The organism is Azospirillum sp. A29 (assembly GCF_042604625.1).
GTDB lineage: Bacteria > Pseudomonadota > Alphaproteobacteria > Azospirillales > Azospirillaceae > Azospirillum > Azospirillum palustre.
Genome location: NZ_CP170466.1, coordinates 168481 through 225203, shown reverse-complemented (window position 1 = coordinate 225203; position 56723 = coordinate 168481). Strand labels below are relative to the sequence as shown.

Genomic DNA, 56723 nt, shown 5'->3' with positions numbered 1-56723 from the left:
GGAGGCCACAACCAGCATCGTCCAGGTGACGCAGGCGGCGGGCGAGGCAGGCAACGCTGCCTGTCAGGTGCTGAGTGCCGCCGGCGACTTGTCCAGCGGACGGAACTGATGCGTCGCGATGTCGAAAAGTTCTTGAGTGAGATCAAGGCCGCCTGACGGCAAGTGTCAAAGGGCATCGCCGCCCGAAACGGACGGTGGCGATGTCCTTACTCGGCGTCACCGTCGGGCACGATGTCGGCTCGGCGCCAGCCATCCTCACCCAGGCATTCCAGCGGGTGGAACTTCGCCTTGTAGGCCATCTTGCGGCTGTGGGCGATCCAATAGCCGAGATAGACATAGGGCATGCCAGCCAGCCGCGCCCGTTCGATCAGGCCCAGGATCAGGAATGTGCCCAGGCTGCGGCGATCCTGGGCTGCGTCGTAAAAGCTGTAGACCGCTGAATAGCCGTCCGACAGCCGGTCGGTCAGCATGCAGCCCACCAACTGCCCACGCTCGTCGCGTGCCTCCAGCAGGTTGGTGTCCGCCCTGCCCTCGTCGACCATGGCGGCGAAATCGCCCATCGCCATGCGGGCCATGTCCGAGTCGCCATGGCGGGAATTCTGGTACAGCGAGAACAGCCGGTACTGCTCCGACGTGGCGTAGGCCGGCCGCTCGCTCAACGTCACCCCTTCGTTCAGCTTCAGCACCCGGCGTTGCGACCGTGTCGGCACGAAATCCGCGACCGGCACGCGCACCGGCACGCAGGCTTGGCAGTTGGGGCAGACCGGGCGATAGACGATGTCGTGGCTGCGGCGGAAACCGGCCCGCGACAGGGTGGAGTTCACCTCGGTCGCATAGGGACCGATCAGGCGGGTGAACAGCTTGCGCTCCACACGTCCGGGCAGATAGGGGCAGGGCATCGGCCCCGACCGGAAGAATTGCTGCAATGGACGCTGCGGCGGCTGGATGACCGACATTCTGAGCGACAACCACCACGACAATGACGAGGAGGCGGAGGAGTGCGAACCTCCCCCGCCGGACCCGAGCTTACTGCGACTGGCTCTGAACTGCCAGAGGAGGCTGGACGCCGAAGAAGGCTTGCGCGATTTCCGTGGTCACAATGCTCAGCTGCAGCTGTATCCAGTCGAGATACTCGTGCAGCCCGTCGCGCAGCACCGCGTCGATCGGACGGGACAGCAGAGCGCCCAGCAGCTCGTCCACCCGCTCCATCGCCGCCGATCCGCCACGCAGGTCGTAGCGCGAGCGCATCCGCGTCAGCACGCCGTCGATCTGCCGCACGCACATCACCACCGAGCGCGGGAAGCCCTCGTTGAATAGCATGAAGCCGGCGACGGTGGCCGGCGACATGCCGCGGGGATAGACACGGCGGAAGGCGTGATAGCCGGCGGTGGAGCGCAGGACCGTCGTCCACTGGCTGACATCCAGGGTGGAACCGACCTCCACCGGCGACGGCAGCAGCGTGTGGTACTTGATGTCAAGCAGGCGGGTGGTCTGGTCCGCCCGCTCGATATACTTGCCCATCTGGTAGAAGTACCAGCCCTGGTCGCGGTAGAAGGTGCCCTCGGTGATACCGGTGTGGGTCTGGCATTCCTCCTTGATCCAAGTGCAGACCTTGGACAGGTTCTGGGCCGCCACGTCCTTGACCGACATCTCCAGCAGCTTGTTGTGGAACACGTTGATCTGCGTCCACATCTCCGTCGAGATCCAGGGGCGCAGCGTCCGCGCGTTCTCCCGTGCCATCCGCAGCATCGACAGCAGCGAATTGTGGTTCTGGCTGTCGAACATGTAATAATGGACCACCGCCTCCGCCGTCGGACGGTCGTGGCGGCTGAAGAAGTCCTTCTCGTCGGCGTTCAGCTGGACGATGGAGAACCAGTTGGTCGCCCCGCGGGTGTCGCGCGCGAAGGTCTCGTGCACGTCGAGGATGCGAGCGAGATTCTCGGCCCGCTCCATGTAGCGGGCCATCCAGAAAATGCACTCGGCGTAACGGGACAGCAGGTTCATGCCGCACCACCTTCCAGAACCCAGGTGTCCTTCGAGCCGCCGCCCTGGGACGAATTGACAATCAGCGTGCCTTTCTTCAGCGCCACGCGCGACAGGCCGCCGGGCAGGACCCAACTGCTCTTGCCGGTGATGGCGAAGGGGCGGAGATCGACGTGGCGCGGTTCGATGGCGTCGTCGCAGACGGTCGGGCAGACCGACAGGTCGACGACCGGCTGGCTGATGTAGTTGGACGGATCGGCCAGCAGCTTGGCCCGGCAATCCTCCAGCTCCGCCTTGCTGGCGCGCGGGCCGATGGTGATGCCGTAGCCGCCGGCCTCGCCCACCGGCTTCACCACCAGATCGGCCAGATTGTCGAGAGTGTATTGCAGGGCATCGGGCTCGCGGCAGATGCGGGTGTCGACGTTGGGGATGATCGGATCCTGGTCCAGGTAGTATTTGATCATCCGCGGAACGTAGCAGTAGACCGCCTTGTCGTCGGCGACGCCGGTGCCGATGGCGTTCGCCAGCGCGACGTTGCCCTTGCGGTAGGCCTCCAGGATGCCGGGCACGCCCAGCAGGCTGTCGGGATTGAAGGCCTTGGGATCGAGGAAGGCGTCGTCCAGCCGGCGGTAGATCGAATGGACAGGGGCCAGGCCGTTGGTCGTCTTCATGAAGACGCGGTCGTTGTCGACCACGAGGTCACGGCCCTCGACCAGCGGCACGCCCATCTCACGCGCCAGGAAGATGTGCTCGAAATAAGCGGAGTTGTAGGTGCCCGGCGACAGCAGGACCACCTGCGGATCGTCGACCGGCGCGATCTCCACCATGGCGTCCAGCAGCTTGTGGCCGTAATTGTCCACCGGCTGGATGCCGATGTCCTGCATCAGGTCGGGGAAGACCCGCTGCATCATGTGGCGGTTTTCCACGACATAGGAGACGCCGGACGGAACGCGGCCGTTGTCCTCCAGCACGCGGAAGGTCCCAAAGCGGTCGCGCACCAGATCGGTGCCCATGATGTGGATGTAGGTGTTGAAGGGAACGTCCACCCCGATCATCTGCGGGCGGAAATTATGGTTCCCTTCGACCAAATCCCGGGGGATCACCCCGTCCTTCAGGATCTTCTGGTCATGATAGATATCGTGCAGGAACAGGTTCAGCGCGGTGACCCGCTGCTTGACGCCCTCCTCCAGATGCTTCCATTCCGGTGCGGAGATCACCCGCGGGATGACGTCGAACGGCAGGATGCGGTCGACGGCGTCCTTATCGGAATAGACGATGAAGGTGATGCCGAGATTGTAAAGCTCCCGCTCCGCATCCTGCGCGCGGCGGCGCAGTTCATCGAAATCGAGTGCGGCCAGCCTTTGGCGGATGAGCGCCGTATGTTCGGCCGGCAAATCCATGGCTCCGAACAGCTCGTCGAAGTACAGGCCAGGATTGTAGGATGACAACAGGTCGGACGGTTTGCCCTCGGGTACGCTCACAGACTCCCCCGCGCTTGTATCTGACCGATCATCGCGGGCCGGGCGGCATCGCCCCGGCCATGTCGCATTGTGCAGGAAGTATGACGCATCGCCGCGCACTTTGAACAGGGCAAACGCGCGCCCCGTTGTGCGACGCAGTGACAAAGCAAGAATTCAGACGCGGGCACTTCCGGAAATTAGCGCCAAAGTACCGGCGGCGCGGAAGTCTTATCGTGCTTTGGTGGGGGCGCCACCGCCGCCGGACTGGCCGCCGGCCGAAGGCGCCGCCTGGGTCTCGCGCAGCAGGACCATGGTGATGCGGCGGTTGCGCGGGCTGTTGGGCTGATCGGCGACCAGCGGGTCGCGGTCGGCCTTGCCGACGACGTCCTGGATTCGCGTCGGGTCGATGCCGCCGGCCAGCAGGGCGCGGCGGGTGGCGTTGGCCCGCTCGGTCGACAGATCCCAGTTGTCACGGCCGGAGCCGGCGGGGAACGGAGAGCTGTCGGTGTGGCCGCTGATCGACAGCTTGTTGGGCAGCTTGGACAGCGCCTTCGCCACCTGCTGGACCAGCTGGCGGGTCTGCGGGTACATCTGGCCGGAACCGCCGGGGAACATCGACACGCGGTCCTGATCGACGATCTGGATGCGCAGGCCCTCCGGGGTCTGGTCGATCATCAGGTTCTGCGCCAGAGGCTCCAGTTCCGGCACCGACTGGATGGCCTGCCGGATCTCGGTGGCGGCCTGCTGGAACTGGCGGGCCTCCTTGGCGGCACCCTGGAGGCTGTCCATCGCCTCCTTCACCCGCTCGCCGAAGTCGGACAGCTTCTCGCCGGGCTTCTGGCCGGGAATGCCCAGCTGCTTGGCCATCTCCTCCATCCGCTTCTGAAACTCGGCGCGGGTTTCGTTCGGCTTCTGGTCGGCGACGTCGGCGTCGGGAGCGGCGCCGCTGGCCGACTTTCCGGGACCGGTGCCCTGGCCGGGACCGGAGGTCGATTCGGTCGGATCGTCGGCATCCTCGGTCTGCTGCGCCGAATAGCCCGGCGGCCCGGACACCGGCACGTCCGCCGACATCGGCGAGCTGGGGGAGACCTGCGCCCCCGGCACGGTGATGGTCTTGCCGCCCAACATGCCGCCGGAGCCGGACTGCTCGCGGCTGACCGACACCGGCGAGAAATAGTCGGCGATGCCTTTGCGCTGGTCCGAGGTGGTGACGTTCAGCAGCCACAGCAGCAGGAAGAAGGCCATCATCGCGGTCACGAAGTCGGCATAGGCCACCTTCCACGCGCCACCATGGTGGCCGCCGTGCCCGCCCTTCTTCTTCTTGATGATGATCGGCCGCTCGTCGCCGCCGGAATTCCCGCTCATGCCCTGGCCGTGGCGAATGGTTCACAGCCCGAAGGCCGATTTCCCGTATGCGATTTCTGGGCGCGGCGCCGCGGTGAAAGCAGCGGCCGACCACTGCGGCAGAACCCTGACCGGGTTTCATTAAGATCCGTTTAACGACGTTGTCGGGGCCAGAGAGACAGCGGAGATGCAAGGGCGACGGGGTGGAGATGCGGCTTGCGCCGGGTGGCGTGCTGGATTAATTCCCGGTATTTCCTACCTTGTGTGTCACCTTCACCGCCACCGGAGGGCGTGCGATCCACGCCGGCTCTCCTTCTCACCTTGCCCTGCCCCTCCATCCAGGCCCACACGACAGGACGTCATGATCACCGACCAGCCGATCGATCCCCTTGCGTTCCGTTCCGCCCTCGGCTGCTTCGCGACCGGGATCGCCGTCATCACGACCATCGCGCCCGACGGGCTGCCGCTGGGGGTCACGGTGAACTCCTTCTCGTCCGTGTCGCTCGACCCGCCGCTGGTGCAGTTCTGCCTGGGCCGCGCCGCGATGTCCTTCGACGCCTTCAAGCTCGCTCCGCATTTCGCGGTGAACATCCTGGCCGCCGATCAGGAGGAGCTGTCCAACCGCTTCTCCCGCCGCGACCTGCAGGAGCGCTGGACCGGTCTGGAGACGACCGCTGGCCGCGGCGGCGTCCGCCTGCTGACCGGCTGCCTCGCCACGCTGGAATGCGACCGCGAGCATCTGCTGGACGGCGGCGACCATGTCATCGTGCTGGGCCGCGTCCGCAAGCTGACCTCGCGCGACAGCGGCGACCCGCTGCTGTATTTCCGCGGCCGCTACGCCCGCCTGGGCTGAGCGCGTTTCTCAGCCGGCCGCGACCTACCCCGCCGCGCGGTGCAGGTCGCGGCCGGTCAGATGGATGTTGGCGTCGGGGTCGAGCGCGCGGGCCATGATGCGCTGCTCAGCCGCCCGTTCGAACAGGGGCCGGTTCATGCAGACCTGCTGAACTGCCTCGTCCGGCTTGGGCGTGTGGCCGACGATGCCCTGCAAAGTGCGGCGGGTGACGAGGACCCGGCCCTGATATTCCCCGACCTGCACCGCGAACTCCACGGCGTCGGCCTCCTCGTTCCAGATGGGATCGTCGGGAAACAGGAAGATGGGCATCGGGTCCTCAATCGGCGTGAATCACTTCAGAACATAGGTGATATCATAGCCGCTGCGTTTGAAGCGCGTCTTCAGCAGCGTGCCGTCCGTCGCATACCAAAGATCGCGTTCCACATCGCCCTCGATGCGGTGATGGGCGGCCTCCAGCGCCTTACCGCCGGCTTCCACCGTCTCCGCCCCGACCTTGCGCGCCGCCACCTTGTAGGGCGCCGCGTCGATCACCGACAGCAACTCCCTGTGCTTCAGCACATCCGGCGTCCACAGGGTCAGCGGCAGGACGCCAGCCGGGGCCTGCTGGACCTTGCCGTCCACCGTCAGGCGGTAGCCGCCGGCATCGCGCGCCATCTCGATCTTGTGCGGCGTGCCGTCATCGTCGGTGGTGGCGGTCATCGATTCGAGCACCCCGCCTTTCCACATCTCCTCCCGCTTGTGGTCGTAGCGGAAGTTGATGAACAGCACCTTCACCCGCGTGGTGGCGGTGACGGTAACCTTGGCGCGGTCGCCCTGGGGCTCGATCTTCACCTGCTCGCTGCCGATGGGGTCCTCGCCCATCAGGATCTGGTAATTCAGCGTGCGTGCGGCGCCTTGCGCGCAGGCGGAGCCCGGCAGGCCGGTCAGCAGGGTGGCCGCCATCAGGGCAGCCGACAGGGTGGCGCAAGCATTGCGCATCGTCGTCATCTTCGTTTCCTCCCGGTTGGTTCTGTCTGGCGGCTCTTGCGTCCGCTCAGTCGTCGAGCAGCTGCGCCAGCTTCATCGCGACGCCCATCGAGCCCTCGACCTTCAGCTTGCCCATGGTGAAGGCCAGCATCGGGTTCAGCTTGCCGTTGATGAGCTTTTGCAGGTTCTCCGGCGAGATGCGGATGGTGCAGTCGGACTCGGCATCCTCACGGCTGATGCTGATCGGACTGGCACGGCCATCGACCCGAATCACCTCGCCCTCCTTGCCCAACAGGAAGCGGACCGAGGCGTTGAGCGAGCGCAGATCGCCGCTGCGGCTGCGCAGTTCCTGCAGAATGTCATCGACCATGAAAGCGTGCCTTCAGGATTGTTCGTAGGACTGGTCTTGACAGTAGGCGCGCATTACGTTTACGTCAACGTCATAACGAAAGCGTTTCAGACGCCCGCCGCCCCGTTTGCCGCCTTTCGGTGCAGGCTGCCAGGTGATCCGGAACGCGCCACCGCCAAGGGGAGCGAAACATGCCCGAGCCGCTTGCGCAGAGCGCCAACCCGCCCACCGCCGCCATAAACGTTGCCGCCGATGATGCCGCCCATCCCTGGCTGACGCACTATCCGAACGGGATCGCCTGGGACCAGCAGTTCACGCCGATGCCGATGCACATGCTGTTCGAAGAGGCAGCCGGGCGCTATGCCGACCGTCCTTGCCTGGACTTCCTGGGCCGCCGATACAGCTATGCCGAAGTTCTGGATCTGGTGAACCGCGCCGCCCGCGGCTTCCAGGATCTGGGCGTCGGGCCGGGAGTGCGGGTGGGCCTTTGCCTGCCGAACTGCCCGATCTACGTGATCTCCTATTTCGCGGTGCTGAAGGCCGGCGGAACCGTCGTCAACTACAACCCGCTCTATGTCGAGCGGGAACTGGAGCACCAGATCACCGACTCTCAGACCGAGATCATGGTGACGCTGGACCTGAAGCAGATTTACCCGCGCGTCGCCGCGATGCTGACGCGCACGCCGATGAAGCGCATCGTCGTCTGCCGCATGGCGACCATCCTGCCGGCGGTGAAGAAGGCGCTGTTCAGCGTGCTGAAGCGCGGCGAGCTTGCCGTCGTGCCGCGTGACGACCGCCATGTCGATTTCGGCAGCCTGCTGACCAATGACGGCACGCTGCGCCCGGTGCGCATCGACGGGCTGCGCGACGTCGCCGTGCTGCAATACACCGGCGGCACCACCGGCGTGCCGAAGGGCGCGATGCTGACCCATCACAACCTGCTGTCCAACGCCCGGCAGGTGCAGGCTTGGTTCCCCACCGTGGCGCTGGGCCAGGAGCGCATGCTCGCCGTGCTACCCTTCTTCCATGTCTTCGCCATGACGGTAGTGCTGAACATGGGTCTAGCCTGCGGCGCGGAACTGATCATGCTGCCGCGCTTCGAGACCGAACAGGTCCTTAAGACCATAGCCAAGCGCAAGCCGACTCTCGTCCCCGGCGTGCCCACCATGTACAAGGCGCTGCTGGGCCATCCGCAGGTTGCCCGCTATCCGATGACCTCGATCCGCTACTGCATCTCCGGCGGCTCGCCGCTGCCGATGGAGTTGAAGCGCCAGTTCGAGACGGCGACCGGCTGCGTGCTGATCGAAGGTTACGGCCTGTCGGAAGCCTCGCCCGTCTGCGCCGCCAACCCGCTGAGCGGCGTCAACAAGGAAGGGTCGATCGGCCTGCCGCTGCCCGGCATCTCCATCGAGATCCGCGACCTTGAGGACCCGACCCGCAAGCTCGGCATCGGCGAGAAAGGTCAAGTGGCGATTGCCGGCCCCAACGTGATGGCCGGCTATTGGGGCCGGGCGGAGGAAAGCGACCGCACCGTCATCGACGGCTTCCTGCTGACCGGCGATGTCGGGACGATGGACGGGGACGGCTACGTCTTCCTGCTCGACCGGCTGAAGGACCTGATCATCTGCAGCGGCTACAACGTCTATCCGCGCATGATCGAGGAAGCGATCTACCAGCACCCCGACGTGGTTGCCGCCTGCGTCATCGGTCTGCCCGACGATTACCGCGGGCAGACGCCAAAGGCCTTCGTGCAGTTGAAGCCGGGCGCCAGCATGACGGTGGATGCGTTGCGCCATTTCCTGCGCGACAAGATCTCCCGCATCGAGATGCCGACGGCCATCGAGTTCCGCGAGGAGCTGCCGAAGACCGCTGTCGGCAAACTGTCGAAGAAGGAACTGATCGCCGAGGCTCAGCAGGCTCTAGCGAACGGGGGATGACCCGAAGCCATCGCCCTCACCCGGACGTAAAGGGAAGCCTTATCACGCGACGGCAGCTGTGCTACCAAACGGAAGGCGCATTGTGCCGAACACGAACAAAAGGTCTTCCCAGGGATGGAACAGCTTTACACGGTCAACCAGCTTGCGGAGGAGCTGGGCATCACTCCGCGGGCCCTGCGTTTCTACGAGGTCAAGGGACTGCTGGCGCCCAACCGCGTCGGCAACAACCGGGTCTATACGAAGCGCGACCGCGCCAGGCTGAAGCTGATCCTGCGGGGCAAGCGGCTGGGCTTCTCGCTGGCGGAAATCCGCGAGTATCTCGACCTCTACAACGTCAATGGCGGGGTCGAGCAGCAGAGGAACCTGTTGAAGCGCGTGCAGAAGCGGTTGAAGGACCTCGCCCAGCAGCGGGAAGATCTGGAAGCCACCGTGCAGGAACTGCGCGACATCGAGGAGCAGGTCAACAACACCCTGGCGGAACAGAAGTCCGCCGCGAAGGACAGCTGACCGGTCGGACGCCCCTGGGCGCTCCGGTCGGCCCTATGAGGGGGGTCGGAGCATGATGGGACAGCAATGGCTGCGGGCGGCCTGCGATGCCCTCGGGGTGAAGGGCGGGACGAATGGCGGGAAAGGAGATGGGGCATGAACCTGATCTTCCGCCTGCTGACGGTTGTCGTCGCCGCCATCGCCGCCGCATGGCGCGGCCGCCGCGCCGGGCTGCTGGATCCGTCGGCGCTGCGCTTCCGGGTCTGGCCGACCGATCTCGACATCAACCTGCACATGACCAATGCGCGCTATTTCAGCATGATGGATCTGGGACGCACCGACCTGATGATCCGCGTTGGACTGGGGCCGGCGATCCTGCGCAACCGCTGGCAGCCGGTGCTGGGCGGAGCGACCATCCGTTACCGCCGCTCGCTGCGGCCATTCCAGCGCTTCACCCTGGTCAGCCGGGTTCTGTGCTGGGACGACAAATACATCTTCATCGAACACCGCATGGAAACACGCGGCGGGCTGGCGGCTCTGGCCGTCGTCCAGGGAGCTTTCGTCGGTGCAACCGGCGTGGTCGCCCCGGCCGAGGTGCTGGCAGCACTCGGCACCACGGCTACCTCTCCGCCGATCCCCGATGCGGTCGCGGCCTTGCGTGGGCAGGCCCTGTCCGCTGTCGCCTGAGCCTTAACAAGAACACCATCCGAGAGGAGACACTCCGTCATGAAGGTGCTGGTGCCCGTGAAGCGGGTCGTCGACTACAACGTGAAGATCCGCGTCAAGGCGGATGGCAGCGGCGTCGAGACCGCCAACGTGAAGATGAGCATGAACCCCTTCGACGAGATCGCCGTCGAAGAAGCCGTGCGGTGCAAGGAAGCCGGCAAGGCGACCGAGATCGTGGTGGTGTCCGTCGGCCCGACCCAGGCCCAGGAGACGCTGCGCACGGCACTCGCCATGGGCGCCGACCGCGCCATCCTGGTGCAGACCGACGTGACGACCGAACCGCTGGCCGTCGCCAAGGTCCTCAAGGCGCTGGTCGAGAAGGAAGCGCCGGGGATGGTGATCCTCGGCAAGCAGGCCATCGATGACGACTGCAACCAGACCGGCCAGATGCTGGCGGCGCTGCTCGGCTGGGGCCAGGGCACCTTCGCCTCGAAGATCGCCGCCGGTGACGGCACGGTCGCGGTGACCCGCGAGATCGACGGCGGGCTGGAGACGGTGGAGCTGAAGCTGCCGGCGGTGGTGACCGCCGACCTGCGCCTGAACGAGCCGCGCTACGCCTCGCTGCCCAACATCATGAAGGCGAAGAAGAAGCCGCTGGAGACCATCACGCCGGACAGCCTGGGCGTCGACGTCACGCCGCGCCTGAAGACGGTGAAGGTCGCCGAGCCGCCGAAGCGTCAGGCCGGCATCAAGGTGCCGGACGTCGCCACGCTGGTCGACAAGCTCAAGACCGAAGCCCGCGTGATCTGAGGGGAATGAACTGACCATGGCCAACATTCTCGTCATCGCCGACCACGACGGCGCCTCGCTGAAGCCCGCCACGCTGAATGCCGTCACCGCTGCCGGCAAGATCGGCGGCGATGTCCATATCCTGGTCGCCGGCAAGGGCGCGCAGGCTGCTGCCGAGGCAGCCTCGAAGGTGGCCGGCGTCGCCAAGGTGCTGCTGGCCGACGATGCGGCTTACGAGCATCAGCTGCCGGAAGACGTCGCCCCGCTGGTGGTGTCGATTGCCAAGACTGGCTACGGCCATGTGCTGGCCGGCGCCACCTCGGTCGGCAAGAACCTGCTGCCGCGCGTCGCGGCGCTGCTGGACGTCGCCGCCATCTCCGACATCACCGCCGTGCTGTCGGCGGACACCTTCGAGCGGCCGATCTACGCCGGCAACGCGATTGCCACCGTGCAGTCGGCCGATGCGGTCAAGGTGATCACCGTCCGCACCACTGCCTTCGAGACCGCAGCATCCGAAGGCGGTTCGGCCGCCGTCGAGCAGGTCGCGGGCGCCGGTGCCGCCGGGCTGTCGAGCTTCGTCTCGGCCGAGCTGACCAAGTCGGAGCGTCCGGAGCTGACTGCCGCCCGCGTGGTGGTGTCGGGCGGGCGCGGCATGCAGTCGGGCGAGAACTTCCCGCTGCTGGAGGCGCTGGCCGACAAGCTGGGTGCCGCGGTCGGTGCGTCGCGCGCCGCCGTGGACGCGGGGTTCGTGCCGAACGACTATCAGGTCGGGCAAACCGGCAAGATCGTGGCGCCGGAGCTGTACATCGCCGTCGGCATCTCGGGGGCTATCCAGCATCTGGCCGGCATGAAGGACAGCAAGGTCATCGTCGCGATCAACAAGGATGAGGAAGCGCCCATCTTCCAGGTCGCCGATTACGGCCTCGTCGCGGACCTCTTCAAGGCCGTGCCGGAGTTGCAGCAGGCGCTGTGACCGAAGGGCTGGGCCTTCCGCTCGGGAGGCCCGGCCGCTTCGCGCTTGCCGCGGCGGGCCGGCTGTTCTATCGCTGGCGGCACAGAAACCCGACAGCGGCAGGACGCCATGAGCATCGACGGCATCACCGGACTGGACCATCTGGTCATCGCGACCCGCGACCTGGACGCGGCGCGCGACGCCTACGCCCGGCTTGGCTTCACCGTGACGCCGCGCGGCCACCACACCCAGCTGAAGTCCGCCAACCACACCATCCTGTTCCCGACCGGCACCTATCTTGAGCTGCTGGGCATCGAGGAGCAGCGGCCGGTCAACGCTCATTACTCCGCCTTCCTGCGTCAGCGCGAGGGCATCGCCGCCATCGCGCTGAAGACGCCGGACGCCCGCGCCGCCGTCGGGCCGCTGACCGCTGCCGGCTTCCCGGTTTCGGAGCCCGTCGATTTCGGCCGGCCGGTGGAGTTGCCGGGCGGCAGCCGCGACGCGACCTTCACCATCACCCAGATCGACCCGGGATCCACCCCGGCGGGCCGCGTCTTCCTGTGCCAGCATCACACGCCCGATCTGGTCTGGCGTCCCGACCAGCTGGAGCATGCCAACAGCGCCACCGGGCTGGAAGCACTGGTGATCGCCGCCGCCGATCCCGATGCGGTCGCCGCGACCTATGCCGCGCTGCTGGGCGGCACCGTCACCGACCGCGGCTCCGCCCGCGTGGTGGTGCCGGCCGGGTCCGGTGACGGTCAAGTGCCCGTGCTGGTCGCCACGCCCGACCGCCTGCATTGGGCCTGGACCGCCGATCCCGCCTTCGCCACCGCCACCCTGCCCTTCTTCGCCGGCTTCGTCGTGCGCGTCGCCGATCCGGTGAAGGCCCAGCAGGCGTTGCAGAAAAGCAAGTTCCCGACCGTGGTCGGAGAGGGCGTGATGCGGGTCGGATCGGGCAGCGCCTGCGGCGCCATGATCGCCTTCGCCCAGGACTTCTACCTCGACAGCCTGATACCCTGAAATTCGCGACGATTTGCGCCGAATTGGGCATAGGTCCCGCTGAATTGCTTGTGTAGTGTCCGCCGACAGTTGCGCCCGTGGATCGGGCGCGGACTGTGGAGATGCACATGACGACAGCGGGCCAGGCGATGGACGTGACGGGGGCTCCGGGACAGGAGACCGGTTCCGTGCCGGCGGCGCCCGCCCCATCCTCCGCATCACCCTCCGTGCTCCCGCTTTTCGATGCCCTGCCCGTCGCCGCCCTGCTCCGCGAGCCCGACGGGCGGTTGCGCGGCAATCGCCGCTTTCTCGACCGCTACGGCGGCGCCGACGCCTTCACCGTCGACCTTTCCGATACCGTCCCCGGCGACAAACGGGAAGTCAGCGTCCAGTCGGCCACCGGCGAGCCCCGCGACCTGCTGGTCCGCGTCGGCGGTCCGCCCTGGATCGCGACGGTGGAGGATGTCACCGAGCAGCGCCGCACCGCCCGCGGGCTGGAACTGGCGACCGAGAATCTTGAAGAGGCCTATCACACCGCCAAGCTCGGCTACTGGGAATATGGCATCCAATCCGGCGAACTGGTGCTGAGCGACGCCGGGCTGGCGGTGCTGGGCCATGAGCGAGACCGCTTCGCCGGGGGGTTCGACGGCCTGCTGGGCATCCTGCACCCCGACGACCGGCCGCGCTTCGGCAACATGCTGGAAAGCGTGGTGGGCAACCCCCAGCGCGTCTATGTCGAATACCGCGTCCACGACCGCGACGGCCGGGTCCGCTATGTCTCCGCCTCCTGCGCGCCGCGGCTGGACGGGCAGCAGCGGCTGAGCCACGTCTTCGGCGTGCTGATGGACAGCACCGAGCGGGCGGAGGCCGCGGCCCAGCTCGAGGCCGCCAAGCAGCGGCTGGAGGAGGCCTACCGCACCGGCCATCTCGGCTATTGGGAGTACGGCATCCACAGCGGCACGCTGGTGTGGAACCGCGAGGCCTTCGACATCTACGGCCAGGATCCCGACCGGTTCGAGCCGACCTTCGACAATCTGCTGGGCATCCTGCACCCCGATGACCGCATGTCCTTCGGCAACATGCTGGAAAGCGTGATCGGCAACTCCCGCCGCGTCTATGTCGAATACCGGGTGATCGATCCGGCGGGCGAGATCCGCTACGTCTCCTCCTCCTGCGCGCCGCGCTTCGATCTGGACGGGCGGCTGACCCACCTGTTCGGCGTCATGCTGGACACCACCGAGCGGGCGCGTGCCGCCGACGCCCTGCGTGCCGCCAAGGACCGGGTGGAACAGGCCTATCGCGAATTGCAGGCCGCCCAGGACAGTCTGGTCCAGACCGAGAAGATGGCGTCCCTCGGCCAGCTCGTCGCCGGCGTGGCGCACGAGGTGAACGGGCCGGTCGGCGTGGCGCTGACCACTGCTTCCCACCTGCTGAGCCGGGCGGAGGACGTGAAGCGCCAGTTCGCCGCCAACGCCCTGACCCGCTCGGCCCTGGCCGGTTTCCTGGAGGTGGCACAGGAGGCCGGGCAATTGCTGGTCGGCAACACCGAACGCATCGCCGCGCTGGTCCACATGTTCAAGCAGGTGGCAGCCGACCAGACCGGCGACGAGCGCCGCACCTTCTACCTGCGCGAATACACCGAGGACGTGCTGCTGAGCCTGCACACCCAGATCGGCTCCTCCGGCCACCGGGTGGAACTGGCCTGTCCGGAGGCGCTGCAACTGGAAAGCTTCCCCGGCGCCTTCGCCCGCGTGCTGACCCATCTGGTGCGCAATTCACTGACGCATGCCTTCCGGCCGGAGCAGAGCGGCCGGATCGCCATCGACATCCATGCCGACGGCGACGACTGGATCGAGGTGGTACACAACGACGACGGACAAGGAATCCTGGAGGCCGATCTGCCCCGGATCTTCGACCCCTTCTTCACCACCGCGCGCCATGCCGGCTGCGTCGGGCTGGGTCTGCATATCGCCTACAATCTGGCGACACAGACGCTCGGCGGCCAGTTGAGTGTCCGCAACAGCCCCGGCCACGGTGCCGTCTTCACCCTGCGGGTGCCGCGGCAGGCACCGGATCTCGGCTGATCCCGGCCGCCACCCGCCGCCGGTCAGGCGACGGTCTGGCGTTCGTGCCGCAGCAGTTCCAGCGCCTCGGCCACCGCGCGGCGCAGGTCGGCGGCGATCACCGGCTTGTGCATCACGCGGAAATTGCCGGCCTCCGCCTCCTGCGCGCGGGCGGGGGCGGTGTCGCCGGTGACGAGGATGCCCGGCAGGATGCGGCCCAAGGCCAGCCGCACCTCACGGATGGCCTCCGTTCCGGTGCGACCGTCGCGCAGGCGGTAATCGGCGACGATCAGGTCGGGAGCCGGCCCGCGATTGGCGAGGTCCAGGGCCTCGGCGCAGGATTCGGCGGCCATGACGCCATAACCCCACTCGGCCAGCATGGCCCGCAGACCTTCACGGACGATCATGTCGTCCTCGATCACCAGCACCGTGGTGGCGAAGGCCGGACGGGGAGAGCACGGAGCGGGCGCCGGTTTCGCCGCCGGGGGATCGGCAACGGGAAGTTCGACCGCAAAGACCGAGCCTTCGCCGGGTGTCGACCGCACCGTCACCTGATGGCCCAGCATGACCGACAGCCTCCGCACCACCGCCAGCCCGAGGCCCAGCCCCTGGTTGCGGTTGCGGCTGGCTTTGCCGACCTGCACGAACTCCTGGAAAATGTCCTCCTGCTGGTCGGCGGGAATGCCGATGCCGGTGTCCCACACCTCGATGCGCAGCATGTGGCCGCGGCGGCGGCAGCCGATGAGAATGCGGCCCTTGTCGGTGTAGCGCAGGGCGTTCTCCACCAGATTCTGCAGGATGCGGCCGAGCAGCATCGGGTCGCTGCGCACATGGGCGCTGCTCGGCACGATGTGCAGGAGCAGTCCCTTCTGGACGGCGACCGGCCGGCTGTTGGCAGCGACGCGGTCCATCACCTCCGCCAGCGCAAAGACCTCGACCTCCGGCACCACCGCACCCGCTTCCAGCCGGGAGACATCCAGCAGCCCGTCGAGCAGCATCTTCAAGGCGCCGAGCGCCCGCTCCATCGTACCCAGGACATTGCGGGTCATGGGGTCGCTGACGCGGCTCGACAGCACCTCCATCAGCAGCATCAGCGACTGTACCGGCTGGCGCAGATCATGGCTGGCGGCGGCCAGGAACTTGGACTTGGCGACATTCGCCCGGTCGGCCTCCCGCCTCGCATCGGTCAGCGCCGCCTGGGCACGCTTGTGTTCGGAGATGTCGCGGACGGTGGCGATCAGGCTGACCAGCCGGTTGTCGTGATCGCGGACCGGCGACGCGCTCAGTTCCAGGCAGCGCGACCCTTTCGGGTCCGCCCCCTCCTCGTCGGGGCCGGAGCGGGTCAGCTCCACGCGGGCATCGCGTCCGACGACGATGGCGTCGCGCAGGGGCTGCAAGGCTGCACGGTCCTTGGTCGCCCGCTCCAGCGCGGTCAGGGCGCCGCTGCCCATCAGGGCGGAAATCGGCGCACCCAGCAGCCGTTCGAGCGCTGGATTGACATAGACGATGGGCATGCCCGGCTGGGTGGCGTCGGCGATCATGATGCCGTCGTTGCTCCAGGCCAGCGCCCTGTTGCGCACCCGCAGCGCCCGGTCGGTGTGCCGGCGCCATTGCAGCTCGACGATGAAGGCGATGACGAACAGCAGGATCACCACCGTGGTGGCCACCGCCCAGCCGATATAGAGGCGGGCATTGTCCCGCCAGGGACCGAACACCGTTTCCACCGATTCGCCGACGATGGCGACCACCGGATAGTCGGGCGCCGACCGGAAGGCGGTGATCCGCTCCACCCCGTCGACCGGACTGATCATGCGGATGTGGCCGACGGGATGCTGCCTGATCGCCTGCCACAGTTCGTTGTTGGTGGTTCCGCGCCCTGTAACACTGCCAGCACCTGCGTTGCGGGCGATGATGACGCCGTCGGTCCGCAGCAGCGTCGCCGCCCCGTCGGCCGGCAAACCGAGCACGCGGTAGTAGCGGGCGAAGGATTCGACCGGAATATCGGCGACCGCGATCCCCGCGAAGGTGCCATCGGCATTTTCCAGCCGGCGCGACACCGGGATCAGCAGATCCTGCGTTTCGGACGACGCATAGGGCATGCCGATCACCAGTCCGCGCGGTGCGGCGTCGCGGGCGATGCGGAACTCGTCGCGGTCGGTGATGGCACCCTGGAAGGTGGCCCGCCCCCCGCCCATGGTCAGCAGGCCCGAGGCGTCATAGACGCGCACCCCTACCACCAGACCTTCTTCGAAGGCCCGCCGGGGATCCAGGCGCATGGAGCGGTTGCGCTCGGTGTTGGCGATCAGGTCCAGCAGCAGATCGTCGATGCGGCGGAAGGTGGAAACCGCATGCTCCTCCACCAGACGGGCGACGACGGCGGTCTTCTCATGGGCGGTCAGGTCGAGCAGACGCTCTTCCCGATGGAGGCGGTCGAGCAGAATCCACCACAGGGCGGCGATGGCCAGCGCAACCGCCAGGGCGGGCAGGACCAAGCGCCCGCCGAAACCGGAAAAAAGCCAGAGCGCCCGCTTCACGTATACCCCGAACGCAGTGGATCGTCCGCCGGCCGTGTCCATCGCCAGGAAAGCGGACGGCCGTGGCAGGCGGTCGCAAGAATGCCGCAACGCCGATGCCGAAGCAACGCCGTAACCGGCAAGGTGGCACCGGCGGACAGTTGCTCCACCCAGGCAGACCGCCCGCCCATTCCTTTCGTCCACAGCGTTTCAAGACACCCTCCGGCGCACGGGACCGCAGGAGCGAAGGACGGCCAGCGGCATCGACCGCGCCGAAAAGCCGGCTTTGCCGCGCTGCCGCAGCCGGCTATACCGCCGCAATGAGCTTCGCACGCGCCATCGCCACCGTCGGCGGATTGACCCTGCTGAGCCGGCTGGCCGGCTTCGCACGCGACATTTTGACCGCGGCGGTGCTGGGCGCCGGCCCGGTGGCCGACGCCTTCTTCGTCGCGCTGAAGTTGCCCAACCTGTTCCGCCGGCTGTTCGCGGAGGGCGCCTTCGGTGTCGCCTTCGTCCCGCTGTTCGCCGCCGAACTTCAGACCCGCGGACGCAGCGCCGCCATCCGTTTCGCGGAGGAAGCGCTGGCGATGCTGCTGGCGATGCTTCTGCCCTTCACGCTGGCGGCCATCGTCGCCATGCCCTGGCTGATGCACGGCCTCGCCCCCGGCTTCGTCGACGAACCGGCCAAGTTCGCCCTGGCGGTGGATATGGCGCGGCTGACCTTTCCCTATCTGGCGCTGATCTCGCTGGTGGCGCTGCTGGGCGGGGTGCTGAACGCGCTCGACCGTTTCGGGCCGTTCGCCGCGGCGCCCATCGCCTTCAACCTGACGCTGGTCGCCGCGCTGCTGATCGCTCCGCGGCTGGGGCTGGAACCCGGCACCGCCATGGCGGCGGCGGTGACCCTGTCGGGGGCTGTTCAGGTCGCCTGGATGGCCTGGGCCTGCGCCAAGACCGGGGTGGTGCTGACGCTGCGCCCGCCGCGGATGACGGAGGGAATGCGGCGGCTTTTCCGGCTGATCGGACCGGGCGCCATCGGTGCCGGCGTCATGCAGATCAACCTGTTTTTGAACATCGTGCTTGCATCGCTGCTGCCGTCGGGCGCGGTGTCATTCCTCTATTATGCCGACCGGCTGAACCAGATGCCGCTGGGCGTCATCGGCATCGCCATCGGCACCGCCCTTCTGCCGGTGCTGGCCCGCCATGTCGCCGCCGGGGACGAGCGAATGGTCCGCCATTACCTGAGCCGCGCGCTGGAGTTCAGCCTGCTGCTCGGCCTGCCGGCCGCGGTCGCGCTCGGCGTGGCGGGGACGCCCATCGTCGCCGTGCTGTTCCAACGCGGCGCCTTCGGTCCGGAGGAGGCGCACGCCACCGCGATGGCGCTCGCCGCCTACGCCATCGGCATCCCGGCCTATGTGATCGTGAAGTCGCTGAACGCCGCTTTCTTTGCCCGCCACGACACGGTGACCCCGGTGCGCGTCGCCGTCATCGTGACGGTGGCGACCGCTCTGCTGGCGCTGCTGCTGATGCCCTGGCTGGGCCATGTCGGCATCGCGCTGTCCACCGGGCTGACGGCCTGGCTGGATGTCGCGTTGCTGGTGGCGGCGATGCGCAAGCGCGGCCTGTTCGATCTGGATGAGCGTCTGAAACGCCGCGCTCCCCGGATCGCGGCGGCTGCGTCCGGCATGGGAGCCGCACTTCTGGCTGGCGGGCATGTGCTGACGCCCTGGCTGGACGCGCACTCCACCGCAGTGCGGTTCCTGACGCTGGCCTTGCTTGTCGCTGGTGGCGTCGCGACTTTCGGCGCGCTGGCGACGTTGCTGGGCGGGGCCAGATTGGGAGACGTCAAAGGAATGCTGTCGAAGTCGGCGCAACCCGGCAAAGAGCAGATCGGCTGAATCACGACCATCGGAAGCGGCGCCACTTCCGATGCCTGTTGATCGGCTTGAATTTTCTTGGATTACTTTAAGGGCAGATAGACGTCGGTCAGAAGATCATGTTCCGCCGTTTCCCCGATGAAGTTCAGATAATGGAAATAAACCGGGAAATCGCGAAGCTCCTCGCCGCTTTCCGGCAGCCATCGGCCATACAGAAACCTCACCACCTCGCCGATCTGCTCATGCGAACCCCGGTGCCTGACCACGGCGCAACGACCGCCGGGGATGAGTTTCTTCACAACCCCTTGCGGGTTTTCCGGCACCTCGCCATCGATCTCTCCGCAGATGTCGAACCGGAAGTCGGCCGGCTCGGTGGTTTCCGGATTGTCGAACGCGACGCCGAAGGTCCGGCACCGGTCGCGCGGCGACAGACCGCTGGTCTTGCGCCAGTCGATGAAGATGCGAACCGAGTCATTCACGTCTTCGATCGGTCCCCGATGACAGTAGGACGCCACCTGCACAGGCGCGAAGTCGACGATTGAAACATCCATGATCCTGATCCTTTTCCTTTTGATGTGACGATAGCGGTCGTGCCATTGCCGCCATTCCGGAGTTTTCCTGAACTCGGACGGGGTCTGGCCGAACATCTTCCTGAAGGCGCGGGAGAAGGACTCCGGTGTCTCGAAGCCGGCATCCAGCGCTATGTCGATGACCTTGTCGGCCGGATAAAAGGCCAGCCGGAACGACGCCCGCTTCAACCGCGCAAGCTGGATGTATTTCCCGACACTGATGTCAAAATGAGCCGAGAAGAGACGGTGAAAGTGGAACTTCGAAAGACAGGCGACATCGCTCAGTCTGTCGAGCGACAGGTCTCCTTCCAGATTCTGGTCGATATAGTCGAACAGTCTGGAAAACCGCTCATCGTACTCCTGCCTGCTCATCGTCTGTCCGGCCTGCACGGTTGATGGGAGAGACCATAAGCCGGCGGTTCGGCGGCCGTCCTGGCACATCTTGCTGAATATCGGCTGCGGTTTCGGATCGGCGGGACGCGTGGATTACGGAGAAAAGATTGCGGCGCTACCCCTCTTGACGGCGGTCATAGGCAGTCGTACAAGCGGATCTACGTGGTGATTTGGTCGACCGGCTTGCGGGCCACGTAAAACAACCCGCTAAAAAGGTCCGAGCCGCGTCCGCGCCTCGACCCAATCGGTCGGGGCGTTTTTTGTTTGCGGCCGGCCTTGCCCCACCGGCGATCATCAGGGGAGAGTCGCGGAATGTCGCGCACCGATCATCGCAATCCGAACGTCGCGGGGCTGCGCCCCCGCTCAAAGCTGGTCCATGGCGGCATCCGCCGCTCGCAGTTCGACGAAACCTGCGAGGCTCTGTACCAGACCTCCGGCTTCGTCTACGGCTCGGCGGAAGAGGCGGAGAACGCCTTCGCCAACGACGGCACGCGCCATGTCTATTCCCGCTTCCGCAACCCGACCTCGGCGATGTTCGAGGACCGGCTGGCCGAATATGAAGGTGCGGAATGGGCCTATGCCACCTCCAGCGGCATGGCCGCGGTGCATGGCGCCCTGATGAGCGGCCTGCGCACCGGCGACCGGGTGGTGGCGCCACGGGCGCTCTTCATCTCCTGCTATTGGATTCTGAAGGAACTGTGTAGCCGCTACGGCATCGAAACGGTGTTCGTCGACGGCACCAATCTGGCCGAGTGGGAAGAGGCGCTGTCCAAGCCGGCCAAGGCGGTCTTCCTGGAAACCCCGTCCAACCCCGGGCTCGAGGTCGTCGATCTCCAGGCCGTCTGCGATCTCGCCCACAAGGCGGGTGCGGTGGTCGTGGTCGACAATGCCTTCGCCACGCCGGTGCTCCAGCGCCCGTTCGACTTCGGCGCCGACGTCATCATCTATTCGGCGACCAAGCACATCGACGGCCAGGGCCGCTGCCTGGGCGGCGTCATCCTGGCCAAGGACAAGAAATACGCCTCGGAGGTCATCCATCCCTTCCTGCGCAACACCGGACCGACCATCTCCCCCTTCAATTCCTGGCTGCTGCTGAAGGGGATGGAGACGCTGGAACTGCGCGTGCAGGCCCAGTCGGCGGCCGGGCTCCAGGTCGCGGAGTTCCTGGAAAGCCATCCGAAGGTGGCCCAGGTGCTGTACCCGCTGCTGCCCAGCCATCCGCAATACGATCTGGTGCGCAAGCAGATGACCGGCGGCGGCAACATGCTGTCGGTCTTCCTCAAGGGCGGCAAGACCGAGGCGTTCAACACGCTGAACGGCCTCCGCATGGTGATGATCTCCAACAATCTGGGCGATTCGAAGAGCCTGGTCACCCACCCCGCCACCACCACCCACTGCAAGCTGACGGACGAGGAGAAGGCCGCCGCCCGGATCGAACCCGGCCTGCTGCGCCTGTCCGTTGGTCTAGAGGATCCCCAGGACATCATGGAAGATCTCGACCGCGCGCTCGCCGAGGCGTAAAGATCGTGCCGGAACTTATGTTGCAGTGCAGCGTTGACCCTGCAGTCAGGTTCCGGCAACGATTTCTTCAGAGAGGCGACGCCCATGTCACGAGAGAATGCCGGCAACGGCCACCCCACCGACAGGCTGATGGCGGTGGCGGGCCAGATCACCAAGACCGGCCTTCGCGGTGGTGAAATGGGCGTCGCTGCGGCGCAGACCATCGGCTATCGCACCGCGATGATGACAGCGGCGCTGTCGAACCCCATCGACTTCGCCAATCCGGAATTCATCCGCATGGGTGCGGAGAAGGTGGAAGCGGCGGTGGAGGCCTTCCACGCTGTCGCCACCGGCATCGGCGAGTTCGGGCAGGCCTGGATCAGCATGATCGCCAAGCAGACCCAGGCAGCCGCCACCACCATCGGCGGCCTCGCCAGCTGCAAGAACCCGGTGGAAATCATCGATGTCCAGCAGCGCCTGCTGGCGGATGTCGTCGATGCCGGCATCCATGCCAACCTGCGCCTGATCGAGGCGACGGCCTCCCTCGCCGCCGCCGGCATGAACCCCGCCTACCGCAAGGTGCGCGCCAACGCCCGCCGCCTTGCCCGCGAACAGGCCTGACCGATCAAACCACGTCCGCGGGAGCAAGGCGGCAGCAACTGCCGTCATGCTCCACCTGGATGGTGGCGTGGCCGATGCCGAAGCGCTCCTTCAGCACCGTCGAGATTTCCAGCAGCAGCGCGTCGTCCTGATCCATGCCGGGACGGACGAGATGGGCGGTCAGGGCGGTTTCGGTCGTGCTGATCGGCCATATGTGCAGGTCATGCACGGCGGTGACGCCGGGCAGTCCAGCCAGATAGCGCTCCACCCCGGTCCGGTCGACGCCATCCGGCACCGCGCCCATCGCCAAGCGCACCGAATCACGCAGCAATCCCCAGGTGCCGGCGACGATCACCAGGGCGATGAGGATGCTGGTCACCGGATCCAGCCACAGCCAGCCGGTGAAGCGGATTAGCAGCGCAGCCATCACCACGCCCAGCGACACCGCCGCGTCGGCCGCCATGTGCAGATAGGCGCCGCGCAGGTTGATGTCGTGCTTCTGCCCGCCCATGAACAGCCAGGCGGTCCAGCCATTGATGACGATGCCGACCGTCGCCACCACCATCACCGTCGCTTCCCCGACCGGTTCCGGATCGGCAAGGCGGTTGACCGCCTCCAGCAGGATGGCGCCGACGGCGATCAGCAGGATCATGGCATTCAGCAGCGACGCCAGGATCGAGGCGTTGCCGAAGCCGTAAGTATAGCGTCCCTGCGGAATTCGCCGCCCGAGCCATACCGCTCCCCAGGCCAGCAGCAGTCCCATCACGTCGCTGAGATTGTGGCCGGCGTCGGCGATCAGGGCAGTGGAGTTGGCGATCATCCCATAGACCGCCTCCACCACCACGAAGCCGATGTTCAGCAGCGCCCCCAGAGCGAAAGAGCGGTCGTAGCGCGCCGGCCCGTGATGGTGTTTGTGGCCGGAATGGCCGTGATCGGAATGGTCATGCCCGGCATGATCTTGGTCGAGGTGGGTGGAACCGCCGTGGAAATGGCCGTGCGGCATGGTGGTGGATCTCGCCATCGGATTGTGCGTCGCAGCGCACCGGACTCTGGGCGCACCGGTGTTGTTGGACAAGTGTGATATTGAGGGCGCAGCGCGCCTCTTGCGCCGGTCCGTCGCGGCGCCTAGCTTCGCGCGGTCACTCACGATCAACAGTGAACGAAGGAAATGGTCATGAAGGCGCGCGTCACCTGGGTGGACGGCAAGATGTTCGTCGGCGAATCCGGCAGCGGCCATGCCGTGGTGATGGATGGCGCCGTGGAAGCCGGTGGCCGCAACGCCGGCATCCGGCCGATGGAAATGCTGCTGATCGGCATGGGCGGCTGCACCTGCTTCGACGTGGTGATGATCCTGGAAAAGGGCCGCCAGCAGATCACCGATTGCGTCGCCGCCATCGAGGCGGAGCGGGCGGACACCGATCCGAAGGTCTTCACCAAGATCCACGTCCACTTCACCGTGACCGGCCGCAAGCTGGACCCGGCGAAGGTCGAGCGCGCCATCGCCCTGTCGGCGGAAAAATACTGCTCGGCCTCCATCATGCTGGGCCAGACCGCGACCATCACCCACGACTTCGAATTGGTCGAGGCGCCGTAACAGGGTGGCTCCGTAACTTTTTAGTTGCATCCATACGCATGACTCGCGAAGGATCGGACACCTGCCCCGAACCTTCGCGATCATCGCGTGCGACCCTTCGTTATTGTTTCCCTTCTCTCGCTGCTCGCCTCCTCTGCTTTCGCCGGGGAGGCAAGGGTCAGCCTGTCCGACTGGGGCGGGATCGGGCTGTTGCAGATGCCGAACGCCCGGATGGCGCCCGACGGGTCGATGAGCGGCGGGTTGACCGCGCTCGGTGATCTGCACCGCCATTACACGATCTCGGCCCAGCCGCTGCCCTGGCTGGAGGTCACCGGGCGCAACAGCGCCTATCCCGGCTATTACGGGCTCAGCGAACCCGGTCTCGACCTGAAGCTTCGCCTGCGGCGAGAGGACGAGTATGGGCCGGCAATCGTGGTCGGCGGACGCGATGTCACCGGCTCGGGGCTGGATCTGCCGGGCAAGGGCCGCTTCGCCGGCGAATACATCGCCCTGTCTCGCCGCTGGTGGGATGTCGACCTGACGCTGGGCATGGGATGGGGAACGCTGGGAGAAGCCGGCCAGCTGCGCAATCCGCTGCGCTTCCTGGGTGGCCGGTTCCGCCGCGACCGCGATCCCTCCGCCTGGCCGACCGCCCGCGGCCCCAAGGCATGGTTCAGCGGCGAGCGGGTGGCGCTGTTCGGTGGTGCGGAGTGGCACTTGCCAGTCGACGGCCTGAGCCTGAAACTGGAATCCTCCGGTGACCGCTTCCGCGCCCAGCGGCAGGATGAGCCGGGCTTCGATCCCGGCAGCCGCTTCAGCCTCGGCCTGTCCTGGCGCCCCACATCCTGGGCCGATCTGGGCGCAGCGTACGAGCAGGGACGCCGCTTGATGCTGCGGCTGTCGGTCCGCTTCGATCCGGCGGTGGATGCCGACAAGCCCGACCGCCCTCCCCCGACCATCGGCCCGCGTCCCTCGGCCGGATCGGCCTTGTCCGCCGATGCCATCGCCCTGGTGGCCCGCAGCCGGGGCCTGCCCGTCCGCTCGGCCCGGATCGAGGGGGAACTGGCGACCCTGTGGCTCGACCCGGCCGGGACCGGGCGGATGCCGGTGGCGCGCGAGGTCGGCGATGCCGCCCGCCTGCTCGCCGACTTGGCTCCCCCCGGAGTCGAGCGGCTCCGCATCGTCACCGGCGCCGCAGGTCTCGACGCGGCCGCCGTGACCCTGCTCCGCCGCGATCTGGAACGGGCCGCAAACCATCGCGGCAGCGCCGAGGAGATCTGGCAAACCACGCAACTCGCCCCGGCGGCCAAACCGCCGCCCGATTGGCGCCCTTCCCTCGATCTCTCGACCCGGCTCGTCGCCACCTTCGATCTGGCGGAGCTAGGAACCCCATTGGCCCAACGCACCCACACGGACGTGATGCTGCGGGCGGAGCCGATGCGCGGGATGGTGCTAGGCGGCGGGCTGCGCATCAACGCGCCAAGCGATCTGGAACTGCTGGATACCAATGCCCTGCCGGCGGCACAGCCCGTGCGCAGCGATCTGCCGCGCTACGCCGACCGTCAGATGTCGCTCGACCATGCCTATGGGGCATGGCTCGCCCGTCCGGCGGATGGGCTGACCACCCGGCTGTCCGCCGGCCATCTGGAGGAGATGTATGGCGGCATCGGTGCCGAGGCGCTGGTGCAGCCGCTCGCCGCCCGTTGGGCGGTCGGCCTCGACCTCAACCATGTGTGGAAGCGGCGGCCGGACAGCCTGTTCGGCTTCGACCGCACCGACGCCCGCGGCACCGGCCATGCCAGTATCTATTGGGAATCGCCGGGGGCAGACACCACGACCGCGCTTCGGCTCGGCCGCTATCTCGGCGGCGACTGGGGCGGCACGGTGGAGGTGATGCGTCGCTTCGACGGCGGCATCGGCCTGACCGCCCATGCCACCTGGACCGAAGGGCCGGACGGGGCGCAAAGCCGGTTCGGCGGGAGGATGGACTGGGGGCTGGCTCTGGTGGTGCCTATCGCCGCATCGGGCTGGCTGCCGGTCGGCGGCACGGTGGAGACGGCGGTGCGCACGCTGGGCCGCGATGCCGGACAGCGCTTGCAACAGCCGCTGCCGCTCTACGATCTCCGTGTGCCGGGAGGCGTCGGCCGCCTCACCGGCACATGGTCGCGGCTGCTCGACTGAATCAACGGATCGGCTTGCTGCCCGGCGTGACGACGGGAGCGGTGGCCGGCGCCCTGGCCGGCGTTGTCGAAGAGTTGCGCGGGTCGAGCACCACCGTCGTCCACTGCCCCTGCGGGGTCATGGCGTTGGCGACATAGCGGTCCCCATCCTTGCGGAAGTCGCGCACCGAGACATAGCCGGCGGCGCTGAGCTGGTTGAGCAGCGTCGTCTGTTGCAGCTCGATCGGCTTCTGCCCTCGGCCGCGGCGCCCGGCAAGATCGGAGGAGGGGCCTCCAGCGGAGCCGGTCAGGCCGGACAGATCGCTGCCGGTGCTGCCGGAATAGTTCTGGCTCGAATAGGTGGAATAGCCTTGCGAATAGGTCTGCTGCGCCATCGCCGCCGGAACCATCGCGACTGAGGCGGCCATTGCCGCCAGGATCAATCCGGTCTTCATCGGGTCCTCGCTCGTTGTCGTCCCCCATGGCCGGCGGATGCCGGACCTCTCAGGAAGCGGAAACGCGCAAACAGCCCCGTTGTTGCATAAATGCCAGCCCGCACCAGCCCTGCGGCACTCCGATACTCAGATCGATCAGGAACGGGGAACATCATGCCCACGGCGTTGTTCTGATCTTCGAATGCCGCCGCACCGGCTGTGCTTACCGTCACCACGCCCCGACTTGCATGCCCAAGCAGAGGCCAGGAGATGGAGACGACGGGACGGCGGATGCGGCCACGACTTGTCTCATGCGTGACGCCGGCAGTCCTTGGTGACTATTCGGCCGAGCGAGGGAGGGTATGATGCTCTATTGGGCTCTCGTTTTCTTCGTCATCGCGCTGATCGCCGGCGCGCTCGGGTTCGGTGGAATTGCGTCGGCCAGTTCCGGCATCGCGCAGATCCTGTTCTTCCTGTTTCTGGTCCTGTTCGCCATCAGCCTGATCATGGGTCTGGTCCGGCGACGCTAGGCAGGCTGCCAAACCGGCCGGCCTACGGTTCCGGCGGGACGGAACCTCCTTCGGGTCGGCCGGTTGATCGCAGTGTCTCCTGAGGCTGCAAGACTCTCTCTCCTCTAGAGATGCCGTCGGCGCAGGTATGCCCCGACGGCGTCTTTATCGTCCCCGCCTTCGGCGGCGTCCGTACGGGCGCCGCCGTTCTTTTTTCTCTGCGGTCTTCCATCCGCGGCCGAAAGCGACGGACGCACATGGAAACGGGGCGCCCGGTCACCGGACGCCCCGCGGAAATCAAAACTTCTCGGCACTCTCGGCGAACACGCACCCGTTACGATCAGGCGTCTGCGTCGTCCGACGGGCTCTCCCCTTCCATCAGCAGGCGGAGAGCGCGGCGGCCGCGCGACAGGCGCGACTTCACCGTACCGATGGAAATGCCCAGGATGTCGGCCGCCTCATTGTAAGAAATCCCTTCCAGCCCGATCAGCAGAACCACCTCGCGCTGCTCGTTCGGCAGCAGGGCCAGCGCCCGGCGGAGATCGCGCAGTTCCATCCGCACGAACTGCGATCCGGGAGCGGCACCGATGGCGGCCTGCGCCTCGGCGTCGATATCGACGACCGGCTGACGGCGGCGCACACCGTTGATGTGCAGGTTGCGCAGGATGGTGAACAGCCAGGCCCGCAGGTTGGTACCGGGACGCCACAGATGCAGGCGCGACAGGGCGCGTTCAAGGCATTCCTGCACCAGATCGTCGGCCAGGGTCGCGTCACGCACCATTGCACGGGCGAAGCGGCGCAGGCGTGGGATTTCCTCTTCGATCTGCCGGATAACCGCCGGGTCGGGCGGTGCGTTGGGATCGGGGCGGAAGTCGTCCTCCGCAGCGGCCTGGACAACCGTGTCGGCGGCGTCAGCGAGATCGGCATCGGTATCGACATCGGCCGGGGCTTCGTCGATTTCGGCGCTGGCTTCGGCCATCTTGGCCTCCGCATGGGCAGTCAAATGGGTCTCCATCCCGGCATCGGCGGTGTCTTGGTCAAGATACGTCGGCAGGCGGTCCGAACGGGTCCGGCCAACGGCCTCGGCGCCGAAGGGCACCGGCTCGACCGGGATGCGCTGTCGGTGGCTCAAGGTGGTCGCGACGTGGTTCGCCATCGGTGAAACGATGCCTCCTTCAATGCCGTTCGCCACGGCGGCTCTCCGCGCCTTGGTGCGGATGGCTTTGCCGGGGCCTCCGGCGCGACGGCCCCGGACAATGGATGGTCTCCGTCGTCCGGGGCCGTCGAATTCACAGCCGATTATCTGGCCCGATCCGTACTTAATGAGCGCACAAAGGAGCTGCCAGTTGGGAAAAAGGCTAATGGGTCATACAATGGAGACAATTAACCCCTAGAGTACCCCGGCTATCCCATGCCAATCACCGTTCGGGCATTGGCTTAAAACATGGTCGTTCGTTATTTCTCCAACACGATTGGAGGACGCATGACCAACGCGAAAAGAAAAAGACCGACCGACACCAGTCGATCGGCCTATGTATTTTTTATTGGCGGCGCCACATCAACCTCTTACGGTGATGTATTCTCCGGCGGCCAGCCTTCCGTTTCGGCTTATGCCGCTATGCCTCGTACCCGTCCAGTTGGGTGCAGCGGCGTCCTCCCTGAAAACTCTGCTTCCGACCTTTTGATGGTCTCCAAAAGCTCGAAGAAAATCATACAGGGGGGTCCGGTGGAAGACCACACGAACCTTTGCGGTACACCGTCCGCGTTTCGCGCCCCGTCAACCTCGCAGGGCAATGCCAAGCGGCGAACCCGTTGTGCGCGCATCTCGGCGTTTGCCGCGGCGGCACTCCTGCCCTGCCTGCTGGCATCGGCACCGGCCAGCGCCGGCATTGCGGAGAAAACCGTCGCCGCGCTGGAGGCGTTGGCCAACAAGGGCAGCGCCCGCGCCCAGTATGAACTGGCACAGCATTACGAACGTGCCGACGGGGTGAAGGCTGATCCTCGGCTGGCCTTATCCCTCTATTGCCGGGCCGCCCGCCAGGATTACTCCGACGCCGCGCTGATGGCCGGGCGCATGCACATGGCCGGCCTGGGCGGCGTGTCCAAGGACGCCGACCTCGGCCGTGCCTGGCTGCGCAAGGCGGCAGCTTTGGGCAACGAGCAGGCGGAGCGTCTGGTCGGTAGCGCCGGGGGAACGGTAAAGACGCCGGACCGCTGCGAGCCGCCCAACCTGCGGTGGGGCATCATCCGCAAGCCGCCGGCGGAAATCCGCGCGATGGTCCAGAAGATGGCACCGACCTACGGTCTCGATCCCGATCTGGTGCTGGCCGTCATCGCGGTGGAATCCGGCTATCGCGTCGATGTCGTCTCGAACAAGAACGCCCAGGGGCTGATGCAGCTGATCCCGGAGACGGCAGAGCGCTTCGGCGTGTCCGACCCCTTCAACGCGGAACAGAATATGCGCGGCGGCATGAAGTACCTGCGCTGGCTGCTGGCCTACTTCAATGGCAACGTCGCCTATGCGCTGGCCGGCTACAACGCCGGCGAAGGCGCCGTGTTGCAATACAAGGGCATCCCGCCCTACCGCGAGACGCAGGATTACGTAACCAAGATCCGCGGGATCTACGCACAGACCTATCATCCGTTCAACCGCGACATCGTGCAGTCGGCCGGCCTCGTCAGCAGCGCGCGAGAGGAAGTGGCCGAACTGTCGCTTTCGACCAAGGCGCGTAGCGGTGGAAAACGATGAGAACGGAAGATTGCGACTCGGAAAAATGCGACTCGAGCGACTCGGGTGGCGCTTGGTTAACACTTTGGTTATAAAATGACGATTACCCTCGGGGAACGACGGATTTCGCAAGCGTTGGCGCCTTTCGGGACGCCTTCCCGCGTAACCCGCCAGTGTCTCACCCGCAACGTTTCATCCGAACGTTTCCCGAGGACCTGCCCGATGCCCATGGCCGCCGACGTCGACACCATCGAACGCACCTCCATCGTCGCCTACACTCTGCTGAACGAGCTTCATGAAGTCCTGGCCCTGCCCAAGGCTCCGGACGACGTCACGCTGGGCATCCTGATGGGCATGGCCATGTTCCTCGACGACAAGGTTGGCCCGATGCGCGCCAAGCGCCTGATGGCCGAGGCGCCGACCATCGTGCTGAAGACGGATGCCCACGTCACCACCGACCAGACCCAGCGGATCATGCCGGTCCTGCGCGCCTTCGGCGATCACCTGAAGGAACTGCGCATGAAGGCGGAACGCCCGGTCACCGGCACTGTCGGCTGACCGCGGCAGCCTCCCCGGTTGTTTCTTCGACAGCGTGGACCCGTCGCCTAACTCGGCGCCGGGTCCGCTGCGTTCATGGATTGTCAGGCTGCTTGACCATCGGGTGAAATGGGCGGAAGCTTCGCGCCCATGGACTGGTTCACCGGGATCAGCATCGTCGCCATTGTGGCCGGCGTGACCATCAGCCTCGTCGTGCTGGTGGCCGTCGGATCGATCCGACGCAGCCAGAATGAGGCCGCGGCCCGCCAGTCCCAGCAAATCCGCAAGCTGACGGAGACGGTGGCGACGCTGTCCCAGCAGCAGCAGGCGGCGCAGACCCACATCCAACAATTGACGGACGCCAACCGCAAGCTGTCCGACGAGCTGTCGGCCCTGGGCGAGCGGCTGAGCGATGCCGACACGGTCCAGCGCGTGGCCGGCACGGCGAGGCTTCTCCATTGACCGCAACCACCCGTCCCGACACCGCACCTGCGGATGCGGCCACTCCCGATGGCGCCATGCCCGATGGTGCACGTGAACGCGACCGTTGGGCCGCCAGCGCCGATGCCTGGGATCGCTGGGCCGATCCGATGGCCGATTTGGCCGACAAGCTGAACCGCCCGCTGCTCGATGCGGCGGGGCTGGTCGAGGGTCACCGCTTGCTCGACCTTGCATCGGGTGCGGGGGAGCCCGCCTTGAGTGCCGCGCGCCGGGCCGGTGCGGACGGGCTGGTGGTCGGAAGCGATCTGGTCCCCGGCATGATGGCCGGCGCCGTCCGCCGCGCCAGGAGCGTGGAGGGGCCGGCCCCCGCCTTCGCCGCCGCCGACATGACCGCCCTGCCCTTCGCCGACGCCGCTTTCGACGGGGTGACCTGCCGCTTCGGCATCATGTTCGTGCCGGCGGTGGAAACCGCCCTGCGCGAGGTACGGCGTGTCCTGCGTCCCGGCGGCAAGGCCGCCTTCATGGTGTGGGGATCGCGTGCCGGGAACGGCCTGTTCGCGGAGATCGGCGACGCGGTTGCCGACCATCTCGGCGAGGATGGCAGCCTAGATCCGCTGTTCCGCTTCGCAGCACCGGGGCTGCTGTCCGACCTGATGCGCACCGCCGGCTTTGCTGAGACATCGGAAGCCGACCTGACCCCGGTCCGCAAGGCGCCCGCCGGCCAGCCCTTCTGGCATGCCGCCCTCGACATGAGCTTCGGCCACCGGCTCGGCGGATTGACTGCGGAACAGCGAAAGGCGCTGGAGGCCGATATCGCCCGGCGGTTCGACGCCAGGGCGGTGGACGGCATCGTGCCGGTGCCGTCGCATGCGCGGATCGTGGTCGGGGTGGCGGGTTAGCGCCCCCTCCCGTCAGTAATCCTTCTCGTAAACCACACCGAACTTCGTCTCGGAATTGGCGCCGACGGACGCCGTGCCCTTGAGGTTCTTGGTGATGTCGACCTCGACCTTCGCCCGGCTCTGGTTGGCGCCGATTCCCTGCTCGACGCCGACATAGACGCGGTCACTGACATAGCGGCCGGCCTGCACCGCCCCGCCCTTGCCGTTCTCGCCCTGGGTGAAGTCCAGCCGGTCAACACCCAGGCCGCGGCGCACCGTGTCCAGGATGCCGCCGCCGCCTCCGCCGACACCGGCCAGCGCCGCCGCGGACTGGGCAAGCTGCACTGCCTCCGCCGCGCTCAGGTCGCCCACCGACTTGCCGAACAGCACGCCGGCCAGCACCTCGTCCTGCGGCAGTCCCTGGGGTGAGGTCAGCTCGATCTTCGGCTGGCGGGCGGTGCCGCTGACCACCACGTCGGCGGTGATGCCGTTGGCGGTCGCCTCCGCCAGCAGGTCGAGCCGCGGGTCGATGGGCTGGGTACCGTCGAAGTCGAAGATGCCGCGCTTGAACTCGAAATTCTTGGCCAGCAGGTTCAGGCTGCCTTTCAGGATGTTGAAGCGGCCGGTCACCTCCGGCGCGGCAGCAGTTCCCTTGACGCGCAAATTGCCGGCAAGCTCCGCATCCAGCCCACGGCCGCGCACGAAGATCTGGTTCGGCGCGTTCACCGTCATGTCCAGCGCCAGGACGAAGGGTGTCGCGGCCGGCGGGGTCTCGGCCGGCTGGGGCACGCGGCGGGTGCCGCCGGCGGTGGACACCTGGGTCGTCCCGCGGGCGCGACGGCCCTTGCCGACCTCCGTCACCTTGAGATCGACGACGTTTGCCGGCATGCGGTCGGGCACCTGGATCTCGGCGCGGCGGATGTCCACCGGCCCGGCCAGCCGGGCGTCGGCGAAACCACCGGTCAGGGTCAGGTTCGCCCCGATCTCCGCCGTCACCAGATCGATCTCCACCAGCCGTGCATTGTCGGCCTGGAGCGCGATGTCCAGCTGCCGGTCGGCAGGGGCACCCGGACGGATGACGCCGCTGGCGCTGATCGCGCCGCCGTTGCGCGTCCGGCCACGGAAGCTCTGAATGGTGAAGACGTCACCGTCGCCGACCAGCCGCGCCTCGATGTTGGTGATCACCGCACCCGACGTCCGGTTCTCGTAGCGCCCGTTCGCCAGCACCACCGACCCGCCGAGCGCCGGCTTGCCCACCGTCCCGCCAGCCCGCACGTCGAGCCGCAGCGATCCGCGCGCCCGGTCGCCGGAGGCGGCAAGCAGGTCGTTCGCCAGCGACAGATCCACCGTACCGTTCACCGCCGCCTCCAGCGCCCCGTTGGGCGGCACGCTGACGGCATAGCTGTCGGGGTTCATTACCAGCGGAAGCGCGGCGTTGGCGGTCAGCGTGCCGGCATTCTTCGGCATGGCGATCCGGCCGTTCAGCGACAACCGCCGGTCGCGCCATTGGGCGTCCAGCGTCGTGTCGATGCCCGGAAGCCCGGCCTGCGTGGTCTGCTGCGCCTTCAACCCGCTGACCCGCAGCGTGGCGTCGGCGCGCGGGTTGCGCAACGTGCCGCCCAGCGAGGCCCGCGCGTTGGCCACCCCGTCCAATGCCAGCGTCGGGCTGGCCAGCTTCGCCAGCGCCAGCGGCAGGCGGTCGATGGTCAGCTCGCCGCTCAGCCGGTCGCCGTTCAGGCCGAGGTCGGCGGCCAGCCGGGCATTGCCCGACGACAGCCGCAGTTCTTTCACCTCATACCGGTGGTCGGCAAGCAGGATGGTTGCCGGGGCGGTGGTCCGCAGATCCTCTCCGGCATAGCGCGCCTGCAGGCGGTCGAGGCGGATGCGCGTCACCTGCCCTTCCCGCGTCAAATTGCCGGCAAGGTCCAGCGCAACCGGCTGGGCGCCCGCTCCGGCGGCATTGGCCTGAAAACCGGCCTTCGCCGGCGACCCATCGACCGAGGCCGTGACGCTGCGCAGCTCGGTGCCGGCGGCGTTGCCGTCGGTCATCTCCACCCGCGCCTTGCCGCTGGGAATGCCGAGCGCATCGGCCACGTCGGCCTTGGCCGTCAGGCGGCGGGCGGTGAGCAGCGGTCCGCCCTCCCCATCGACCCGCAGATCGCTGGCGTCGGCCGTCAGATTGGCCGCCTGCTTGCCGCCTTTGCCGTCGAGCGCCAGGGTGAAGCTCGCCCCACCGCCCAGCGGCATCCCCGCCAACGCCGACAGGCCGTTCAGGTTGGGCAGCTTGCCCTCCAGCCGCCCGGTGGCGAGCAGCGTGTCGAGCGCCACCTGGGCCTGTCCGGTGATGCGGTTGTTCCCGTTGGCGACGGTCAGCCCGTCAAGCCGCAGCGTCTGTTCCCGCAGCGCATAGCGCCCGTCCACCGACAGCGGCGTCTTGTCCAGGTTGGTCCGCGCCGAGACCGTGCCGTTCGGCGTCGCCGGCAGGCCGGCGGCGGTCGCCTTGACCTCCGTGGCGCCCAGCCGTCGGCCCTGCACCACGAGGTCGCGGGCATTCAGCGTCGCCTGCGCCTCAATGGCGTCGAGCGGGCCGCGGGCAATCGCCTCCAGCGTCGCCGCCCCCTCCATCGGTGTGCCGAGCGCGCCGCCCAGCGGCTCCAGCTTCGTCACGGTCAGGGTGGTGCGGGCATCGACCTTGTTGTCGGCCAGCGCCGCGTTGCCGGTCAGCTTGCCGTTGCGGCCATCGACCGTCAGGTCGGCCAACCGCATGGCGCCGTCCGGCTCCATCCTGGCGGCCAGCTTCAGCGTCGCCTTGTCGCCCAGCACCGCATCGGCAGGCGTGCCGGTGGACAGCCGGTCGAGGCTGCCGGTCAGATCGGCGGTCAGCGTGCCATCGGCCCCGCGCTTCACCGGCCCCGCCAGTGCCACGGCACCGGCCAGCGGCCGGCCGGCGAGGCCCGACAGTGGGGCGAGGTCGTCGGCGTTCGCGTTCAGCGTCAGGTCGACCGTCTGGCCCCAGCCGCCGACGGTGCCCTTTGCCTCGGCCCGTGCCGCGGCGGCGGTCAGCGCCAGTGTCTCCAGGCCGATCCGGCCGCTACCGGTTTCGATCTGCGCCTTGGCGGCGAGAATCGTCTCCGGTCCGGTCAGGTGGGACAGCGCCGGATCGTCGGCAGCGAGGTCGCGCAAGGTGGCGTTCACCGCGACGTTCAGCGCACTCAGCGCCCCTTCGGCAGACCCTTCCACCACGCCCTCGCGCCAGGACAGCGGCACCAGCGGATGCAGCGTGGAGTCCGGCCCGGCCTGCAAGGTCCAGCGCAGGGTCAGGCTCTTGTAATCGGCGGCGACATCGCCGTTCACCGTCGCGTTCGCGGCGGCGACGGTCAGCGCCAGCGGACGCAGGTTGATGGCCCCAGATGGCGCCCGCAGGACAGTCGCGTTCAGCGTCGGGTTGGGGCCGATCAGCGGCACCACCGTTTCGCCGGCCAGCCCGGCGATCAGCGGCGCGAAGTTGCCGCCGGCCGCCAGCGTCAACGCATGCCCCTCCGGCCCCTTCTTGATGGTGGCGTCGGCATTCAGCGTGCCAGTGGGTGATGCCGCCTCGCCGGCCATGGCGGTCAGCTTGCCGGTCCAGTCGTCCAGCGTGCCGTCGCCCTTCAGCGCCAGTTCGACCGGCGGCAGGCCGGAAATCGACAGCGCGCGGGCCATGACGCCGCCCGCGGGTTCGGATGCATCGACCGACAGATTCAGCGTGTTCTTGCCGGGATCGAAGATGGCGACCAGATCGGCCTTGCCCGGCTTGTCGTCGATGCGCGCCACCGACAGGTTGGCGTTCAGCGCCCCGCCGCTGTGCTCCAGCGCCAGGGCGCCGGCAATGCGCAGCACCGCCGGTTCACCGAGCAGCGCCGGTGCCAGTTCCAGCCGCTCCACCACCAGCTTCTTCAGATCGATGTCGACCGGCAGGCTGGGCAGCAGCGGGGCGTTGGGGTCGGAGGGTGCAGCCGGCTGGGTGCTGACCGGTGCGCGGGTCACCACGACGGACGCCGCCTCCAGCGCGTCGATCCTGGCGCTGCGCAGGAACAGGGCGGATGGCGACATCACCACATGCAGCCGGTCGATGGTCAGCCAGACACCCTGGCTGTCGGCCAGCGTGACGGTCGCGATGGTGAAGTCGGTGGGGATGCTGCCTTCGATGGCGCCCAGCTTCAGGTGCATGTCCGGCGACTCGACGGCACCCTCGACCTTCGCGACCAGCCAGTCGCGGGCGGTATCGCCGGCGAACAGCGAGAAGGCCCGAGCGGGCTGCGGACCGGCCAACAGGCCGGCAAGGATCGTCAGACCGACCAGAAATAAGCGAACCGCCGTCACACCATGCCCCTTCACCAGCACCATCTTTGTCTCAACCGCAATAAACGGTCATCGTCCCAAAGGATTGGGACGAAAATGCGCCATCAGAACGCCTGGCCCAGGCTGAGATACAGCTGCCAGCGCGAATCGCCGCTGACGGGATTGAGCGGAACGCCGACATCGACGCGCAGCGGGCCGAAGTCGGTGTAATAGCGCAGCCCCAGCCCGGCGCCGACGCGCAACGGCTCGCTGAAGTCGGGATAGGCCTTGTCATAGACGGTGCCGGCATCGACGAAGGGCACCACGCCGATGCTCTCCGTCACCTTGATGCGCAACTCCGCCCCGATCTCGAACAGCGACCGGCCGCCGACCGGATCGTCGTAGCGGTCGCGCGGCCCCGCCTTCTGAAAGCCGTAGCCGCGCACAGACCCGCCGCCGCCGGCATAGAAGCGGTGATCTGGCGGAATGTCGCTCAGCGACGTGCCGAGGATGCTGCCCAAGCCGATCCGGCCCGCGGCGACATAGCGCCCGTCCTTGCCGAGATCGTAATAGGTGGAGCCGTTCAGCAATATCGAGGTGAAGGGCGACTTGGTGTCGCCGCCCACCGGGAACCACGGCGTCACCTGCAACGATGCCCGCTGGCCGGAGGTCGGGTTCAGCAGATTGTCGGTGCCGTTCCAGGCCGCCCCCAGCGGCACGCCGATGAAGGAGGTCTGATAGGTGGTGTCCTCCGTCCGCACCCGGCCTCGCTCGCCGGCCACGCCATAGCTGACGGTCAGCTGGTCGGTCAAAGGCCGCTCCAGCTTCACCGTCAGTTCGGACGCGACGCGGCTGTAGGCCGGCGGCTGGTCGTTCACCACGGCGAAATTGACCAGCAGCGACTGCTTCACCGCCAGGAAGTCGGGCTTGCGGAAATTGACGCTGAAGCGCAGGTCCGGCAGGTCGTTGCCTTTGCTCGACGTACCGCCGGACGATCCGGCGACGCGTCCGACATCGACGCCGACGCGAAGCTGCTCCGCTCCGCCGAACAGGTTGCGGTGGCCCCAATAGGCGTTGGCGCCCACCCCGTCTTCGGTCGAATAGGTGACGCCGCCGCCGATGAAGCGGCGCTTGCGCTCGCCGACCGAAACGATGACCGGCGTCACGCCGTCCGGCCCCGGCTCGTCTGCCATCCTGACGCGGACGGTATCGAAGACCTGAAGGGCGGCGATGTCCTGGCGCGCCCGGTCGGTGGCGCCCGGGTCGTAGACCTGCCCCTCCTTCCAGGCGAGACGTCCGCGCACCAGATCCTCGTCGACCTTCTCCAGCCCTTCGATGCGGGTGGCGCCATAGCGGGTGAGCGGGCCGGGATCGACGGTGTAGGTGACATCCATCGTCCGGTCGGAATGGTCGACCACGACCTCGCGGTCGGGCACCTTGGCGAAGGCATAGCCGCGCTTGCTCAGCCGACCGACCAGTTCCGACTCGGCGTCCAGCACCTTCTGCGCGATTGCGGGGGCACCGGCGACGAGGCCGAGATCGTCGGTCGCGACCTCCTTTGGCAGGATAGAGTTGCCAGCGGAATTCGAAACACCGCGCACCGTCACCGTCTTGACGTGATAGAGCGGCCCCGGCGTCACCGCGACCGTCACCTTGACCGGGGGAGCCTGCCCGCCCGCAGGCAGGGTGCCGGCCGCCGCCGGATCATCGATGCGGATGTCCAGCTTCGCGTCGTAATAGCCGGCGGAGCGCAGCGCCGTCTGCAAGCGGTCGCGGTCGCTGTCGGCCCGCCGTTCCAGCCCAATGAGCGAGGGCGGATGGTCGTCCTTCAGCTCCACCAGGGTCGAGGCGTCGCGCAGCGTGCCGCGCAGCCCCTCGTCCTCGACGCCTGTGATCTCCACCTCATAGGTGATACCGGCCGGCCTGACCTCCTCGTCCGGTGGCGCGGCGTCCGGCGGAGCACCCTCCGACTGCGCCGCGGGCACGGCACCGGGGATACTGTCGGGCGGCGAATCCTGGGCATAGCCGGCGTCGGCCGGCCCCAGCATCAGCAGGGCGGCGACCATCGGTACGGCGATCGGAGCCTTGAGCGGAGCGGCTGCAATCCTCGTTGCAACGGCGGCGCGGCGGCGGGAAGCGGAAGCGAAGCGGATCATCGTCCCCAATGTAGGGCCCATTGACGCATGGCTCCATCCCGGAAATTCGCCCTAGACCAAAGGGCACGGCGCTTGCGTTTTTGCCCGGAATCCATATATTGCGCCGCAACAGTTTCCCCGACAGCGCCCACCGATTTCTTTCGGCGGGCCTTTTTGTTGTTTGTGGCATGACGCTGCTGCGTGTCGGGGGTGCCCTTGCGAGACCGAAGGCTCCATGAATCTCCGTAACGTCGCTATCATCGCCCACGTCGACCACGGCAAGACCACGCTGGTCGACCAGCTCCTCAAGCAGGCCGGCTCGTTCCGCGAGAACCAGCAGGTCGCCGAACGCGCCATGGACTCCAACGACCTGGAGCGCGAGCGCGGCATCACCATCCTGGCCAAGTGCACGTCCGTTCTGTGGAACGACCTGCGCATCAACATCGTCGACACCCCGGGCCACGCCGATTTCGGCGGCGAGGTGGAGCGCATCCTCTCCATGGTCGACGGCGTCGTCCTGCTCTGCGACGCGGCCGAAGGCCCGCTGCCGCAGACCAAGTTCGTGCTGGGCAAGGCCCTGAAGCTCGGCCTGCGCCCCATCGTCGTCATCAACAAGGTGGACCGTCCCGACGGCCGTCCGCATGAGGTGCATGACGAGGTGTTCGACCTGTTCGCCTCGCTCGACGCCTCGAACGAGCAGCTGGACTTCCCGACCCTGTTCGCCTCGGGCCGCAACGGCTGGGCGACCACGGACCTGGAGAACGGCGCCCGCGAGACGCTGACCCCGCTGTTCGAGCTGATCCGCGACCATGTTCCGGCCCCGAAGGTCGAAGAAGACCAGCCCTTCAGCATGCTGGCGACCACGCTGGAAGCGAACCCCTATCTGGGCCGCATCCTGACCGGCCGCATCCTGACCGGTTCGGTCAAGGTCAACATGGCCGTCAAGTCGATGAGCCGCGACGGCAAGCTGGTCGAGAATGCCCGCATCAGCAAGGTGCTGGCCTTCCGCGGCCTGGAGCGCGTTCCGGTGGACGAGGCGCATGCCGGCGACATCGTCGCTCTGGCCGGCCTGACCAACACCACCGTGGCCGACACCATCTGCGCGCCCGAAGTGGCCGAGGCGATCCACGCCCAGCCGATCGACCCGCCGACCCTGGCGATGACCTTCTCGGTCAACGACAGCCCGCTGGCCGGCCGCGAGGGTGACAAGGTCACCAGCCGCATGATCCGCGACCGCCTGTTCCGCGAAGCCGAAGGCAACGTGGCGCTGCGCATCTCCGACACCGAGGGCGGCGACGCCTTTGAGGTGGCCGGCCGCGGCGAACTGCAGCTGGGCATCCTGATCGAGACCATGCGCCGCGAAGGCTACGAGCTGGCAATCAGCCGTCCGCGCGTGCTGTTCAAGACCGATCCGCTGAACGGCCAGCGCCTGGAGCCCATCGAGGAAGTCGTCGTCGACGTCGACGAGGAGTTCTCGGGCACCGTCGTTCAGAAGATGTCGGAGCGCAAGGCCGACCTGATCGAGATGCGTCCCTCGGGCGGCAACAAGACCCGCATCGTCTTCCATGCGCCGTCGCGCGGCCTGATCGGCTACCAGGGCGAGTTCCTGACCGACACCCGCGGCACCGGCATCATGAACCGCCTGTTCCACGGCTACGCCCCGTTCAAGGGCGCCATCGCGGCACGGCGCACCGGCGTCCTGATCTCCAACAGCGACGGTACCGCGGTGGCTTACGCCCTGTGGAACCTGGAGGATCGCGGCCCGATGCTGATCGATCCGGGCGTGCCGGTCTATCAGGGCATGATCATCGGCGAGCACACCCGCGGCAACGACCTTGAGGTCAATGTCATCAAGGGCAAGCAGCTGACCAACATCCGCACCACCAGCAAGGACGAGGCTGTCCGCCTGACCCCGCCGATCCAGATGACCCTGGAAAAGGCGCTGTCCTACATCTCCGACGACGAGCTGGTGGAAGTGACGCCGAAGTCGATCCGCCTGCGCAAGCGCTACCTCGATCCGAACGAGCGCAAGCGCCACTCGCGTGCCGCCGAAGCCAGCTGATAACGGTTCGCATATAGGTTAGAGTACCGGCGGCGCTTGCCCCCCTGACAGGGAGCAGGCGCCGCCTTCTTTTTTGCACACTGCTAGGATGTTTCCGCATGGCGATGGCGACCGACGCGAAGTCCCCCGGCTCCCCGTCCTTCTCTCCCCGCCAGCTGTGGGCCCGAATCGGCCCGACCGGGCTGTTCGCCCTGATCCTCGCGCTGCTGATCGCCCTGCCGATCCTTGCCGTCTTCGTCCAGTCCGTCGGCGTCTCCACCGATCTGTGGGGACACATGGCGCGGACTGTGCTTCCCGGCTATATCCTCAACACGGTGATCCTGCTGGGCATCGTCGGAATCGTCACGCTGGTGAACGGCGTCGCCTGCGCCTGGACAGTCACCATGCACGACTTCCGCGGACGCGGGATCCTGCAATGGCTGCTGCTGCTGCCGCTGGCCATGCCGGCCTATGTGCTGGCCTACACATACACCGATTTCCTGCAATTCGCCGGCCCCCTGCAGTCCTTCCTGCGCGCCACCTTCGGCTGGCGGCGCGGCGACTATTGGTTCCCGGACATCCACACCGCCTGGGGCGCCGGGCTGGTGCTGTCGTCGGTGCTGTACCCATACGTCTATGTGCTGACCCGCGCCGCCTTCCTGGAACAGTCGGTCTGCGTGCTGGAGGCCAGCCGTACGCTGGGATGCTCCGCCTTCGGCGCCTTCCGCCGCGTGGCACTGCCGCTCGCCCGTCCGGCGCTGGTGGCCGGCGTCGGCTATGCGCTGATGGAGACGCTGGCCGACTTCGGTGCGGTGCGTTATTTCGGCATCGACACCTTCACCGTCGGCATCTACCGCACTTGGTTCGCGTTGGGCGATCCGGCGGCGGCGGCACAGCTTGCCGCCGTCCTGCTGCTGGTGGTGCTGGCGCTGGTCGGGCTGGAGCGGCTGTCGCGCGGAAAGATGCGCTTCCACCAGACCACCGGCCGCTACCGCGCCCTGCCTGCCCCGCGCCTGTCGGCCCGCGGCACAGTGATTGCCTGGATCGTCTGCCTGACGCCGGTGCTGTTCGGCTTCCTGCTGCCCGGCGCCGTGCTGATCCGCATGATCCTGCGCGGCGGCACCGAGCTGACGCTCGCCCGATTCACCGACCTGACGGTGAACACCTTCATCCTGGGCGCCAGTGGCGCGGTGCTGGTCGTCGCGGTGGCGCTGATGGTGATCCATGGCGTGCGTCATGACCGCAGCGGCTTCGCCACCGGGGCGGCACGGCTCGCCTCGCTCGGCTATGCCACGCCGGGCACGGTGATCGCCGTCGGCATCCTCATCACAGTCGGACTGACGCGCGACTGGACCGGCTGGCCGATGGGCGCGATCCTCGGCACCACCATCGCCGGCATCCTTTACGGCTACCTGATCCGCTTCTTCGTCGTCGCCTATGGGCCGCTGGAGTCGGGCTTCGCCAAGATCGGCCCGAATCTGGAAGGGGCGGCACGCTCCCTCGGCCACACGCCGTTGCAGGTGCTGCGCCGGGTCCATCTGCCGCTGCTGCGCCCCAGCCTGCTCAGTGCTGCCATGCTGGTCTTCGTCGACATCACGAAGGAGTTGCCGGCGACGATGATCCTGCGGCCCTTCAACTTCGACACCCTGGCGATCGAGGCCTTCCGCATGGCTTCCACCGAGCGGCTGGACGATGCCGCCCTGCCCGCCCTGGTGATCGTTCTGGTCGGTCTCGCCCCCGTCATCTATCTCAGCCGCACCATCGCGGCCTCGCGGCCGGGGCACCGCGACTGACCGTCAGACTTCAGTGCGGCTTTCCACCCGCTCTTCGTGCCGAAGCTCCGCCGCCGGCACGCCCGTCCGGCACGCCCGCTGCTTTTCGCGTTCCTTCCAGCGGCGGAAGGACTGCTCGTTCCACCAGCCGCCCAGCCGCCCGCCGATGTCGGCAAGCCGCTGATAGAGCGGCCGGCGCCGGCTGGTCACGCGGGCCGGCTCCAACGCCAAGCCGACGGAGGTGATGATGCTGTCCTCCATATCGCGCACAATCAGTTCGACGCCGCCCATGCGCACCCGGTCGCCCAGCTCGCAGGAGCCACCGAACTCATTGCGCAGCAGGTCGCTCAGCGTCAGCCGGGCGTTCGACATCGACAGCGGCAGCCCATACATCTCGGCGATCTGCTCCACCGTCGCGTCCGGGCTCAGCACCAGATCGCCGTAGAACTCCCGGTCGTTCTGGTCGAGCGCCCGGCTGCCGCCATAGAGTCTGTCGATCAGAGTCAGCCGGTGCTGCGGCGTGAACAGATACACATGGTCGCCGGGCTGCAACGGCTTCGCCTTGTGCAGCGGCACCACGGCACCCGAGCGGATAACCAACGACGGCTTGGCCCAGCGCGGCATGCGCTGACCCCTGGCCGCCGGGCTCTTGGCATGGACGGTGTAGGCGACCAGTTCCTGGTCGGCATTGCCGGGAAGCTCCAGCTCCACGCGCTCGACCGGGCCGCGGCGCGGCGGCACGATCAGTTCCAGCGCCCGCGCCATCGTGCCGATGGTCCAGCCCTGCACCAGCAGCGACACCACCACGACGATGAAGGCGGTGTTGAAGATCAGCTGTCCGTTCTCCAGCCCGCCCAGTACCGGCACCAGCGCCAGCAGGAGCGACACCGCACCGCGCAAGCCCACCCAGGCGATGAAGCTGGTTTCCCGCACCGAGAAGCTGAAGGGCAGCAGGCACATCCACACCGCGGCGGGGCGGGCGACGACGATCAGGACGAAGGCCACACCCAGCGCCGGCAGGATCATCCCGGCGAATTCCCGCGGCGTCGCGAGCAGCCCCAGCATCACGAACATGACGATCTGGCTGAGCCAGGTCAGCCCGGCATGGAAGCGCCGCAGTTCCAGCGCCCCGCGCAGCTTGACGTTGCCGGCATAGAGCCCGGCGGCATAGACGGCGAGATAGCCGCTGCCGCCCATGACGTTGGTGACGGCGAAGATGAACAGGGCGAAGGTCAGCGTCACTACCGGGTTCAAGCCGGCTTCGAAATTCGCCTTGTTGATGAAGGTCACCAGCAGCCAGCCGCCGGCCAGCCCCATCACCCCGCCCAGCGAAAAAGCCAGCACCAGTTCGCCGACAATGGCAATGGGGGACGCCAGACCGTGGGTCGCCGCCTCCACCAGCAGGATGGTCACCATGATGGCGACCGGGTCGTTGCTGCCCGATTCGATTTCCAGAGTGGAGCGGACGCGGTCGCGGAGCGTGATGCCGCCGACGCGCAGCAGGAAGAAGACCGCCGCCGCGTCGGTGGAGCTGCACGCCGCCCCGACCAGCAGCGCCTCTCCCCAGGCCAGCCCCATCAGGTAATGGGCGGCGATGCCCACCACGCCGGTGGTGACCGCCACCCCGACCGTCGCCAGCGTCATCGCCGGCCAGGCTGCGGCCTTGTAGCTGGCGAGCTTGGTGTCGAACCCGCTTTCGAAGAGGATCACGGCCAGCGCCATCGATCCGATCAGGAAGGCGGAGCCGGCATCGTTGAAGGAGATGTGGCCGATCCCGTCCTCGCCGGCCAGCAGGCCGATGCCGAGGAAGATCAGCAGCAGCGGCGCACCGACCCGCAAAGCGAGGTAGCTGGTCAGCACGCTGACGATCAGCAGGGTCGATCCGATGAGGATGATGTAGCTGACCGCCTCCATAAGCCCCGCGCGCCGTTCTTATCGGGCCGCCATCTGGCGGAACTCCTTGATTTTGACGGCAACTCCCCACATCCGCAAGGAGTAGGACCCGGAGGCGGTCATTCGGATAGGCTGTACGCTTACGATACCAGCTTCCAGCTTCCGTCAGCTTGACGGCAAGCGGTGCCACGCGCCACCTCGGTCCTGCCGTCGATCACGACCGTATGGTTGTAGTCGCGGCAGGTCTGGCCGTCGGTGCCCTGATAGGTCCTCACCGGCTGAATGGTGCCGCTGTTGCCGGACTGCGGGTTGTTCCAGGTGATGGTCTGGTTGTTGGCGACCGCGCGCTCCTCCGCGTCCGACGCGCGGTTCTGGTCGGCGGGACTGAAGTGCCGGGCCAGCTGCTGGCCGGCATAAGCGCCGACCAGCGTACCGATGGCCGTCGTCGCCAGCTTGCCCGCGCCTCCACCGAAGCGCGAGCCGAGCAGGCCGCCGGCGACGGCGCCGCCCAACGTGCCGACGGTCTCCGACGTGTTCATCCCGCCGATGCCGCCGCCGCTGCTGTTTCCGGCTTGGCAGGCGCCGAGCGATAGAGCCGCAACCGCGGCGATGGCCGTGACGCGCAACCTGTTGGTCATGGTCCGCATGGTGGTTCCCCCGCATCAACGTTTCACGGTTAAAGTCCGGTCAACGCTTATGGAGAGAAGAAGTTCCCCCAAAGAAGCAGGACCAAAAGATCAGGGAGCGATGGAAGCAAAATGCGTTTTCACGTGTTTAGAGACCGAACAGTCAACACGTGGAGGGTAGTATGATGTCCCGTTTGCGTCTGATCGGTGCGGTGTTCGCGCTCCTTTCCGTCACCGCCTGCTCGACTGGCGGCGTGGTCGGCGGTGCGGCCGGTGCGGCCGGCGGATACGCCGTGGACGGTACCCGCGGCGCCGTGATCGGCGGTCTGGGCGGTGCGGCGCTGGGCACCGCCATCGATCACTAAGACCGGCCGCCCAAAGGCCTCAGTCACGCACCGGTGCGCGCGTCGATTCGCGCGGACCGGTGGCGAAGACGGCGAGCGCGTCGTGCAGTTCCGGCAGGACGCGCTCCACCGCCAGTTCGCCCTCACGGATGCAATCGTCGGCCCGGTCGAACTCGGTCAGCCCGATGTGACCCAGCCGCGGCACAATGTGCACATCCGGCGGATCGCCGGCCAGCCGTGACCGGGTTATCCGGTCGGTGACGATGCTGAGCGACGAGACCATCACGCCGAACAGGCTCGGCCCCTCATAGTCGCGGCGGAAGATCCGACGCGTCAGGGCGCCGATGCCGCTCGGCGCGCGATGGCCCGGCGTCTCGTCCTCGACCAGCCGCAACAGGTCGAATCCTGCGGCGGTCGGCACGCTCGACCCGGGCTTGCGCGCCTTGCCCAGAATATCGCCGGCCAGATTGACGGCGATCACCATCTGTGCGCCCAGCGCCCGGCAGGCCGACACCGGCACCGGGTTAACCAGCGCGCCGTCGATCATCCAGCGCCCGTCGATGGACGCCGGTGGGAACACCCCCGGCAGCGAGAAGGACGCCCGCATGGCGTCGACCAGTTCGCCGCGTTGCAGCCACACCTCGTGGCCGGTCACCAGATCGGTGGTGACGGCGGCATAGGGGCACGGCAGTTCCTCGATCCGCACGTCGCCCAGATGCAGGCGCAGTTCAGCCAGCAGCCGGTCGCCGCTGATCAGTCCGCCGCCCTGGCGCAGCCGCAGATCCAGATAGCCGACGATCTTCATCCGGGTCAGCGAGCGCACCCATTCTTCCAGCGTGTCGAGCTTTCCTGCGAGATGGACGCCGCCCACGAGCGCCCCGACCGAGGAGCCGCAGACGATGTCGGCCTCGATGCCATAGCGCTTCAGCGCCCGCAGCACCCCGATATGCGCCCAGCCGCGTGCCACGCCGCCGCCCAGCGCAAGACCGATGCGCGGACGCCGTGCGCTCCCGCCGCCATTGTTTCCGCCATTGTTAACGCCATTGATGCCGCCATTCAGGCTGGTTCCATTCGGCATTGGCCTTCCCCCCGTCCCCGGCGGCACCGATGTTCGCCGCCCTGATCGTCAGCATCCTCGTACGGAATCGGTAAAGGAAGCCTGTAACCAGCACCGGCGCCGCCGCGTCGACCGGTGGACAAAGCCGAAGCCCATGGGCTAAGCCATCCCCATCGGACAAGATGATCGGATGCGACCGTGACGAACAAGAGCGGCAAGCCCCTGCGCCTGGATGCGGCGACCGAACGGCTGGCGGCCCGGATGTGGCGCGAATGGGTGCGTCCCTATCGCGGCAAGCTGCTGATGTCCTTCGTGCTGATGGCGGTGGTGGCGGCGACCACCGGCGCCTATCCGCTGCTGATCGACCGGTCCTATGCCATGTTCTCCGCCCAGGACCGCGGTATGCTGCTGGCGATCCCGCTCGCCATCGTGGCGGTGACGATCATCAAGGGCGTGTCGCTTTATTCCCAGACGGTGGTGACCAGCGACATCGTCCAGCGCATCATCGCCGATGTCCGGCTGGCGATGTTCACGCACCTGCAAACTGCCGACATGGCGCAGCTTCACGCCACCCCCACCGGGTCGCTGACCTCGCGCTTCATCAACGATGTCGATCTGATCCGCAACGCGCTGACCCGGACGTTGACCGGGCTGGTGCGCGACATCCTGACGGTGATCGCGCTGGTCGGGTCGATGTTCTATCTAGACTGGCTGCTGTCGCTGATCGTCTTCATCATCTATCCCATCGCCGCCGTTCCCATCGTGCGGATCGGCAAGCGTCTGCGCCGCGTCTCCCGCGATACCCAGGCGCAGATGGGCGACATGACCTCGCTGCTGACCGAAAGCCTGTCGGGCGCGCGCATGGTCAAGACCTACAACCTCGAAGACTATGAGCGCGCCCGCGCCGGCCGCGCCTTCCACGAGAACTACCTGCTGACGATGAAGGCGGTGCGCGCCCGGTCGCGCATCGACCCGATGATGGAGGTGCTGGGCGGCGTCGCGGTTGCTGGCGTGATCGCCTTCGCCGGCTATCGCATGACGATGGGCGAAGGGTCGGTCGGGGCCTTCTCCGGCTTCGTCGGCGCGCTGCTGATGGCGGCTCAGCCGGTGCGCGCCATCGGCACGCTGAACGCCGCCTTGCAGGAAGGGCTTGCCGCCGCCCAGCGCATCTTCGAACTGCTGGACCAGCAGCCGATCATCGTCGAGCAGCCGGGCGCCAAACCGCTCTCCGTCTCGACGGGTGCCGTCGCGCTGCGCGGCGTCCGCTTCTCCTATGAGGCCGGGGCCGACACGCTGAAGGGCATCGACCTTGACGTGCCGGCCGGCAGCACGGTGGCGCTGGTCGGGCGCAGCGGCGCCGGCAAATCGACGGTCTTCAACCTGATCCCCCGCCTCTACGACGTGACGGGGGGCGAGGTGCTGATCGACGGCCAGGATGTCCGCGGCGCCACCCTGCGCAGCCTGCGCGGTGCCGTGTCCATCGTCAGCCAGGACACCGTGCTGTTCAACGATACCGTGCGGGCGAACATCTGCTTCGGCCGGCTCGATGCCGGGATGGACGACGTGATCGCCGCCGCTAGGGCGGCCGCCGCGCACGACTTCGTGTCGAAGCTGCCCGAGGGCTACGACACGGTGATCGGCGACCGCGGCGTGAAGCTGTCGGGCGGCGAGCGCCAGCGTCTGGCGCTGGCCCGCGCCTTCCTGAAGGACGCGCCGATCCTGCTGCTGGACGAGGCGACCAGCGCGTTGGACAGCGAATCGGAACGTCTGGTGCAGGCCGCCCTGGAACGGCTGACGGCGGGTCGCACCACGCTGGTGATCGCCCACCGTCTGGCGACGGTGCGCAATGCCGACCGGATTGTGGTGATGGAAGGCGGGCGCATCATCGAACAGGGCCCGCACGACGCGCTTCTGGCCGCCGACGGGGCCTATGCCCGGCTGTGCCGGCTGCAATTCGGCGAAGACGAGGTGCGGGCGGGGGCCTGAGGCCTCCCGCCCACCGCTCACTCACTCTGCCGGGAATACCATCGCGCGTTCGGCCGCCATCGCGGCGGACAGCTCTTCGCCGACACGAACGTCCACATGGCCGGGCAGGCGCGCATGGACCTCCGAGCCGGCCAAATCCAGGCACACCCGCGTCGCCGGCCCAAGGAAGCTGGAGTGGCGCACCCGCACGGGGACTGCATCGGGCCGGGTGCCCGGCGGGAGCAGTTCGAGATCCTCGACCCGGCAGGCGACCTCGACCTTCGTTCCGCCCGGCAGGCCGGGGGCCATGATCCGGCCGAGCGGCGTGACGATCTGCCCGTCGCGCACCGTCGCTTCGAACCGGTTCACCTCGCCGAACAGACGGGCGACGAAGCTGTTGGCCGGGCGCTGATAGAGCGTCACCGGCGTGTCGGCCTGGACGATGCGCCCGGCCTCCAGCACCACCACGCGGTTGCCCATCTCCATCGCCTCTTCCGGGTCGTGGGTGACGACGACGGTGGCGATGCCGCTGGCGCGGATGATCCGCACCACCTCCTCCCGCACCGAACGGCGGAGCTGCTCGTCCAGTGCAGAGAACGGCTCGTCCAGCAGCAGGACCTTGGGGTCGCGCGCCATGGCGCGGGCCAGCGCCACCCGCTGCTGCTGACCGCCCGACAGGGTGTGCGGGTAGGAGTCGGCATAGCGGGTCAGCGCCATCGTCTCCAGCAACTCGTCCACCCGGCGCCGGCGTTCGGCGCGCGGACGGTCGATCTGGCCGAAGGCGATATTGCCCGCCACCGTCAGGTGCGGGAACAGCGCAAAGTCCTGGAACATCATGCCGACCGGCCGCTTTTCCGGCGGCAGCGACCGGCCCGCGGTGGCGAGCACCTGCCCGTCCACCGCGATCTCGCCCTTCTGAACCGCCTCAAGTCCACTGATCAGGCGCAGCAAGGTCGACTTGCCGCAACCGGACGGGCCGACGATGCACACCACCTCGCGCGGGGCAACCGACAGCGATACGCCGTCGACCGCCGTCACGCCGCTGTCGGCGCGACCGTAGCGGTGGGTGATGCCGGAGAGGACGACCGACGGGGAAAGGGCTTCTGTCATCTTACTTCCAGCCGGCACGGTCCATGATGCGCAGTGCCTGCGGCGTGTGGGCGGCGAAGGAGGCGGCGTTCACCTCGGCCGCCTTGAAGCTGCCGAGTTTCACCAGTTCCGGATGCGGCTGAACCGCGGGGTTGACCGGATATTCCATGTTGCCGTCGGCGAACTGGCGCTGCGCCTCCGGGCTCAGCAGATATTCCAGCAGCTTGCGGGCGTTATCCTGGTTCTTGGAGGTCTTCACCACGCCGGCGCCGCTCAGGTTCACATGGGTGCCACGGTTGCCCTGGTTGGGGAAGATCACGCCGATCCTGGACGCGACCTCACGGTCCTCCTGCTTGGCCGAGGTGATCATCTTGCCGACATAATAGGTGTTGGCAATGGCCAGATCGCCTTCGCCGACCGCGACCGCCTTGATCTGGTCGGTATCGCCGCCCTGCGGCGGACGGGCGAGATTGGCGACGAGGCCCTTGACCCACTCCTCCGTCTTCTCCTCGCCCAACGCTTCGATCATCGAGGCGGTCAGGGCGAGGCTGTAAGGATGGGTGCCGCTGCGGGTCAGCACGCGATGCTTCCACTCCGGCTTGGCGAGGTCCTCGTAATCCTTGATCTGCTCCGGTTTCACCCGGTCACGGGCATAGACGACGATGCGGGCACGGCTGGACAGGCCCCACCAAGCGCCGTTCGGGTCGCGCAGGTTGGCCGGGACCTTGATCGCATCGAGCTGCGGCGAGGTGACGGAGGCGAGCAGCCCTTCCTTGGCGGCAGCGGCCAGACGACCGGCATCGACGGTGATGAACAGATCGGCCGGGCTGCTGGCGCCTTCCGACTTCATGCGCTGGATCAGCTCATCATGGTTGCCTTCAATAATGTTGACCTTGATACCGGTCGACTTCGTGAAGGTTTCATAGATCGCACGGTCGGTATTGTAATGCCTGGAATTGTAGACATTGACTTCCTGTGCCTGGACGGAAAAGGCGGTCAAGGCACCGACAGCAAAAGCGACCCCAGCGATCTTATCGATGAACATCCATCACTCCCGGACTGCGAATGGCTCTCAATTTCATGAGAATGGATATCAGTTGCAGGCTTCGCTGTCGAGACGGGATTTATCCTGGGGAGCGTCGATCGCACGGCGCGGTGCGAGCCTGCCCGTCACATAGGGCCGCTCTCAAATCGGTCGGTCCGATGATCTATGGTGAGGCACCGGACAATCCCGGAAACCGCAAGGAAGGGTCTGGATCGGGCGACTGAGGCGGTGGCGTCCAAATTTCAGGAGCGGACCGACGGACAATCGCCCTTGGGACGCCGGGACTGGGCGGATATCGGCGCCTGCCCAATCAGCGGGCGACGCTTCCCATCGACAATATGTAAAGCCGCCCGACAAGTGGGCGCAGGTCAGCGCAAAGTTTTATGTGGAGCGTGATCGTTTCAGATCGCGCTCCACAACATTACCGGTGCTCGTCCTAGCCCCCTTCCCATCGGGAAGAGGGACATCGGGATCAATCGTCCGCGTACGGATTCTTGCCCTTGCGCAGAAGCAGGCGCACCGGCACGCCGGGCATGTCGAAGCTCTCGCGCAGATGCGTCGTCAGGTAACGCTGGTAGCTTTCCGGCAGGTCCAGCGGCTTGTTGACGAAGAGCGCGAAGGTCGGCGGACGGGTCTTCACCTGGGTAACGTAGCGGATCTTCACCCGGCGGCCCTCCACCAGAGGCGGCGGATGGTGGTCCAGAACGCCTTCGATCCAGCGGTTAAGCTGGGCGGTCGGGATGCGGCGGTTCCAGACCGTGTAGGTCTCCAGCACGCCGTCCAGCAGCGTGTCGAGCTTATGACCCTTCAGCGCCGAGATGGTGACGACCTTCACACCCTTGATGTAGCCGAGCGTCGCCTCCAGCTTGTCCTCGACCTGGCGCAGCGCCATGGCACGGTCGTCCACCGTGTCCCACTTGTTGATGGCGATCACCAGGGCGCGGCCCTCGGAGATCACCAGACGAGCGATGGTCAGGTCCTGCTTGTCGAGAATGGCGGCGGCATCGACGACCAGCACCACGACATTCGCCATGCGGATGACGCGCAGGCTGTCGGCGACCGCCAGCTTCTCCACCTTCTCGTCGACGCGGGCGCGGCGGCGCATGCCGGCGGTGTCGACCAGCTTGAAGCGGCGGTCGCGCCATTCCCAGTCGACGGCGATGGCATCGCGGGTCATGCCGGCCTCGGGGCCGGTCAGCACGCGCTCCTCGCCGAGCAGGCTGTTGAGCAGGGTCGATTTGCCGACGTTTGGACGGCCGACGATGGCGATCTGGATCGGCTTGCTGCGGTCCTCCTCCGGCTCCGGCTGGTCGCCGATGGGGATGGAGGGGTCGAAGCCGTCGTCCTTGTCCTCTGTGTCGCCGGAGTCCTCCGGCGGGGCGTAGGGCAGCAACGCCTCGACCAGATCGGCCATGCCCTCGCCATGCTCGGCGGACAACGGGATCGGGTCGCCCAGGCCGAGTTCGTAGGATTCGAACATGCCGGGCTGGCTGGCCTTGCCCTCGGTCTTGTTGGCGACCAGCAGGACCGGGGTCTTGCCACGGCGCAGCAGGTTGGCGAAATGGCGGTCCAGCGGCGTGATGCCGGCACGGGCGTCGATGATGAACAGCGCGACGTCGGCACGGGCCAGAGCCTGCTCGGTCTGGCGGCGCATGCGCGCCTCCAGGCTGTCGTCGGTCACATCCTCCAGACCGGCGGTATCGACCACCGTGAAGGACAGGCCGCCGACATGGGCCGGGGCCGAGCGCCAGTCACGGGTGACGCCCGGCGTATCGTCCACCAGGGCCAGCTTCTTGCCGGCCAGACGGTTGAAGAGGGTCGATTTGCCGACATTCGGCCGACCGACGAGGACCACGGTGAACGACATGGGGCCAAAGGCCTTTCACAACAGACGGAGGAAATCCGCGATCAGCGGAACGCGACGAGCGTTCCGTTGTCGCACAGCACATAGAGAGTGTTGTTGGCAACGACCGGAGACAAGTAGGAACCGGTTGGCAGCGAACGGGTCACCTCGACCTTGCCGTCGGACGGCGACAGGCCGAGCAGCTGGCCGTTGGAACCGGCGACCCACAGGCGGCTGCCCGCCATCACCGGGCCGGACCAAACGATCGGACCGGACCTGTCCTCCGGATCCTGGAAGCGGGCGAGCGGTGCCACCCAACGGACCTTGCCGTTCTGGCGGGCGACCGCGACCACTTCCTGGTCGTTGGTGACGGTGAACAGGTAATCGCCGGCCAGCCAGGGGGTCTGGACGCCGCCGATCTCCGTTTCCCAGATGCGGGCGCCGATGCGCTCGTCGATGGCGACCATGCGGCCGGAATGGCCGATGGCATAGACGGCGCCGCGGTCGACCACCGGCAGGCCGCGGATGTCGGCCAGATTGCTCAGCGCACCGCTGCGGCGGATGTTGGCGAGGCTGTCCTGCCAAGCCACACGGCCGTTTTCCGGACGCAGGCCGAACAGCTCACCCGAGGAATAGGGGGAGACGACCAGCGTGCCGGTCGCGGCCGGGCTGGCGGCGCCGAGCAGGCCGGCGGTCTCCAGGATGCCCTGCTGCGACCACTGCACCGCACCGTCGTCGGTGGACAGCGCGATGGTCTGGTTGTCCAGCGTGATGACCAGCACACGGCCGCCGGCGACCGTCGGCGCACCGCGGACCGGGCCGGCGATGCGCTTGCGCCACAGCACCTTGCCGCTGCCGGCGTCGAACGCCAGCACCTCGGCGAAGCCGGTGGCGGCGTAGATACGGCCGTCGGCATAGGCGACGCCGCCGCCGGTGGCGCCGCCGCGCTCGTTCTCCGGACGGGTGTCGAACCGCCACAGCGACTGGCCGCTGCGCTCGTTCAGCGCGGTGACGTGCGAATCGGCATCCATCGCGAAGATGCGGCCGTCGGCGATCACCGGCGTGCCGAGCAGCGCCCGCGAGCTGCTGGACCCGGCGCCGATGTCGGCGCGCCACGCGTCGGACGGGCTTGCCGACAAGGCGAGGTTGCCCAGCACATGGTCCGGCGTGCCGCCCGGCTGCGCCCAGGCCGCGTTGGCGACCGGCGGCGGCACGGTGACGGCGGTGGCGGCGAGCTGGGCGTCCGGCTCCACCTTGCGCTCGCGCTGGAGCACGGCGACCCGCTTGCCCGGCAGGGGCGGATCGGGCGTCTTCCCCATCCAGCTGTCGATGGTGTCGCAGCCGGCGAGCAGGACGGTCAGCAGCGATGCCGACAGCAGCGCGGCGCGGCGGATCGAACCGGCCATTGCGGTCTTCTCGGTCTTGGTCTTCATGGCCCGGGTCAGCCCTTGCCGTAGAGGGAGGCGAGATCGGCGGCACGGCCGCGCACGCCCGACGGCGCCTGCTGGTCATCCGCCAGTTGCTTGTAGAGCGTGCGCGCCTTCTCGGTGTCGCCGGCACGGGCGGCCAGCATCGCAGTCAGCTCGCGCGCCGAGAAGCGCCAAGGGCTGGCGTCGGCGGTCAACGGCTGCAGCTTCGCGGTCAGCTGCGCCGGGTCGCCACTGTCGGCACGCTGCATCACCCCCATCAGGGTGGCGAGGTCGCGGTACTGCGCAGGCACGGAGGCGTTGCCGGCGATCCCGTCATAGACGGTCGCGGCGTCAGCGCCCTTGCCCTGGCGGATCATCAGCGCCGCGGCGTTGAACTGGGCGATGGCGGCGAGGCTGGGATCGGCGGAGCCGGCGAATGCGGCAAGCGCGTCGACACCTTTCTCCGGCCCCTGGCCGCTCTGCGAGATGGCGGTGACGAGGGCGGCGGTCTGCTCCTGCTTCTTCTGTGCCTGCCAATGGCGCCAGAAGCTGTAGCCGCCGGTGCCGGCGACGACCAGGACGGCCGCGGCGATCATGGCGCCGCCATACTTCTTGAACAGGTGCTCCGCGCGGTCCCGGCGCAGATCCTCGTCGACTTCGCGGAAAATATCGCTCATGGCGCTGCGGTGGCGTCCTTGCGGTGGCGGCTTCGCGCACGGCCCGGATGGCGGCGCGGGTCAGGCGGAACCCAGCCGGCCGGCAATCCGGACGGATGATTCCACAAGATCAAGAGGGGCGGATAGCATCGGGCAACCCACCCGGTCAAGAGGCAGGCTGTTTCGCGGTGGGGGGATGTGGTCGCAGGCAAAAGAAAATGGGCCGCGGAGGTCATGCCCCGCAGCCCAGTCCCACGACCCGGACCTGCCCCGGATCAGTCGATTCTCATTGGAAAGCTTCGGTGCGGCTTACGCCGACGCAATCCAGACGGCTCACGCCGACATGGCGGCAGCCGCGATGACGGCCTGGGTGCGGTTCTTGACGCCCAGCGACTTGAAGATGGCGGTGACGTGGATCTTCACCGTGCCTTCCGACAGGCCCAACTCATAGGCAATCTGCTTGTTGGACTTGCCGAGACGCAGGCATTCCAGCACTTCGCGCTGGCGCTGGGTCAGGCCGTAGCCGGCGTTGCGGTCGGACATGTCGACGGTCCGGCGGCGCGGGGCGGCGTCCATGCTGGCGGTCAGGGCGCCCGGCGGCAGGTAGATGCCGCCCGAGAACACGAGGTTCAGGGCGCCCATCATCACCTTCACGCTGCTCGACTTCGGGATGTAGCCGGTCGCGCCATGATCAAGCGCGCCGCGGATGTCGCCCAGCGCTTCCGACGCGGAGATCACAACCACCGGGACACCCGGCTGCAGAGCCTGGATCTCGCGCAGGCCGTCGAAGCCCGGCCAGTTCGGCATATGCAGATCCATCAGGATGATGTCGAAGGTACCGCTGGTGCGGCATTGCTCCAGAACCTCGTCGAAGGTGCCGGCCTCCACGAAGCTGGCATCGCCCTGCAGTTGTTCCAGCAGACGCCGCAGGCCTTCGCGGAACAGCAGATGGTCGTCCCCGATCAGAATCTTCATGGTCCCCGTCATCCTCGCTCGCCGGCCCTTGCCGGTGCCGTCCGCTTCGCGGACGACCGCCCGTCAGGGCTTGTTGTCAATCTCGCCCGGTGCGCCCCCGCGGCACCCGGGTCACCGATTTCATGCCGCTTGCACGGCTTGGTGGCCGATTTCTGCTGCGGCCCCGTTCGGGCATCGGCCGGAAGGCTGTCTGCCGTTGTGGGGCTGTTCTTCTCTGTGTTGAGTATCTGATACCACGATCGGAAGGGGCTCTGTATCCCGACAAGGGCCATAGGTCATTCGAAGCCGCCACCCTCCTTCGAGGCACCGTTCGTCATGCGACCGGCAAGAAACGGCTCTGCCTAAGGTCATAGAGTCTATTGCGCCCGCGAATAGAGTTATCGCGCACATCCATTGGATTCCTTCAATCCGGACGGGTTCATTCAAAAAGAGTCCTGGTGTCTCCATTAGCGACGGGAATTTTTCTGGAACCTTGCCATCTTTGCGGCGTTCGTGTGGCAGGGATGCGGCTAATCCCGATTCGAGCACGCAATAGAGGAGGGAAAAGCCGTTGCAAAACCGAAAGGATAACCCTGAAGGATGCCTGTACCAACGCGCATTCCCGTGTGACCCGGCCAGCACACATCATTCCATAGGTGTTACCGTTTCGAAACCTGAGGCGACCAACAAGGAGACGGGAAGCGATCTTGGCTGATCATCCATCGCCTGATTTACGAAGAGCACCAATCATTTCTAAATCACGCGGTGCGAACAGGACTTTCCGAACCCCGACAAGGAGGGAGTCTGCGGTCCGCACGGAAATACTTTCATCCCCGCAATATTCCTCAACGACGTGACCCAATCCATGACGTGCCTGGGCCAACCGGCCGGTTCCTCCTCAACCCTTAGACGCAGGCGGCAATGCCCTGAGCCGGGCCGGCCGTGGATGCCTCCTCCAGACAGAGCTGACCCATGCACACACACCATGAGTACGCCCATGAGAAAGCATCTCACCAGACCCGCAACGCGGTGACTCCCATGCATGTCTGCCTGATCCTCGATAACAACGCGCTGACCGAGAACGTGGTCCAGCAGCTCGACCGGGGCGGCCGCCATCGCGTCACGGTCCTGCACGACATCGGGGAACTGACCCAGAGCGCACTGACGCCGGATGCGATCCTGATCGGGTTGCAGCAGTTCACCGCGTTGCGCGAAAATGAACCGATGGTCTATCTGCGGCTGTCGCGCCGCTCGCGGATCGTCGTCGTGCTGTCTTCCCGCGAGTTGCTGGACGCCGCCCATATCCTGGCCTTCGCCGACGCCTGGGTGTTCGAGGATCTGAACGTCGACCGCATCAACGAGCTGCTCGACCTCGGGCTGGAAGGCCATTGCCTGATGCCCAAGCAGTTCCTGTCCCGCCTGGGCGTGGACGAGATCCGGCTGACGCTGCTGCCGCGCCTGTCCGATCCGGAGTTCGAGACGCTGCGCCTGCTGGGCGAGGGCATGAACAACCGGACCATCGCCAACGCGCTGGACCTGTCGGAAGCGGTCATCAAGTCGATGGTGCGCAGCGTGCTGTCCAAGCTGCATTTCCGCAACCGCACGGAAGCGGGCGTCTTCGCCGCCCGCCAGCAGGGCGCCCTGGAACAGGCGCGGACCGGGATGACCCCGCCACACGTCCACGCCGCCGTTCGCCGGGCCGGGGTCTGACCAACCCCGAAACTGGGATCGGAACCGCGCCGGAACCCTCAGGGATCCGCGCGGTCCGTCACCGCTCCCCGGCCGGGCCCCATCCGGACAGCAGGGATCAGGCCGTCAGGCGGCGTCCGGCCATCGCCTCTTCGAATCGGTCGAAGCGGGCTTCGAAGGCCTGCCGGTCGATCTCGGACGGCCGGAAGCGGATGCGCACCACCCCCTCCTCCCGGTTGAAAGCCTCGAAGGGCATGGCCACGCCCAGGCTGTCGAACAGCAGGGTGCCGCGGGCGCCGACCGCGTCGGCCTCGGCAAGCGCCGCGCCGT

The 56723-nt window shown here is 67.2% G+C and carries 47 protein-coding genes and 1 riboswitch (1 of these 48 running past the window's edge); of the genes, 23 read left to right on the top strand and 24 right to left on the bottom strand.

The window, feature by feature from the left end; translation table 11 throughout:
* Positions 1 to 206 precede the first annotated feature (206 nt).
* The 4 genes from ABNQ38_RS15885 to ABNQ38_RS15870 form a co-directional block, all read right to left on the bottom strand.
* Positions 207 to 956, bottom strand: coding sequence for an arginyltransferase (locus ABNQ38_RS15885; RefSeq protein WP_377809242.1), 750 nt, complete (start codon positions 954 to 956; stop codon positions 207 to 209).
* Positions 957 to 1026: 70 nt separating this feature from the next.
* Complete coding sequence (locus ABNQ38_RS15880; RefSeq protein ID WP_377809241.1) at positions 1027 to 2004, bottom strand: alpha-E domain-containing protein; 978 nt, start codon at positions 2002 to 2004, stop codon at positions 1027 to 1029.
* Positions 2001 to 3383 (bottom strand): circularly permuted type 2 ATP-grasp protein, encoded by a 1383-nt coding sequence (locus ABNQ38_RS15875; protein WP_377810134.1) that lies wholly within the window; start codon positions 3381 to 3383, stop codon positions 2001 to 2003. The genes ABNQ38_RS15880 and ABNQ38_RS15875 overlap by 4 nt, the downstream gene beginning before the upstream one ends.
* Positions 3384 to 3671: 288 nt before the next feature.
* A complete protein-coding gene (locus ABNQ38_RS15870; protein ID WP_109445342.1) occupies positions 3672 to 4808 on the bottom strand; it encodes a flagellar motor protein MotB in 1137 nt (378 codons plus the stop codon).
* Positions 4809 to 5148: 340 nt separating this feature from the next.
* Here ABNQ38_RS15870 and ABNQ38_RS15865 point away from each other — a divergent pair, with 340 nt between their 5' ends.
* The gene (locus tag ABNQ38_RS15865) at positions 5149 to 5640 is read left to right on the top strand and encodes a flavin reductase family protein (protein ID WP_377809240.1); all 492 of its coding nucleotides are present in this window, start codon (positions 5149 to 5151) and stop codon (positions 5638 to 5640) included.
* 24 nt (positions 5641 to 5664) lie between these two features.
* On the opposite strand, the gene ABNQ38_RS15860 is transcribed toward ABNQ38_RS15865, so the two are convergent.
* Genes ABNQ38_RS15860 through ABNQ38_RS15850 form a run of 3 tightly spaced genes read right to left on the bottom strand, consistent with a single transcriptional unit; the run spans position 5665 to position 6976 of the window.
* Positions 5665 to 5949 (bottom strand): DUF1488 domain-containing protein, encoded by a 285-nt coding sequence (locus tag ABNQ38_RS15860; protein WP_098739682.1) that lies wholly within the window; start codon positions 5947 to 5949, stop codon positions 5665 to 5667.
* Positions 5950 to 5970: 21 nt separating this feature from the next.
* A complete protein-coding gene (locus ABNQ38_RS15855) occupies positions 5971 to 6627 on the bottom strand; it encodes a DUF6134 family protein (protein WP_377809239.1) in 657 nt (218 codons plus the stop codon).
* 46 nt (positions 6628 to 6673) lie between these two features.
* Complete coding sequence (locus tag ABNQ38_RS15850; protein ID WP_098739680.1) at positions 6674 to 6976, bottom strand: SCP2 sterol-binding domain-containing protein; 303 nt, start codon at positions 6974 to 6976, stop codon at positions 6674 to 6676.
* Between the two features lie 170 nt (positions 6977 to 7146).
* On the opposite strand from ABNQ38_RS15850, the gene ABNQ38_RS15845 reads away from it, so the two are divergent.
* The 7 genes from ABNQ38_RS15845 to ABNQ38_RS15815 all read left to right on the top strand — a co-directional run bounded on the left by ABNQ38_RS15845 (position 7147) and on the right by ABNQ38_RS15815 (position 14868).
* The gene (locus ABNQ38_RS15845) at positions 7147 to 8892 is read left to right on the top strand and encodes a long-chain fatty acid--CoA ligase (RefSeq protein ID WP_377809238.1); all 1746 of its coding nucleotides are present in this window, start codon (positions 7147 to 7149) and stop codon (positions 8890 to 8892) included.
* A gap of 114 nt (positions 8893 to 9006) precedes the next feature.
* Positions 9007 to 9399, top strand: coding sequence for a MerR family DNA-binding transcriptional regulator (locus ABNQ38_RS15840; RefSeq protein WP_109047518.1), 393 nt, complete (start codon positions 9007 to 9009; stop codon positions 9397 to 9399).
* 135 nt (positions 9400 to 9534) lie between these two features.
* A complete protein-coding gene (locus tag ABNQ38_RS15835) occupies positions 9535 to 10065 on the top strand; it encodes a thioesterase family protein (RefSeq protein ID WP_377809237.1) in 531 nt (176 codons plus the stop codon).
* A 39-nt stretch (positions 10066 to 10104) separates the two neighbouring features.
* Positions 10105 to 10854 (top strand): electron transfer flavoprotein subunit beta/FixA family protein, encoded by a 750-nt coding sequence (locus ABNQ38_RS15830; RefSeq protein WP_377809236.1) that lies wholly within the window; start codon positions 10105 to 10107, stop codon positions 10852 to 10854.
* 16 nt (positions 10855 to 10870) lie between these two features.
* The gene (locus ABNQ38_RS15825) at positions 10871 to 11806 is read left to right on the top strand and encodes an electron transfer flavoprotein subunit alpha/FixB family protein (RefSeq protein ID WP_377809235.1); all 936 of its coding nucleotides are present in this window, start codon (positions 10871 to 10873) and stop codon (positions 11804 to 11806) included.
* A gap of 108 nt (positions 11807 to 11914) precedes the next feature.
* Entirely contained in the window at positions 11915 to 12805 is an 891-nt protein-coding gene (locus tag ABNQ38_RS15820) for a VOC family protein (RefSeq protein ID WP_377809234.1), read from the top strand.
* A 107-nt stretch (positions 12806 to 12912) separates the two neighbouring features.
* Positions 12913 to 14868, top strand: coding sequence for a PAS domain-containing protein (locus tag ABNQ38_RS15815; protein WP_377809233.1), 1956 nt, complete (start codon positions 12913 to 12915; stop codon positions 14866 to 14868).
* 23 nt (positions 14869 to 14891) lie between these two features.
* Here the strand turns inward: ABNQ38_RS15815 and ABNQ38_RS15810 are convergent, their stop codons facing one another.
* Positions 14892 to 17339, bottom strand: coding sequence for an ATP-binding protein (locus ABNQ38_RS15810; RefSeq protein WP_377809232.1), 2448 nt, complete (start codon positions 17337 to 17339; stop codon positions 14892 to 14894).
* A gap of 341 nt (positions 17340 to 17680) precedes the next feature.
* On the opposite strand from ABNQ38_RS15810, the gene murJ reads away from it, so the two are divergent.
* The gene (gene murJ, locus ABNQ38_RS15805; protein WP_377809231.1) at positions 17681 to 19255 is read left to right on the top strand and encodes a murein biosynthesis integral membrane protein MurJ; all 1575 of its coding nucleotides are present in this window, start codon (positions 17681 to 17683) and stop codon (positions 19253 to 19255) included.
* A gap of 62 nt (positions 19256 to 19317) precedes the next feature.
* Here the strand turns inward: murJ and ABNQ38_RS15800 are convergent, their stop codons facing one another.
* The gene (locus ABNQ38_RS15800; RefSeq protein WP_377809230.1) at positions 19318 to 20175 is read right to left on the bottom strand and encodes a GyrI-like domain-containing protein; all 858 of its coding nucleotides are present in this window, start codon (positions 20173 to 20175) and stop codon (positions 19318 to 19320) included.
* Positions 20176 to 20348: 173 nt separating this feature from the next.
* Positions 20349 to 20428, top strand: a riboswitch (SAM riboswitch).
* An 80-nt stretch (positions 20429 to 20508) separates the two neighbouring features.
* On the opposite strand from ABNQ38_RS15800, the gene metZ reads away from it, so the two are divergent.
* Together metZ and ABNQ38_RS15790 are read left to right on the top strand one after the other, a co-directional pair.
* Positions 20509 to 21717 (top strand): O-succinylhomoserine sulfhydrylase, encoded by a 1209-nt coding sequence (gene metZ / locus ABNQ38_RS15795; protein ID WP_377809229.1) that lies wholly within the window; start codon positions 20509 to 20511, stop codon positions 21715 to 21717.
* A gap of 84 nt (positions 21718 to 21801) precedes the next feature.
* Entirely contained in the window at positions 21802 to 22317 is a 516-nt protein-coding gene (locus tag ABNQ38_RS15790) for a phasin family protein (RefSeq protein ID WP_098739672.1), read from the top strand.
* A 4-nt stretch (positions 22318 to 22321) separates the two neighbouring features.
* Here the strand turns inward: ABNQ38_RS15790 and ABNQ38_RS15785 are convergent, their stop codons facing one another.
* Positions 22322 to 23317, bottom strand: coding sequence for a cation diffusion facilitator family transporter (locus ABNQ38_RS15785; protein ID WP_377809228.1), 996 nt, complete (start codon positions 23315 to 23317; stop codon positions 22322 to 22324).
* Between the two features lie 153 nt (positions 23318 to 23470).
* On the opposite strand from ABNQ38_RS15785, the gene ABNQ38_RS15780 reads away from it, so the two are divergent.
* Both ABNQ38_RS15780 and ABNQ38_RS15775 read left to right on the top strand, forming a co-directional pair.
* Positions 23471 to 23890: an OsmC family protein gene (locus ABNQ38_RS15780; RefSeq protein WP_174471960.1), complete on the top strand. Its 420-nt coding sequence runs from the start codon at positions 23471 to 23473 to the stop codon at positions 23888 to 23890.
* Between the two features lie 87 nt (positions 23891 to 23977).
* Positions 23978 to 26050: a YjbH domain-containing protein gene (locus ABNQ38_RS15775; RefSeq protein ID WP_377809227.1), complete on the top strand. Its 2073-nt coding sequence runs from the start codon at positions 23978 to 23980 to the stop codon at positions 26048 to 26050.
* 1 nt (position 26051) lies between these two features.
* On the opposite strand, the gene ABNQ38_RS15770 is transcribed toward ABNQ38_RS15775, so the two are convergent.
* Positions 26052 to 26483, bottom strand: a complete 432-nt coding sequence (locus ABNQ38_RS15770) for a hypothetical protein (RefSeq protein ID WP_377809226.1) — start codon at positions 26481 to 26483, stop codon at positions 26052 to 26054.
* 344 nt (positions 26484 to 26827) lie between these two features.
* Between ABNQ38_RS15770 and ABNQ38_RS15765 the strand changes: the two genes are divergently transcribed.
* Positions 26828 to 26992, top strand: a complete 165-nt coding sequence (locus tag ABNQ38_RS15765; RefSeq protein WP_042689062.1) for a DUF1328 domain-containing protein — start codon at positions 26828 to 26830, stop codon at positions 26990 to 26992.
* 319 nt (positions 26993 to 27311) lie between these two features.
* On the opposite strand, the gene ABNQ38_RS15760 is transcribed toward ABNQ38_RS15765, so the two are convergent.
* Positions 27312 to 28127: a sigma-70 family RNA polymerase sigma factor gene (locus tag ABNQ38_RS15760; protein WP_377809225.1), complete on the bottom strand. Its 816-nt coding sequence runs from the start codon at positions 28125 to 28127 to the stop codon at positions 27312 to 27314.
* Positions 28128 to 28454: 327 nt separating this feature from the next.
* On the opposite strand from ABNQ38_RS15760, the gene ABNQ38_RS15755 reads away from it, so the two are divergent.
* From ABNQ38_RS15755 to ABNQ38_RS15740, 4 genes are all read left to right on the top strand, one after another.
* Positions 28455 to 29720, top strand: a complete 1266-nt coding sequence (locus ABNQ38_RS15755; RefSeq protein WP_377809224.1) for a lytic transglycosylase domain-containing protein — start codon at positions 28455 to 28457, stop codon at positions 29718 to 29720.
* Between the two features lie 201 nt (positions 29721 to 29921).
* Complete coding sequence (locus tag ABNQ38_RS15750; protein ID WP_109048289.1) at positions 29922 to 30257, top strand: hypothetical protein; 336 nt, start codon at positions 29922 to 29924, stop codon at positions 30255 to 30257.
* A 129-nt stretch (positions 30258 to 30386) separates the two neighbouring features.
* Entirely contained in the window at positions 30387 to 30698 is a 312-nt protein-coding gene (locus tag ABNQ38_RS15745) for a hypothetical protein (protein ID WP_377809223.1), read from the top strand.
* Positions 30695 to 31576, top strand: coding sequence for a class I SAM-dependent methyltransferase (locus ABNQ38_RS15740; protein ID WP_377809222.1), 882 nt, complete (start codon positions 30695 to 30697; stop codon positions 31574 to 31576). The genes ABNQ38_RS15745 and ABNQ38_RS15740 overlap by 4 nt, the downstream gene beginning before the upstream one ends.
* A gap of 12 nt (positions 31577 to 31588) precedes the next feature.
* On the opposite strand, the gene ABNQ38_RS15735 is transcribed toward ABNQ38_RS15740, so the two are convergent.
* Together ABNQ38_RS15735 and ABNQ38_RS15730 are read right to left on the bottom strand one after the other, a co-directional pair.
* Entirely contained in the window at positions 31589 to 35941 is a 4353-nt protein-coding gene (locus ABNQ38_RS15735) for a translocation/assembly module TamB domain-containing protein (RefSeq protein WP_377809221.1), read from the bottom strand.
* Between the two features lie 59 nt (positions 35942 to 36000).
* Positions 36001 to 38052: an autotransporter assembly complex family protein gene (locus ABNQ38_RS15730; protein WP_377809220.1), complete on the bottom strand. Its 2052-nt coding sequence runs from the start codon at positions 38050 to 38052 to the stop codon at positions 36001 to 36003.
* A 193-nt stretch (positions 38053 to 38245) separates the two neighbouring features.
* On the opposite strand from ABNQ38_RS15730, the gene typA reads away from it, so the two are divergent.
* Positions 38246 to 40072: a translational GTPase TypA gene (typA, locus tag ABNQ38_RS15725; RefSeq protein ID WP_377809219.1), complete on the top strand. Its 1827-nt coding sequence runs from the start codon at positions 38246 to 38248 to the stop codon at positions 40070 to 40072.
* 98 nt (positions 40073 to 40170) lie between these two features.
* Positions 40171 to 41844, top strand: a complete 1674-nt coding sequence (locus ABNQ38_RS15720) for an ABC transporter permease (protein ID WP_377809218.1) — start codon at positions 40171 to 40173, stop codon at positions 41842 to 41844.
* A 3-nt stretch (positions 41845 to 41847) separates the two neighbouring features.
* On the opposite strand, the gene ABNQ38_RS15715 is transcribed toward ABNQ38_RS15720, so the two are convergent.
* Both ABNQ38_RS15715 and ABNQ38_RS15710 read right to left on the bottom strand, forming a co-directional pair.
* Complete coding sequence (locus ABNQ38_RS15715; protein ID WP_377809217.1) at positions 41848 to 43737, bottom strand: potassium/proton antiporter; 1890 nt, start codon at positions 43735 to 43737, stop codon at positions 41848 to 41850.
* A 119-nt stretch (positions 43738 to 43856) separates the two neighbouring features.
* A complete protein-coding gene (locus tag ABNQ38_RS15710) occupies positions 43857 to 44354 on the bottom strand; it encodes an RT0821/Lpp0805 family surface protein (protein ID WP_377809216.1) in 498 nt (165 codons plus the stop codon).
* A gap of 170 nt (positions 44355 to 44524) precedes the next feature.
* Between ABNQ38_RS15710 and ABNQ38_RS15705 the strand changes: the two genes are divergently transcribed.
* Positions 44525 to 44707: a hypothetical protein gene (locus ABNQ38_RS15705; protein ID WP_085089555.1), complete on the top strand. Its 183-nt coding sequence runs from the start codon at positions 44525 to 44527 to the stop codon at positions 44705 to 44707.
* Between the two features lie 19 nt (positions 44708 to 44726).
* On the opposite strand, the gene ABNQ38_RS15700 is transcribed toward ABNQ38_RS15705, so the two are convergent.
* Entirely contained in the window at positions 44727 to 45764 is a 1038-nt protein-coding gene (locus ABNQ38_RS15700) for a patatin-like phospholipase family protein (RefSeq protein ID WP_377809215.1), read from the bottom strand.
* A 177-nt stretch (positions 45765 to 45941) separates the two neighbouring features.
* Between ABNQ38_RS15700 and ABNQ38_RS15695 the strand changes: the two genes are divergently transcribed.
* Positions 45942 to 47729 (top strand): ABC transporter ATP-binding protein, encoded by a 1788-nt coding sequence (locus ABNQ38_RS15695; RefSeq protein WP_377809214.1) that lies wholly within the window; start codon positions 45942 to 45944, stop codon positions 47727 to 47729.
* Positions 47730 to 47750: 21 nt separating this feature from the next.
* On the opposite strand, the gene ABNQ38_RS15690 is transcribed toward ABNQ38_RS15695, so the two are convergent.
* The 6 genes from ABNQ38_RS15690 to ABNQ38_RS15665 all read right to left on the bottom strand — a co-directional run bounded on the left by ABNQ38_RS15690 (position 47751) and on the right by ABNQ38_RS15665 (position 54725).
* Positions 47751 to 48818 (bottom strand): ABC transporter ATP-binding protein, encoded by a 1068-nt coding sequence (locus ABNQ38_RS15690; RefSeq protein ID WP_377809213.1) that lies wholly within the window; start codon positions 48816 to 48818, stop codon positions 47751 to 47753.
* Position 48819: 1 nt separating this feature from the next.
* Positions 48820 to 49842 (bottom strand): Fe(3+) ABC transporter substrate-binding protein, encoded by a 1023-nt coding sequence (locus tag ABNQ38_RS15685; protein ID WP_377809212.1) that lies wholly within the window; start codon positions 49840 to 49842, stop codon positions 48820 to 48822.
* Positions 49843 to 50314: 472 nt separating this feature from the next.
* Positions 50315 to 51709, bottom strand: coding sequence for a ribosome biogenesis GTPase Der (der, locus tag ABNQ38_RS15680; RefSeq protein WP_377809211.1), 1395 nt, complete (start codon positions 51707 to 51709; stop codon positions 50315 to 50317).
* Between the two features lie 41 nt (positions 51710 to 51750).
* Complete coding sequence (locus ABNQ38_RS15675) at positions 51751 to 53118, bottom strand: PQQ-binding-like beta-propeller repeat protein (RefSeq protein ID WP_377809210.1); 1368 nt, start codon at positions 53116 to 53118, stop codon at positions 51751 to 51753.
* A gap of 8 nt (positions 53119 to 53126) precedes the next feature.
* Positions 53127 to 53771, bottom strand: coding sequence for a tetratricopeptide repeat protein (locus tag ABNQ38_RS15670; RefSeq protein ID WP_377809209.1), 645 nt, complete (start codon positions 53769 to 53771; stop codon positions 53127 to 53129).
* 312 nt (positions 53772 to 54083) lie between these two features.
* The gene (locus tag ABNQ38_RS15665; RefSeq protein WP_098739653.1) at positions 54084 to 54725 is read right to left on the bottom strand and encodes a response regulator transcription factor; all 642 of its coding nucleotides are present in this window, start codon (positions 54723 to 54725) and stop codon (positions 54084 to 54086) included.
* A 951-nt stretch (positions 54726 to 55676) separates the two neighbouring features.
* Between ABNQ38_RS15665 and ABNQ38_RS15660 the strand changes: the two genes are divergently transcribed.
* A complete protein-coding gene (locus tag ABNQ38_RS15660) occupies positions 55677 to 56414 on the top strand; it encodes a LuxR C-terminal-related transcriptional regulator (RefSeq protein WP_244592786.1) in 738 nt (245 codons plus the stop codon).
* A 97-nt stretch (positions 56415 to 56511) separates the two neighbouring features.
* Here the strand turns inward: ABNQ38_RS15660 and ABNQ38_RS15655 are convergent, their stop codons facing one another.
* Positions 56512 to 56723, bottom strand: the end of a protein-coding gene (locus tag ABNQ38_RS15655; RefSeq protein WP_377809208.1) for a methyl-accepting chemotaxis protein. 1735 nt of this gene lie beyond the right edge of the window; only the last 212 of its 1947 coding nucleotides appear in the window; its start codon lies beyond the right edge, outside the window; its stop codon occupies positions 56512 to 56514.

Excerpts from the sequence above, each read along its gene's own strand:
- ABNQ38_RS15885 (WP_377809242.1), bottom strand. The coding sequence starts at position 956 with ATGTCGGTCATCCAGCCGCCGCAGCGTCCATTGCAGCAATTCTTCCGG.
- ABNQ38_RS15880 (WP_377809241.1), bottom strand. The coding sequence starts at position 2,004 with ATGAACCTGCTGTCCCGTTACGCCGAGTGCATTTTCTGGATGGCCCGC.
- ABNQ38_RS15875 (WP_377810134.1), bottom strand. The coding sequence starts at position 3,383 with ATGGATTTGCCGGCCGAACATACGGCGCTCATCCGCCAAAGGCTGGCC.
- ABNQ38_RS15870 (WP_109445342.1), bottom strand. The coding sequence starts at position 4,808 with ATGAGCGGGAATTCCGGCGGCGACGAGCGGCCGATCATCATCAAGAAG.
- ABNQ38_RS15865 (WP_377809240.1), top strand. The coding sequence starts at position 5,149 with ATGATCACCGACCAGCCGATCGATCCCCTTGCGTTCCGTTCCGCCCTC.
- ABNQ38_RS15860 (WP_098739682.1), bottom strand. The coding sequence starts at position 5,949 with ATGCCCATCTTCCTGTTTCCCGACGATCCCATCTGGAACGAGGAGGCC.
- ABNQ38_RS15855 (WP_377809239.1), bottom strand. The coding sequence starts at position 6,627 with ATGACGACGATGCGCAATGCTTGCGCCACCCTGTCGGCTGCCCTGATG.
- ABNQ38_RS15850 (WP_098739680.1), bottom strand. The coding sequence starts at position 6,976 with ATGGTCGATGACATTCTGCAGGAACTGCGCAGCCGCAGCGGCGATCTG.
- ABNQ38_RS15845 (WP_377809238.1), top strand. The coding sequence starts at position 7,147 with ATGCCCGAGCCGCTTGCGCAGAGCGCCAACCCGCCCACCGCCGCCATA.
- ABNQ38_RS15840 (WP_109047518.1), top strand. The coding sequence starts at position 9,007 with ATGGAACAGCTTTACACGGTCAACCAGCTTGCGGAGGAGCTGGGCATC.
- ABNQ38_RS15835 (WP_377809237.1), top strand. The coding sequence starts at position 9,535 with ATGAACCTGATCTTCCGCCTGCTGACGGTTGTCGTCGCCGCCATCGCC.
- ABNQ38_RS15830 (WP_377809236.1), top strand. The coding sequence starts at position 10,105 with ATGAAGGTGCTGGTGCCCGTGAAGCGGGTCGTCGACTACAACGTGAAG.
- ABNQ38_RS15825 (WP_377809235.1), top strand. The coding sequence starts at position 10,871 with ATGGCCAACATTCTCGTCATCGCCGACCACGACGGCGCCTCGCTGAAG.
- ABNQ38_RS15820 (WP_377809234.1), top strand. The coding sequence starts at position 11,915 with ATGAGCATCGACGGCATCACCGGACTGGACCATCTGGTCATCGCGACC.
- ABNQ38_RS15815 (WP_377809233.1), top strand. The coding sequence starts at position 12,913 with ATGACGACAGCGGGCCAGGCGATGGACGTGACGGGGGCTCCGGGACAG.
- murJ (WP_377809231.1), top strand. The coding sequence starts at position 17,681 with ATGAGCTTCGCACGCGCCATCGCCACCGTCGGCGGATTGACCCTGCTG.
- ABNQ38_RS15800 (WP_377809230.1), bottom strand. The coding sequence starts at position 20,175 with ATGAGCAGGCAGGAGTACGATGAGCGGTTTTCCAGACTGTTCGACTAT.
- metZ (WP_377809229.1), top strand. The coding sequence starts at position 20,509 with ATGTCGCGCACCGATCATCGCAATCCGAACGTCGCGGGGCTGCGCCCC.
- ABNQ38_RS15790 (WP_098739672.1), top strand. The coding sequence starts at position 21,802 with ATGTCACGAGAGAATGCCGGCAACGGCCACCCCACCGACAGGCTGATG.
- ABNQ38_RS15785 (WP_377809228.1), bottom strand. The coding sequence starts at position 23,317 with ATGGCGAGATCCACCACCATGCCGCACGGCCATTTCCACGGCGGTTCC.
- ABNQ38_RS15780 (WP_174471960.1), top strand. The coding sequence starts at position 23,471 with ATGAAGGCGCGCGTCACCTGGGTGGACGGCAAGATGTTCGTCGGCGAA.
- ABNQ38_RS15770 (WP_377809226.1), bottom strand. The coding sequence starts at position 26,483 with ATGAAGACCGGATTGATCCTGGCGGCAATGGCCGCCTCAGTCGCGATG.
- ABNQ38_RS15765 (WP_042689062.1), top strand. The coding sequence starts at position 26,828 with ATGCTCTATTGGGCTCTCGTTTTCTTCGTCATCGCGCTGATCGCCGGC.
- ABNQ38_RS15760 (WP_377809225.1), bottom strand. The coding sequence starts at position 28,127 with ATGGCGAACCACGTCGCGACCACCTTGAGCCACCGACAGCGCATCCCG.
- ABNQ38_RS15755 (WP_377809224.1), top strand. The coding sequence starts at position 28,455 with ATGACCAACGCGAAAAGAAAAAGACCGACCGACACCAGTCGATCGGCC.
- ABNQ38_RS15750 (WP_109048289.1), top strand. The coding sequence starts at position 29,922 with ATGCCCATGGCCGCCGACGTCGACACCATCGAACGCACCTCCATCGTC.
- ABNQ38_RS15745 (WP_377809223.1), top strand. The coding sequence starts at position 30,387 with ATGGACTGGTTCACCGGGATCAGCATCGTCGCCATTGTGGCCGGCGTG.
- ABNQ38_RS15735 (WP_377809221.1), bottom strand. The coding sequence starts at position 35,941 with ATGGTGCTGGTGAAGGGGCATGGTGTGACGGCGGTTCGCTTATTTCTG.
- ABNQ38_RS15730 (WP_377809220.1), bottom strand. The coding sequence starts at position 38,052 with ATGGGCCCTACATTGGGGACGATGATCCGCTTCGCTTCCGCTTCCCGC.
- typA (WP_377809219.1), top strand. The coding sequence starts at position 38,246 with ATGAATCTCCGTAACGTCGCTATCATCGCCCACGTCGACCACGGCAAG.
- ABNQ38_RS15720 (WP_377809218.1), top strand. The coding sequence starts at position 40,171 with ATGGCGATGGCGACCGACGCGAAGTCCCCCGGCTCCCCGTCCTTCTCT.
- ABNQ38_RS15715 (WP_377809217.1), bottom strand. The coding sequence starts at position 43,737 with ATGGAGGCGGTCAGCTACATCATCCTCATCGGATCGACCCTGCTGATC.
- ABNQ38_RS15710 (WP_377809216.1), bottom strand. The coding sequence starts at position 44,354 with ATGACCAACAGGTTGCGCGTCACGGCCATCGCCGCGGTTGCGGCTCTA.
- ABNQ38_RS15705 (WP_085089555.1), top strand. The coding sequence starts at position 44,525 with ATGATGTCCCGTTTGCGTCTGATCGGTGCGGTGTTCGCGCTCCTTTCC.
- ABNQ38_RS15700 (WP_377809215.1), bottom strand. The coding sequence starts at position 45,764 with ATGCCGAATGGAACCAGCCTGAATGGCGGCATCAATGGCGTTAACAAT.
- ABNQ38_RS15690 (WP_377809213.1), bottom strand. The coding sequence starts at position 48,818 with ATGACAGAAGCCCTTTCCCCGTCGGTCGTCCTCTCCGGCATCACCCAC.
- ABNQ38_RS15685 (WP_377809212.1), bottom strand. The coding sequence starts at position 49,842 with ATGTTCATCGATAAGATCGCTGGGGTCGCTTTTGCTGTCGGTGCCTTG.
- der (WP_377809211.1), bottom strand. The coding sequence starts at position 51,709 with ATGTCGTTCACCGTGGTCCTCGTCGGTCGGCCGAATGTCGGCAAATCG.
- ABNQ38_RS15675 (WP_377809210.1), bottom strand. The coding sequence starts at position 53,118 with ATGAAGACCAAGACCGAGAAGACCGCAATGGCCGGTTCGATCCGCCGC.
- ABNQ38_RS15670 (WP_377809209.1), bottom strand. The coding sequence starts at position 53,771 with ATGAGCGATATTTTCCGCGAAGTCGACGAGGATCTGCGCCGGGACCGC.
- ABNQ38_RS15665 (WP_098739653.1), bottom strand. The coding sequence starts at position 54,725 with ATGAAGATTCTGATCGGGGACGACCATCTGCTGTTCCGCGAAGGCCTG.
- ABNQ38_RS15660 (WP_244592786.1), top strand. The coding sequence starts at position 55,677 with ATGCACACACACCATGAGTACGCCCATGAGAAAGCATCTCACCAGACC.